Here is a 57,671-nt window from a genome sequence, read left to right as displayed (position 1 = left end):
TGATCGCCCCGGAAACCGCGTCGCCATCGGCGGCTTTCAGGCGCCGGCGAACGTCGGGTGCGAGCCATGGTTCGAGCGGACTGGCGAGCCCGCCCAGCAGGGCCACGCGCGGCGCGCCTTTTTCGAACAGAACCCGCACCAGCGTGTCGATCTGTTCGGCGGCCTTTTGCACGATGCGCCGCCCTGCCGGATCGCCTTGGTCGGCGTGGCGCATCACCATCGGCGCCAGGGCCGCATAGTCGGTGGCGCTGGCGCGGTCCATCCAGGCCACGGCTTGCATCGGGTCGTTCTCGAAACGCTGCATGACTTCCGCCAGCAGTGCCGTGCGCTCATGCCGGCCGTCATGGGCGCGCAACGCCAGCTGCACGGCCTTCAGCCCGAGATCGGCGCCGCTGCCTTCGTCGGAGATCGGAAAGCCATAGCCTCCGGCGCGCAGGTCGCGGCCCTCGACGAAGCCGAGGCCGATCGAACCGGTGCCGGCGATGACGATGGCGCCGTCCTGGCCCGAATGCGCGCCGAGGCAGGCGGCGACGCCATCGCTGACGAAATCGATGCTGGCAAAGGGATGCGCGATCGCCCGCAGCGCCTCCAGCGCGCCCTTGCGGCCGATCCCGGCAAGGCCGATGCCGGCGTGAATTCGGGCGCTTTCCGCCGCGCCGAACCCTGCCTCCTCGATCGCCGCGCCAAAGGCCTTGGCAACCGACGCCCAGGCCGTATCGATGCCGAGCCGCGTCGACGCCGGACCGGAGAGGCCTTGTCCCAGCACGGTTCCCTCGGCATCCTCGACGCGGGCGCGACAGCCGGTTCCGCCGCCGTCGACGCCGAGAAAATAATCGGAGCGGCCGTTGTTCATGCGCTCAGCCGCTCGATGTCGGCGCCGCACAGACGCAGCTTGCGGTCCAGTTGCTCATAGCCACGGTCGAGATGATAGACCCGGTTGATGGTCGTCCCGCCCTCGGCGACCAAGGCCGCCAGCACCAGCGACACCGAGGCGCGCAAATCGGTGGCCATGACTTGCGCGCCATGCAGTTTCTCGCCGCCGCGCACCAGCGCGGTGGTGCCTTGCAGCTTGATGTTGGCGCCGAGCCGCATCAGTTCGGGAACATGCATGAAGCGGTTCTCGAAAATGGTTTCGCGCAGCAGCGACGCGCCCTGCGCGCAGCACATCAGCGCCATGAACTGCGCCTGGAGATCGGTCGGAAAGCCCGGATAGGGTTCCGTCGTGACGTCGGCGGCCTTGAGCGGCCGCTCGCGCGACACGATGAGCCCGCGGTCGCCCGGCCAGACGCCGACGCCGGTCGCCTCCAGCAGTTGCACCACCGAGGCCATGTGCTCGAGCCGGGCATGCGTCAGTTCCAGTTGCCCGCCGGTGATCGCCGCGGCGATGGCATAGGTGCCGGCCTCTATCCGGTCCGGAATGATGTCGTGCCTGGCCGCGCGCCAGTCCGTGTCGCCGGCGATCAGGATGCGATGTGTGCCGGCACCTTCGACACGCGCGCCCATCGCGTTGAGGCAAGCCGCGAGGTCGGCCACTTCGGGCTCGCGCGCCGCGTTGAGGATTTCGGTTTCGCCCTTGGCCGTGGTCGCCGCCATCATGGCGGTTTCCGTCGCCCCGACCGACGGCGAGCTCAGGACGATGCGCGTGCCGGTGAGCCCGTTCGGCGCCGAGGCGACGATCAGCCCGTTCTCGATGGCGATGCGGGCGCCCAGCGCCGCGAGTGCGGCGACATGCATGTCGACCGGCCGCGCGCCGATAGCGCAGCCGCCAGGCAGCGAAACCCGCGCATGGCCGAAACGGGCGAGCAGCGGCGCCAGCACCAGCACCGTCGCGCGCATCTTTCTGACGGTGTCGTAGGACGTCTCCCTGGAAACGGCGGCACGGGTGTCGATCGTCGCGGCATGGGCCGATCGCGTCACCTCGGCGCCGTGCAGCCGCACCACGCCGAGCATGTTCTCGACGTCGGTCACATCGGGCAGGTTGGTCAGTTCGAGCGGGTAGGGGCTTAGCAGCGCCGCCGCGATCTGCGGCAGAGCGGCGTTCTTGGCGCCCGATATGGTGACCGCGCCTTGCAGTCTTTGCCCGCCGACGATGCGCAGTCTGTCCATGGCTGAAACCTTGTGCGCCGGGCCGCGTCCGGGCGCGGCGCTCTCGAAAGCTGTTCCCGAGCTCAATCCGGCCCGCTTGAGAATTAATTCCGCGTTCTTGGCTGTCAATCGAAATTGGAATAAATTATTCCTTGGCCGTGCGGCTGGACGCCAAAGCGCAAGGGGGATCATGTCCGTTCTGAACAGGATCAATGCCAAGCTCGACGGCATGGCGCCCGGCGATCGTGAGATCGGCCAGTACATCGTCGAAAATCCCGAGGAGATGCTGCGGCTGTCGACGGCTGCTCTTGCGGCTGAGATCGGGCGCAGCCAGTCGAGCGTCGTCAAATTCAGCCAGAAGCTCGGCTATGCCAGCTACCAGGAGCTCAAGCTCGCCGTCAGCGAAGCCAAGGCGCGGGAATGGCAGGTGCCGGCCGGTATGATCCACGGTTCGATCGAGGTCGGCGACGGCTACCAGGTCATCCTGAAGAAGCTGATCGGCAGCAAGCTTCTGTCGATGGAGCGGACCGTCGCCGCCAACAGCGAGCGGATCATCTCCAGGGCGCTGGAATTGCTGGATGGTGCGCGCCGCATACATCTGGCCGGCGTCGGCGCCTCCTCGCTGGTGGCGCGTGATTTCTCCTACAAGCTGATGAAGCTTGGCCGCAATGTGCTGCATGACAGCGACAGCCATATCCAGATGGCCAATGCCTCGACGCTCGGGCCTGACGATGTGCTGTTCGCGCTCTCCCATTCGGGCGCCAGCATCGAAACCTTGCGCATCGCCGAGCTCGCCCGCAAGCGCGGCGCCGTGGTGATCGCCGTCACCGGCCTGCACGACAACCCGCTGGGCCGCGTTGCCGATATCTGCCTCTACACCATCGCCGACGAGGAGCGTGCGCGCTCATCGTCCATCACCGCGCGCGATGCGCAGCTGACGCTGACCGACCTTCTGTTCATCCTCCTGGTGCAGAAGCAGCCGGACGCCAATGACTACGTCCACAACAGTGAGGCGGCGGTCTCGGTGCTGAAGGCCGAACGGTCTTCCTGACATGCCCGGACCGCGTCAGCCCTGGCGCGGCACGCCCCTGGCAAGCAGGTAGACGAGATACGGCCCGCCAAGCAATGAGGCGAACAGGCCGACAGGCAGTTCGTACGGGAAAGCCGCCATGCGCGACAGCCAGTCCGATATGGTCATCAGCAAGGCGCCCAGAAGCATCGCCCCGGCAAGATGAATGCGTGCGCGCCAAAAGCCGAGGAGCCGGGCAAGGTGCGGCGCGATCAGGCCGACGAAGCTCAACGGGCCGACGATCAAAGCGGCCAGCGCGGTCAGGAGCGCGCTGACGACGACCAGCATCAGCCGCCCGCCGGCTACGGGCACGCCAAGTCCGCGCGCACTGTCGGCCCCGAGCGGCAGGATGTCCAGCCAGCGCGCGGCAAGAAAAAGCGGCGGCGTCAGTGGCAACAGGCAGGCCAGTGCAACGGATGCGTCCAGGGCGGTCGCCTGGCCGGTCGAGCCGCTCAGCCAGCGCAACAGCATATAGGACTGTGCATTGCCCATCGCGATCGTCGCGGTGATCAGCGCGCTACACAGCGCGCTCATGGCAATGCCGGCAAGCAGCAATCGGTCGGCGCCGAACTTTGCCTTGGCGGCGATGGCCAGCATGGCGGCCAGTGCCGCCAGTGAGCCCGCGGCCGAGCCGGCGAGCTGCCAGCCGAGCCCGGTCGTTGCGCTGACCGTCAGCACGGCGGTCAGACCGGCGCCCGCGCCGGTGCCGACGCCAAGCACTTCGGGGCTCGCCAGAGGGTTGCCGGTAACGCGCTGGATGACCACGCCCGCCGCCGCGAGCATCGCGCCGGCGGCCGCGGCCACGCCGACACGCGGCGCGCGCCAGGAGACGAGATCGGCCAGCAGGTCGCAGCCGGCGATCGACCACCCTGCCGGTCCACGCCCGACGACGAGAGCCAAGGCGGCGGCGGCAAATGTGAGCGCAAGCAGGACGAAGATGATGAGCCATGGCCGGCGAGCCTTGCGCGGTGCCGCGCCATTGGAACCGAGATGCGGCCATTCGAACATGCGCAGCCTCGGCAACAGCCACAGCAGCAGTGGGCCGCCCAGAAGCGCGGTTCCCGCGCCGGTCGGAATGCGCTCGCCGCCGGCTCCGGCGGCGAGCTGGACCAGCCCGTCCGTCAGCCACAGCAGTACTGCGCCGATCAGCGGCGCGGCGACCAGCTTCTGCCGCAGGGTGCGCGCGCCCGAAAGCGTGGCGAGCGCCGGCGCGGCAAGGCCGACGAAACCGATTACGCCGATCTGCGCCGCGACAGTCGTTGCCATCCACACCGCAAGCGCGATGATGAGAAAGCGGCTGGTGTGGCGGGCAACGCCAAGGCCGCGCGCCGAGGCGTCGTCGAGGCCAAGGATGGTCAGCGGCCGCAGCAGCATCAGCGCCGCGGCGGCGCCGGCCGCCAGCCTGATCGTCAGGGCGATAGCCGGTTGCCAATCCTGCTGCACCAGCGACCCGCCGCCCCAGATGAACAGCGAGAACAGGTAGTCGCCATTGGCGAGGATCAGCGCGGCGCTGACGGAACTCGCGGTCAGCGCCACCATCATTCCGGCGAGCACGACCGACACCGGCTCCAGCCCGCGCCGCCAGGTCAACGCCAGCACCAGCAGCACAGCGGCGGTGCCGCCGGCAAAGGCCACCAGCCCTTGCGATCGCTCCATCAGCAACGGCGCGTAAAGCGAGGCGAGCGTCATCGCCAGTTGCGCGCCGCCCGAAATGCCGAGCGTCGATGGTTCCGCCAGCGGATTGCGCAGCACATGCTGCAACAGCAGGCCGGACAGGCCGAGCACGGCGCCCGCCAGCACCGCTACGACGGCGCGCGGCAGCGAGCTGTAGAACAGGATGACATGCTGGAGATCGCCCGGCACCGATGCCGGCTGCTGCATGCCGACGCGCCATGCGAACAAGAGTGTGGCCAGCCCCGCGAGCAGGCCCCACAGGATGATGGGCGACCGCGCGCCGCCGATGGTGCGGTGAGGCATCTCGCTCCGGGCCATGGCGCGCTCCGTCACGAAGCATGACCCGCAAGCGCCGCCGTCGCCAGCCGCGCGAAGCGGCGCGCCGACGGCAGGCAGCCGAAATGGTTGATCGCTTCGAGCACCGCGACGCGGCCTTTGCTCACGGCCGGCAGCGCGTTCCACAACGCATTGGTGGGAAGCGAGCGCCCGACATCCGCCGGCAAGGGCGAGACGATCAGGATGGAGGCCTCGGGCACCCGCGCCAGCGCCTCCAGGCCAACGGGTGCTGCCGCGCTGTAACTTGTCTCTTCGGACCAGGCATTGACCAGGCCGAGCCGTGTGAGCACGTCACCGAACATGGAGTCGCGGCCGAAGGCGCGGAAGTGCCTGGAGTCGCCGAGGCTGATGACAAAGACCGGCCGTGCGGACCTGGTTGGCATGGCGGCGCGACGCCGCGCGATGTCGTCGGCGGTGTCGCCGACGTAACGCTTCGCTTCGGCCGGTCGTCCGAGCTTTTCGCCCAGGGCCAGCGTCGCTGCCTCGGCGAGTGCGTAGGGCGGCACTCCGGCCTCGTAGACGGTTTGCGCGAACACCGGCGCGATGCGCTCCAGAATCGGGCGTTGGTACTCGTAGAAATTGGAGATGACGATCAGGTCCGGCGCGACGATGCGCAACAGCTCGTAGTTGGGCGTGCCGCGCAGTCCGAGATCGGTCACGGATTGGGGAATTGCAAGCTCGACCGCAATCCTGCGGAACTGGATCAGTTCGGCCGCCGCTGCCGGCTCGATGCCGAGCGCCAGAAGCGTTTCCAGCATGCCCCAATCGATCGCGGCAACATTTGTCGTCGTAGTCCTGCCGGCAACCGGCGGCAGCAAGGCCGCGGCCGTTAGCGCAAGCACCTGCCGTCTGTTGGGGGGATGGATCATCGCCGGCGGGTTCGGTCCATGATTACCAACTCGTGTGCGCCTTCAGCTTGAAGGAGCGGCCTTCGCCGTAGGAGCAGGTGAGCGTTGTCTGGCAGCTCGACACATACGTCTTGTCGAAAAGGTTGGTGATGTTGAGGTCGACGCCCCAGTTCTCCTTCTCGTAGCCGAGCTTCAGGTCGGCCAGCGTCACCGCCGGAACCTTCGCCGTATTCTCATTGTCTGCCCATGAGGAGCCGATATAGCGCAAACCGCCGCCAATCGAGATGCCGTCATACCAGTCGCCACGGAAGGTGTAATCGACCGATGCGGAAGTCATCACTTCCGGCACGATGAAAGGCGTCTTGCCGATGAGCGCCGGGTTGGCGTCCTTGGTGATGTCGATGTCGTAAGCTGTGAATGCACCGGTAACCTGGAAATCCTCGGTCACGTTCACCTTGCCTTCGAGCTCGACGCCGCGTGAACGCACCTCGCCGGTCTGCATCTGGGTGAAGGGAGTGACATTCGACGGCACGTTCTGGCGGGTCAGGTCGAACAGCGACAGGGTGAACAGGCCATCGACGAAAGTCGGCACGTACTTCACGCCGACTTCGTACTGCGTGCCCTCTTCCGGCTTGAACAGATTGCCCATCGCATCGGTGCCGATGATCGGATTGAAGAAGGTGGCGATGCTGGCATAGGGGGTTACGCCGTTGGCAAACTCATAGGCCAGGCCGGCGCGGCCGGAGAAGTCGCCAACCGTGCTGCTCTGCGTGCTGGAGCCCGCCGAGTAATAGGTCGGGCGGTTGTCGGCTTCGAGCCAGCCACGGTCGTAGCGGCCGTTCAGCGTCACCAGCCAGCCGTCGCCGAAGCGCATTTGATCCTGTGCATAGAAGCCAAGCTGTTTCTGCGTCAGGTCCTGATTGAGATAGCTGACGCGAGGTGTCAGCGGCGAACCGTACACCGGATCGAAAGCGTCGATTGGATTGTCATAATTGGGATCGTAGAGGCCGGACGACTGTACCTGGTCGATGTTGTAATATTTGAAATCGACGCCAGCGAGGATCGTATGTTCGATCGCTCCGGTCGCCACCTTGCCTTCGATCTGGTTGTCGGCGAGGAACGTCTTGGCCGTGGTGTCATGATCGAAATTGATCCGCGCCAGCTCGGTCGGCCCTCCGATCGTTGACCAGCCGTTCGGATAGACGCTGACCTCGTTGATGTCGGCGGCGGTGAAACGGGCGCTGGAGCGAACGGTCCAGTCATTGTCGAACGTGTGCTCGAACTCGTAGCCGAGGGAGCCCTGTTCGCGCTTGTAGAGATCGATGCTCGGCTCCGTGAAGTTCGCATCGGGATCGATGCGGCCATAGTTCACGCCGCCGACAATGTGATCGACCACGGTGCCATCGTAGGGCAGGAAGCTGCCGCCATTATGGTTCTCGTCGATGTGGCTGTAATTGGCCAGTATGGTTAGCGTGGTCGCTTCGTCTGGCTTCCAGCTAATGCTCGGCGAGATGAAGCCGCGCCAGCCGTTCTGCAGGTCGCTGTAGGTATCGCCGCCGGCGACCTTGCCCGTCATCCGGTAGCTGACCGTGCCGTTGCTGGCGACATCGCCGATGTCGAAGCCGAGATAGACATTGCCGGCATCGTTGATGCCGGTTTCGACATAGCGCGTGCGTTCGAAATCCGGGCGCTTGCTGACATAGTTGACCAGGCCGCCCGGATTGCTGCCGCCATAAAGCACCGAGGCCGGCCCCTTCAGCACTTCGATGCGCTCAAGGCCGAAGCTGTCGACATAGAAACCGCCGAAACCATAACTGAACAGCTGGAGGCCATCCATGTAGGTGCCGGTGGCCGTTGCATCGAAGCCGCGAATGTACATCCAGTTGGTGTCGCTGTCGGGACCGAAGGGTTGGGCAAAGACGCCGGCGGTGTAGCGCAGCGCCTCGTCAGCTTTCTGTGCACCCTGATCCTCGATCTCCTGCCGTCCGACCACTGAGACGGATTGCGGGACCTCCTTGATGTCGGTCGCTGTCTTGGAGCCGGTTCTGGTTGTCTTGGCGACGACGCCGTCGACCGGCCCGGTCGCGCTGTCTCCGGCCTCGCCCTCGACCACGACCGGTTCGAGCTGGGTGCTGGATTGCGCCGTCTGCGCGAACGCCGGCATTGGCGGGATCGTCGCGGCAGCGGCGACGCCAGCCGCCAGAAGCGCCTTGATCCGGTAAATTCTGCTCATCAGGAAAGTCCCCGCCTGTCGTCGTTGAGATACTTGATGGTTTACCTCAACTTATCAACGGGTCATTGGACTGATTTGGGCGGCTTGTCCATTCTTGTCCAAACCACTGATATCGCGGTGCCGTGTTGCGGAAATGTCACCGGCGGCCGGCGCTCTTCATCCACGCACCCGGGGTCAATCCGACCACGGACTTGAACACGCGGGTAAGGTGCGCCTGGTCGAAGAAGCCGGTGGCCTGGGCGATGTCGCCAAGCGAGGCAGCCTCATGCGCCATCATCGCCTTTGCCCTGTCGATCCGCGCCTGCATCTGCCAGCGATGCGGCGGCACGCCCGTTGCTGCCTTGAAGGCATGGCTCATCGCGGTTTCGGACAGGCCGGTCAGCGCGGCAAGATCAGCAAGGCGGATCCTGTCCAGGCAGTGGGCGTCGATGTAATCCGTGACGAGGCGCAGTTTGCGGCGGGGCAGGGGCGACCGGCGCCTGGCGGCACTTGGCCGGTCTATCTGGAAAAGGCATGCGAACAAGGCGTTGAGCAGACCTTCGCCATAAAGATCATGCAGGTTCCACTCGCTGCCGCATTCAGCGGCGATAAGCCCGGCAAGCGTAGCGATCCGATCATCGCGAAACTGGAGGCGCGATATCTGCAAGGCATCGCGATCGAGGCTGCGGCCGAAGCGGCGGGTCAGTGTCGCCGCGTCGAAATGCAGGTCGAGATGCCTGATCCGTTTGAGTCCTTCGACGCGGCCGCGGATCGGCACCCCGGCCGGTATATAGGCTATGGAAAACGCTTGGTTGTGGCGGCGCGGTTCGCCCTGGGCGCCTTCGACGACGAAGGCACCGTCGCCGTCGATATCGAGAGCGACGAACAGCCGGGGGTCGGGAGAGACGTAATAACCCTCGGCATTGTCACCGCATGAGACATCCCAGAGGTCGGCGACGACGCCGTCCCAGACGTGCCATTTCAGCTCGCCGATCACGGCAAATCCCTGAATCCGGCTCTCCATGCGCGCGACGAAGGTCAATTCTGCTTATCCCGGGCATAAACATGATAGAAAAGATCATGTTTATGCCCGGTCAGCGACAGCACCGCAAGCCCTTGCGTTCGAAGGTCGTGCTGAACCGACGCCGCTGCTGGCGGTCAGCGCAGCCTCAGACGCTTTCGAGATAGGTCTCGATCTCGAAGTCGCTGACGTTGAGCGCGAATGTATTCAGTTCCTGGCGTTTGCAGGCGATGAAAGAGTGGCGCAGGATCGCCGGGAAGATCTCCGCCACATGCGTCCCGCTTTCAAAGGCCGCGATCGCGGATGCCCAGTCCGGCGGCAACTTGGCCGGGGCAAGGCCTTGCCCATCATTCCCGGTTGGGTCGCCCGGTGACATCTGCCTTTCGATGCCGACCAGTGCCGCGCCCAGTATGGCGGCAAGCACAAGATAGGGATTGGCGTCCGCTCCCGACACGCGATGCTCGATCCGGCGCGCACCAGTCGGGCCGCCGGGAATGCGGATCGCGACCATGCGGTTCTCGTAACCCCAGGCGACGGCGGTCGGCGCGTAGGATCTCGGCCGGAGCCTGCGGTAGGAGTTGAAATGCGGCGCGAACACCAGCGTGCTCTCGGCCATCGCCGCCAGCAGTCCGCCGACAGCGTGGCGCATAATGCCGGAGCCCTGGTCGGTGCCGTCGTCGAAGACGTTGCGCCCGTTGGCGTCGACAAGGCTGAAATGGACGTGGAAGCCGTTGCCGGCTCGGTCGCCATAAGGCTTGGCCATGAAGCAGGCGGCAAAGCCGTGCTTGCGGGCAATGCCCTTCACCGTGCGCTTGAACAGGACGGCGTCGTCGGCCGCCCGCAGCGCGTCCGCGACATGGTTCAAATTGATCTCGAACTGGCCGACGCCGTTCTCGGCAATGGCGGTATCGACGGGAATGTCTTGTGCTCGGCAGGCTTCGTAGATGTCGTGGATGAAGGCCTCGAAGTCGTCGATCTCGTCGATTGACAGTGCCGCGTCGGAATCCAGACGCCGCCCGGTGACCGGCGAGACAGGCCCGACCGGTCGCTGCGATTGCGGGTCTACAAGATAGAATTCGAGCTCGGTCGCGACCACAGGCGTCAGGCCCAAAGCCTTGTAGCGGTCGAGGATACGGGCCAGTGCCCGCCGGGGATCACCGAGATACGGTGCGCCGCCTTCGTCGGCGAGCCAGAGCGGGATGAGGGCGGTCGGATGCGCCGTCCAGTTCACCGGAAGGATGCCGCGGCCTGTCCATTGGCACAATCCGTCTGCGTCGCCGGTCGAGAACACCAGCGCGTTGCCTTCGATATCCTCGCCCCAGATGTCCAGCCCGATCAGCGAATAGGGCATGCGCAGCTTGCCCTCCAGTGCCTTGCGCGCCTGCTCGACGGGGATGCGCTTTCCCCGCATGATGCCGTTGAGGTCGCACACCGCGGCCCTCAGGCTCTGGATGTCGTTTCGGCTCTCAAGCCAGTTCAGAACGTCCGCAATTGCATCGCCCAATTTCCAACCTCTGGTTTCGAAGGTGCCCGAGCCCTGATCGGCCGCGCTGTCCCTGGTAAAAATGGCTTGTGAGTTTTCGGGATCCATATCTGGCCGCAGCCGGATGTTTCCCTATTTATTCAAGTCATTAGCTGGGATGTCGGGAGGCATTTCAAAACCAGTTGCGCGATCTGCGACCGAAACATAGAGGCAAGAGCGTGGAAAGCCAAGGCTCGGCATCGGGCTCGGCGCGCGCAGGGTGAAGCCGGGATGCCGGCATCACTCTCGGGCATGCGCGGCCGTCGTGGGGATATGAAACGTCCCTATCACAAATCTTGACCTTCCCCGCACTTGCACCTCTGGCCGCTCTCTGGCTTTTTGGGACACCCATCCGAGCGGACTGATTCGTCACGCCGCTCTGCGTCGATTGCCGTTTTGCGGTGTGATCGATCTGGCGGGGCGTGAAGCGCGAGCGACTGGCGAAGGAGAAGAGGCATGGCCGAGTTCAAGAAGCCCGAGATCTCCGAGATGAGACCCAAGATCACCGTTGTCGGCGTCGGCGGCGGCGGCGGCAACGCCATCAACAACATGATCGCCGAGCAGCTTCAGGGCACCGAATTCATTGCCGCCAACACAGACGCGCAGGCACTCACCATGTCCAAGGCGACGCGGCTGATCCAACTCGGCGCGCATGTAACCGAAGGGCTGGGCGCCGGATCGCTTCCCGAGATCGGCCGCGCCGCGGCCGAGGAATCGCTGGACGAGATTATGGACCATCTGGCCGGCACCCACATGTGCTTCGTCACCGCCGGAATGGGCGGCGGCACCGGAACCGGCGCCGCGCCGGTCATCGCCCAGGCGGCGCGCAAGGCAGGCATCCTGACGGTCGGCGTCGTCACCAAGCCGTTCACTTTCGAGGGCAGGCGCCGCATGCAGATGGCCGAAGAGGGCATCGAGCGGCTGCGCGAAAGCGCCGACACCGTGATCGTCATCCCCAACCAGAACCTGTTCCGGATCGCCGACGCCAAGACCACATTCGCCGATGCCTTCGTCATCGCCGACCGGGTGCTCTATGCCGGCGTCAGCTGCATCACCGATCTCATCGTCAAGGAAGGCCTGATCAACCTCGACTTCGCCGACGTCAAATCGGTGATGCGCGGCATGGGCCGCGCCATGATGGGAACCGGCGAGGCGTCAGGCGATAGCCGGGCGATGAAGGCGGCGGAAGCCGCCATCGCCAACCCGCTGCTGGACGAAATGTCGATGAAGGGCGCCAAGGGCGTGCTGGTCTCGATTTCCGGCGGCCGCGACATGACCCTGTTCGAGGTCGACGAGGCCGCCACGAGAATCCGTGAAGAGGTCTATGAAGACGCCGACATCATCGTCGGCGCCATCTTCGACAAGAGCATGGAAGGCCGGTTCAGGGTTTCGGTGGTGGCCACCGGCCTCGACCGCGGGCTCGGCGTGGAAGATGCCGATGCCGGCATGCCGCACGACCATTCCATGCCATTCGCGGCGCGGACGTTGCAATAGGCGCTGCTCGCCGGCGGTCTTGGCCGCTGCCGGGCACCTCGACGTCGCCGGCGCACCACCAAGTTCAGCCTGGAGCTGATCACCCGAAAGCGGCTTGCCGAATGGTGCGATCCGCTCACCGGCGAATGCTGGGCGCCGCCGCTTCACCTGGACGGCGGCGACGGTGATCGGGTTCCTGCGCTTTCGCTGCCGCTGTTACCCTGACCGGTGCCACGCCCGGTGTTCGCTCGTCCATTCTCGTTGAAAATCAGCGTTTGCAGGCGCTTGGCGCTTGACTCCGATGCGTCCATGTGAAAAATTTTGCAGAAACTGAAAAAAATATCAGAGGGCGGAACGTGGTTGGATTTGGAAACGGCCTCTTGCGCGATGATGAAACCGGCATGGCGGCACGCGCCGCCTGGCTTCATTACGCTGGCGGCCTGACCCAGTCCGAGGTTGCCAAGCGCCTCGGGCTGACCAGCCTCAAGGCCCACCGCCTCATCACCAAGGCCAATCAGGAAGGGCTGGTGAAGGTCTATATCGACGGCGAAGTCTCGGAATGCGTCGAGCTCGAGGACGAGCTGTCGCGCCGCTACGGCCTCGATTATTGCGAGGTGGTTCCCGATTTCGATTCCGAGGAATTGCCGCTCAAGGCGCTCGGCATCGCCGGCGCGCAATTCCTCAAGCGTGAGATCGAACGCGGCGAGCAGGCGCTGATCGGCGTCGGCCATGGCCGCACGCTCGCCGCCTGCGTGGAATACCTGCCGCGCAGCTCGACAGACAAGATCCGCTTCGTTTCGCTGCTCGGCGGCTTGACGCGGAAGTTCTCGGCCAACCCGCATGACGTCATTCACCGCCTCGCCGAGCGCACCGGCGCCGAAGCCTATGTGATGCCGGTGCCAATGTTCGCCAACACGGTGGACGACCGCGCGGTATTGCTGGGACAGAAGGGCATCAGCGAGGTTTTCGATCTCGCAAGATCCGCCGACCTTTTGTTTGCCGGCATCGGCACGGCCGAACGCGAAGCCTCGCTCGTCGCCACCGGCATGATCGAGAAGGGCGAGATGGAGGAGATCCGCCGCAATGGCGGCGTCGGCGAATTGCTCGGCCATTTCTTCGACGATGCCGGCAAAGCGGTGGCGACAACCCTTTCCAATCGGGCGCTGGCGCTGGCGCGCGAGGACATCGCCAGCCGCCGGATCGTCGCGGTCGCCGGCGGCAAGGTCAAGGTTCGAGCCGTCAAAGCGGTGCTGGAGGGCCGCTATCTCAAGGGCCTGATAACTGATGAGCGGACAGCGCGATCGCTCGTGGAGGAGACGCCAGTCGGGTAGCCGGCGTCGGTTCAGTTAAAACTACCCTGTGGAGGAGAAGACCAAATGCATGAGAAAGAGAAAGACCTCATTGACGCTTTCCTGCGCGGACAAGTCGACCGTCGTGGGCTGATCAAGGGCCTGGGTGCGATGGGCCTTGCCGCCGGCACGGCCGGTACGCTGCTCAATCTTGGGCAGACCCGGGCGCTGGCCGCCGACTTCGACTGGAAGGCGCACCAGGGCAAGACCATCAAGCTCCTGCTCAACAAGCATCCCTATGCGGATGCGATGATCGCCAACCTCGAAAACTTCAAGCAGTTGACCGGCATGAATGTCGTCTACGACGTGTTCCCGGAAGACGTCTATTTCGACAAGGTCACGGCCGCGTTGTCGGCGAGCTCGCCCGAATACGATGCCTTCATGACCGGCGCCTATATGACCTGGACCTACGGCCCAGCCGGCTGGATCACCGACCTCAATGAATGGACCAAGGATCCGGCCAAGACCAACCCCAACTATGCCTGGGATGACTTCCTGCCCGGCGTCAAGAACTCCTGCGCCTGGAACGGCAAGCCGGGCGGCGCTCTGGGGTCCGAAGACGCCAAGCAATGGTGCATTCCGTGGGGCTTCGAGCAAAACAACATCACCTACAACAAGGGGATGTTCGACAAGGCGGGCGTCAAGGTTCCCGGCAATATGGACGAGATGGTGGCCGCGGCCGCCAAGCTCACCAAGGATGTCGGCGGCGGCGTCTACGGCATTGGCGTGCGCGGGTCGCGCTCCTGGGCGACGATCCATCCGGGTTTCCTTTCGGCCTACGCCAATTTCGACCAGAAGGACCTGAACGTGTCGGCCGACGGCAAATTGTCGGCCGCCATGAACACCGCCCAGTCCAAGGCTTTCCACAAGCAATGGGTGCAGATGATCCAGGAAAGCGGTCCGAAGGACTGGTCGACCTACACCTGGTACCAGGTCGGCGCCGATCTCGGCGCCGGCGCCTCGGCGATGATCTTCGACGCCGACATCCTCGGCTACTTCATGAATGGCGGCGACAACAAGATGGCCGGCAAGCTTGCCTTTGCCGCCTTCAAGGCCAACCCGGAGGCCAAGGCGCCAACGCCGAACATCTGGATCTGGTCGCTGTCGATGTCCAACTTCTCCAAGGACAAGGACGCCACGTGGTACTTCATGCAGTGGGCCTCCGGACCCGAGCATGCTCTGTTCGGCGCCACCAAGATGGATTTCGTCAATCCGGTCCGCCAGTCGGTCTGGAAGGATGAGACGTTCCGCGAGAAGCTGAACAAGAGCTATCCCGGTTATGTCGAGATGTTCGACGCCTCGGCGCCGGGCGCCTCGATCAAGTTCACGGCGCAGCCGCTGTTCTTCGATCTCACCACCGAATGGGCGGCGACGCTGCAAAAGATGGTGGCCAAGGAAGTGCCGGTGGACGAGGGTCTCGACAAGCTGGCCGAAAGCATCAACGGCCAGCTCAAGGAAGCCGGCCTCGGCTAGATGTAACAGAGGACCGGCCAGCCTTGGCAGGCCGGTCCTCACCTGACCTTTTCAAGATTGCGACGCGGGGCCGTAAGGTGGCCGCCAATTCGCCCGACCGGCCGCCTTGCTCCCTTGGGCGGCCGGTCGGGCGGAGCGACAGGGACAACGGAGCAGCACGATGACTGCGGTGGTATCGCAAAGGCCCAAGCCCTCGGGCTTCAGGATCAGCAAGAGAGTGCTGCCCTACGTGCTCAGCCTGCCGGCTCTGCTGGTCTGCATCGGCATCCTGATTCCGTTCCTGACCTCGGTCGTCTATTCCTTCCAGCGCTATCGGCTGAGCCAGCCCTGGGCGCGGCAGTTCAACTGGGGCGACAACTACATCTCCTTCTTCACCGATCCGAAGTTCTGGAACACGCTCAAGATCTCGCTGCTCTATGCCGGCACCACGGTGGTGCTGGAACTGCTTCTCGGCCTGGCCATCGCGCTGCTTTTGCAGAAGCGATCGACCCTGAACAACTTCATCTCGATCATGCTGCTGATGCCGCTGATGACGGCGCCGGCACTGGCCGCGCTGATGTGGAAGCTGATGACCAATCCCGGCTTCGGCGTGCTGAGCTATCTTGCCAGCCTCATCGGCTTACAGGATTTCCGCTGGGCCTCGTCGCCGTCGACGGCTTTGTTCACCGTCGTTCTCGTCGATATCTGGGTCTACACGCCCTTCATCATGATCCTGCTGCTTGCCGGCCTGCGCAGCCTGCCGACGCAGCCCTTCGAGGCCGCGGCCCTCGATGGCGTGCCGAGGAGCTTCGTCTTCTTCCGCATCACGCTGCCGATGCTGACGCCGTATATCCTGACGGCGACTTTGTTCCGCCTGCTCGATTCCATCCAGCAGTTCGACATCATCTACGCCATGACGCAAGGAGGACCGGGCGACACGCTGACCGTCTTCCAGGTCGAGGCCTATCTCAACTTCTTCCAGTCGACCAATGTCGGCCGCTCGGCGGCGCTGATGATCATCCTGTGGGCGATCACCTATTTCCTCTCCAACATCTTCATCAAGAACTGGCTCAGGCTGCGCGAGCGCGCCCGTGGCCAGGCATAGGAGGAGCCAGCCATGGAACACACCTCCTTGCTTGAACGCACCCTGCGCGGCGCGGCACTCACGCTGGTCGTGATCTTCTTCATGTTCCCGATCGTCTGGATCCTGATGATGTCGTTCCAGACCAACGAGACCATCCTGCGCATTCCGCCGCAGCTGGTCTTCGAGCCGACGCTTGCCAATTACACAGCGCTGATCACCGGCAAGCTGACGACCGCCGCCGGCACGCTCGACATCGCCTTCATGCGCAACCTGTGGAATTCGGTGTTCCTGTCGGTGACCTCGGTGGCGGTCTCGCTGCTGCTCGGCGTCCCGGCGGCCTACGCCTTCGCTCGGCACAAGTTCCGCGGTTCGGAGGACATCGCCTTCACGCTGCTGTCGTTCAGGTTCGCGCCGGCCCTGCTGGTGCTGTTGCCGCTCACGCTCTATTTCCAGAAGCTCGGGCTGGCCAACACCTATATCGGGCTGATCTGGGTCTACCAGCTGATCTGCCTGCCGCTGATCCTGTGGATCGTGCGCGGCTATTTCGAGGATATTCCGGCCGACATCGAATATGCCTATCGCATCGGCGGCCATTCCTGGTTTGCCACCTTCCGCAAGATCGCGCTGCCGCTCGCCGGCCCCGGCATCGCCGCTGCCGGCCTGCTTGCCTTCATCTTCGCCTGGAACAATTTCGTCTTCGCGCTGGTGCTGGCCTCGGCCGACAAGCAGCCGGTGACGGTCGGCGCGCTCGCCTTCATCACCTCCTCGGGCATCCAGTACGGCCAGATCTCGGCGGCCATCGTCCTGTCGATCACGCCGACGCTGGCGCTCGCCCTCTATGCACAGCGCTATCTGGTCGAAGGCCTGTCGCTCGGCGCGGTGAAGGGGTAGTTCCATGGCCAGCCTCGAACTCAGAAACCTCGTCAAGCGCTACAAGAGCCAGACCGTGCTCGACAATCTTTCGCTGACCGTCGCTGACGGTGAGACGCTGGTCCTGTTCGGACCCTCCGGCGCCGGCAAGACGGTGCTGCTGCGCCTCGTCGCCGGCGTCATCGACCCCGACGAAGGCAAGATCCTCATCGGCGGCGAGGACATGACCGACGTCGACGCCGAATTCCGTGGCGTCGGCATGGCGTTCCAGAATTTCGCGCTGTTTCCGCATATGAGCGCATTCGACAACATCGCGACGCCGCTGGAGGCCAAGCGGTCGTCGCAGGGCGCGATCAAGGCCGGCGTCGAGAGCGTCGCCAAGCTGTTGAAGATCGCCCATGTGCTCTCCCACAAGCCGCGTGCGCTCTCCAATGGCCAGAAGCAGCGCACCGCGCTTGCCCGTGCGCTGGTCGGCTCGCCACCGCTGCTGCTGCTCGACGATCCCTTGCGCAATGTCGATGCCAAGCTGCGTTTCGAGATGCGTCTCGAACTGCCGCGCCTGCTAGCCGACCGCGGCGCCACCGTCGTCTACGTCACCCAGGATTATAAGGAAGCCATGGCGCTCGGCGACCGCATCGCGGTGATGTCGCAAGGCGTCATCAGCCAGCTCGGCACGCCCGAACAGATCTATCGCGAGCCGGCCAACATCGAGATCGCGCGGCTGTTCGGCGACCCGACCATCAACCTGCTCGACGTCAAGCCGGCGCTTGGCGCCAAGGGAATCCATGTCGCCCTGTCGAATGTGCAGGTCCATCTCGGCGGGGCTCCCGAGACCGCGGTCGGCCGCGACTGCATCATCGGGCTCAGGCCGGAAGCACTGCATTTCGTCGGAGAAAATGAACCCGGCGCCATTCCGGTGACGGTCGAGGCCGAAACCCCGCTCAACGAAAAGATCGTCACGCTGGTGCGCACGTTGCGCGGCCGCGAGATCCTGGTTTCGCGGCCGGCCGGAACACCGGGCCGCAGCGAAGGCAAGGCCCACATTGCCGTCGACGGCAAGAGCGCCCTGTTGTTCGATCGCGCCGGCGGCGAGCGCATCGGCTCGAAGAATGTCGTCAGTTTGCGCAACGGAGAAGCCGCATGAGCGCGAGCGCACTCACCATTTCCGGGGTCGACAAATTCTATGGCCCGATCGACCGGGGCGTCCACGCCGTCAAGAAGCTGACGATGGAGATCGGCAAGGGCGAGATCGTGGCGCTGCTCGGTTCGTCCGGCTGCGGCAAGACCTCGACGCTGCGCATGATCGCCGGCTTCGAGGAGGTGTCGCGCGGCGCGATCTCGGTCGCCGGCCGCCAGGTGCACACGCTGCCGCCGGTCAGGCGTAACGTGGCGATGGCCTTCGAGGGCTATTCGCTCTACCCGCCGCTGACGGTGCGCGAGAACATGGCCTTCGCGCTCAAGGCGGCCCGGCTGCCCAGAAGCGAGGTCGAGGCCAGGGTCGCCAGCATCGCCAAGCTGCTCGAGATCGAGGATATATTGGAGCGTTACCCAAGCTCTATCTCCGGCGGCCAGCAGCAGCGCGCCAGCCTCGGCCGGGCGCTGATCCGCGACGCCGATTTGCATCTGCTGGACGAGCCGATGGGGCAGCTCGAACCGCAGCTGCGTGCCGTGCTGCGCGGCCGCATCAAGCATTTCATCAAGGAGCGCGGCTTGACCGCGATCCTGGTCACGCACGACCAGACCGAGGCCAATGCGCTTGCCGACCGCATCGCGGTGATGGAAGGCGGCGTGCTGCAGCAGTTCGATACGCCGGACAGGATCAAGGAGCGTCCGGCGAACCTGTTCACCGGCACCTTCGTTGGCGAGCCGCCGATGAACGTCTTCGAGGCCTATGTCGGCGCCACCGCCGGCCGCATCAATCTCAGGCTTCCCGACGGGCTGTCGCTGGACTACGACAAGGACGCCTTCAGCGCTCCGGTCCGCGACCAGCTGCTCAGCCGCGAGCGGGTGGTCATCGGCATCAGGCCTTATGCGGTGCGGCGCTCGAAGGAGGGTGTTCCCGCCAGGGTCTCGGCCAACCAGTGGCTTGGCGACCAGACCCATATCGCGGCCGATTTCGCCGGCGGCTCGCTGGTCCTGGTCGAGCACGACCGCACCCGGCTGGACCTTGGCGCGCCGATCAATGTCAGCATCGACCCGAAGAACCTGCATGTCTTCGACCAGGCGAGCGGCGAGGCCATTTCGCACGGCATGGAGCTCGCCTGATGCGTGATCTCTTGATCGGTATCGACGCCGGTACTTCCGTCATCAAGTCCATCGCCTTCGACACGAAAGGCCGGCAGATCGCCGCCGCGGCAACGCCGAACCATTACGAGACGCGGCCGGGCGGCGGCGCCGAACAGGATCTTGCGCGCACATGGGCGGATGCGGCGGCGACCTTGCGCCAGCTCGCCGAGAAAGTGCCCGATCTCGCCGGCCGGACCATCGCCATCGCGGTGACCGGGCAGGGCGACGGCACCTGGCTGATCGACGGCAAGGGCGAGCCGGTGGCGAAGGGCTGGCTCTGGCTCGACGCGCGCGCCGCCGGCGTCGTCGAGGAGATCCGCGCGCGGCCCGAGGACCGGCTGCGCTTCGAAAAGACCGGCAGCGGGCTCGCCGCCTGCCAGCAGGGCTCGCAGTTCGTGTTCATGAAGCGCAACATGCCTGAAATGCTCGACAAGGCGGCGACGGCGTTTCACTGCAAGGACTGGCTCTATTTCAAGCTGACCGGCGAGCGCGCCACCGACCCCTCCGAGGGAACCTTCACCTTTGGCGATTTCCGCACCCGCGACTATAGCGAGGATGTGCTCGACGTGCTCGGCGTCGCCGACCTCAGGCATTTGCTACCGCCGGTCACAGACGGCACCAGGCACAGCGCCGGTCTGTCGCAGGCGGCGGCCGCCGCCACCGGCATACTTGCCGGCACGCCGGTCGTGCTCGGCTATGTCGACGTCGTCTGCACCGCGCTTGGCGCCGGCCTGCTCGACCGCGAGCGCAAGCCCGGCTGCACCATCATCGGTTCCACTGGCATGCATATGCGGCTGGCCGAGACGCCGGACGACGTGCAACTGAACGAGGCGGCAACCGGCTACACCATGGCCATGCCGGCGCCCGGCGTGTTCGCGCAGATGCAGTCCAACATGGCGGCGACCCTCAACATCGACTGGGTGCTTGGGCTCGCTTCCGGCATCCTCGCTTCGCAAGGCATCACCCGCAGCAATGGCGAGATGATCGCGCTCGTCGACACCTGGATCGCCGCCTCGCAGCCCGCCTCGCTGCTCTACCAGCCCTATGTGTCCGAGGCCGGCGAGCGGGGGCCGTTCGTCGATGCCAATGCCAGGGCCGGCTTCGTCGGCATATCCTCGCGCCACGGCTATGCCGACCTGGTGCGCGCCGTCTTCGAGGGATTGGCCTTCGCCGCGCGCGATTGCTACGCCGCCATGGGGCCATTGCCGCGCGAGATCCGGCTGACCGGAGGCGCCGCCCGAAGCCCGGCGCTGCGCAAGATCCTCGGAGCCGCCGTCGGCGCAGACATCCGCACCAGCCAGCGCGAGGAGGCCGGGGCGGCCGGCGCGGCGATGATAGCCGCGGTCTGCGTCGGCCTGTACAAGTCGATGGACGAATGCGTCACGGAATGGGTGACGCCGCTGCTTGGCGAGGCGGAGCCGAGTGATAGGGACCTCGCCGCGATCTACGACAGGATGACCCCGTCCTACATGTTGGCGCACCAGGCGCTGCGGCCGGTCTGGCGCGCGATGGCTTCGGTGCAGGCAAATTGAGAAGTCGAGTATGCCCAGGAAAATAGCGATCATTGGCGACAACTTCATGCTTCCGGAGGTGTTTCGCGCCAAAATCGAGAAGGTCGCGAGCGGTGACCTCGATGTCAGGACATTGCAGACCGCCTGGCCCGACGAGCCGATGGAATTCGGCGATCCGGCGCTCGGCCTCGACAAGGTCAAGGAGTATTTCGGCCGTCCCGACGAGGTCGTCGAGTTCATTGGCGACGCCGAGATCCTCGTCACCCAGCTTGCACCATTGTCGGAGGGCATGATGCGCCGCCTGCCGGCCCTGAAGCTGGTCGCGGTGTCGCGCGGCGGCCCGATCAACATCGACATGGAAGCGGCGCGCGCGCATGGCATCACCGTCGTCAACGTGCCCGGCCGCAACGCGACCGCCGTGGCCGAATTCACCATCGGCGCCATATTGGCCGAAACGCGGCTGATCCGGGTCGGCCACGAAGCGCTGCGCAGGGGCGAATGGCGCGGCGATCTCTACCGCGCCGACCGCACCGGCCGCGAGCTTAGCGAGATGACGGTCGGCGTCGTCGGTTACGGCAATATCGGAACAAAGGTAGTCAGGCTGCTGCGCGCTTTCGGCTGCCACGTTCTGGTCAGCGACCCCTATGTGCAGTTGAGCGCAGAGGACCGCAACGCCGGCGTCGAACTGGTCGCGCTTGACGATCTCCTATCCCGCTCCGACGTGGTCACGCTGCATTCGCGGGTGACGCCGGAGACGCGCGGCCTGATCGGCAAGGACACCATCGCGCGGATGAAACCCGGCGTGATCTTCGTCAACACGGCGCGCGGGCCGCTGGTCGACTATGACGCACTCTATGAGGCGCTTGTTTCAGGCCAGATCGCCAGCGCCATGCTGGAGACGTTCGCGGTCGAGCCTGTGCCGTCGGACTGGCCCTTGCTGCGGCTCCCCAACGTGACGCTGACGCCGCATATCGCCGGCGCCTCGGTGCGCACCGTGACCTATGCGGCCGAGCAGGCCGCCGAGGAAGTGCGCCGCTATATCGCCGGGCTGCCTCCGGTCAATCCGTGCTGAGGCGGCAGCCATGGTGTGTAAATCCGGCAGCGAGATCGTGACGAGATGAGCGGCGGACCCGAAATCGTCGACCTTTTCGTCATCGGCGGCGGCGTCAACGGCGCCGGCATAGCCCGCGATGCGGCAGGCCGCGGCCTCTCCGTCATCCTGTGCGAAAAGGACGATCTGGCGGAAGGCACCAGTTCGCGATCGGGCAAGCTCGTCCATGGCGGCCTGCGCTACCTCGAATATTACGAGTTCCGCCTGGTGCGCGAGGCGCTGATCGAGCGCGAGGTACTCCTGGAATCGGCACCGCACATCATCTGGCCGATGCGCTTCGTGCTGCCGCACAGTCCTGACGACCGGCCGGCCTGGCTGGTGCGGCTCGGCCTGTTCCTCTACGACCATCTCGGCGGCCGCAAGCGGCTGCCGGCCACCCGCACGCTCGACCTGCGCACCGCGCCCGAGGGCGCGCCGATCAAGGACGAGTTCAAGCGCGGTTTCGAATATTCCGATTGCTGGGTCGACGACGCCCGTCTCGTGCTGATCAATGCGCTGGATGCGCGCGAGCGCGGAGCGAAGATCTTCACCCGAACCGCCTGCACCGCCGCCCGCCGGGAAGGCGGCCTCTGGTCGGTGGAGATGCGCGACGGCAAGACCGGCGTGAAAACCACCGTGCGAGCGCGGGCGCTGGTCAATGCCGCTGGCCCTTGGGTCAACGACATCATCAACCGCGTTGCTGGCCAGAACTCGACGCGCAATGTCCGCCTGGTCAAGGGCAGCCATATCGTCGTGCCCAAATTCTGGGAGGGCCGCCAAGCTTACCTCATCCAGAACAGCGACAAGCGGGTGATCTTCATCAATCCTTATCAGGGCGATCTCGCCTTGATCGGCACCACCGACATTCCCTATGACGGCCGACCCGAGGACGTGGCGGCGGATGAGAGCGAGATCGAATACCTGATCAGGGTGGTCAACCGCTATTTCAAGCGCGGCCTCGCGCGCGGCGATGTCGTCTATTCGTTCTCCGGCGTCAGGCCGCTCTATGACGACAATGCCGACAACCCGAGCGCCGTGACCCGCGACTATATTTTCGAACTCGACGCGCCGGATGCTGAGGCGCCGCTGCTGTCCGTCTTCGGCGGCAAGATCACCACCTTCCGCAAGCTCGCCGAGCATGCGCTGGACAGGATCGCTCCGTTCTTCCCCCGGATGGGCAAGCCCTGGACGGCGAAGGCCCATCTGCCTGGCGGCGACATCGCCAATGCCGATTTCGAACAGTTTCTAGGCGATCTCGGGCGGGAGTATCCATGGATGCCTGCATCGCTGCTCAAGCACTACGGCCGGCTCTACGGCACCAGGACACGTCTTCTGGTCGGCGCGGCCCGTTCGCTCGCGGAACTCGGGCGATGCTTCGGCAAGGATTTCTTCGAGCGCGAGGCCAGTTACCTGTTCGAGCAGGAATGGGCTGAGACACCGGCCGACATTCTCGAACGGCGCACCAAGCACGGCCTGCATCTTTCCGCCGAGGAGAGATCGGCTTTCGAACACTGGTGCGCGAGCCGGCTGGCGAGGGCAGGGTGATGGCAATCATCGCCAATGTAGCGCGAAAGGGCTGAGAGGATCGCGATCGTGGCATTCACGCTCTCCCTCAACACCAATCCGCTGGTCAACCGCTTTGCCGAGCCTGACGACCTGGTCGATACCATCGCCTACGACATCGGCATCAGGGACATTCAGCTCACGCATGAATTCGTCAATCCGGGCTGGCCGGCGGCGACGATCGTGAAATTCGTCCGCCTGTTTCGTGGCGCACTCTCCCGCACGGGCGTGCGCGTGACCTCGGGCATGACCGGTCCTTACGGCCGGCTCAACCATTTCGGCCATCCAGACGCGGATGTGCGCCGCTACTATGTCGGCTGGTTCAAGACCTTTGCCGACATCTCGGCCGAGCTTGGCGCCGGCGGCATGGGTACCCAATTCGCGATCTTCACCCATCGCGATTATGATGATCCCGCGCGCCGCGCGCGCCTGTTCGACATTGCACTGGAATGCTGGCGCGAGGTCGCCGAACACGCCCGCGCGGCCGGGCTTAACTACCTGTTCTGGGAGCCGATGTCGGTCGGCCGCGAGTTCGGCCACACGATCGAGAATTGCAGGCTGCTGCAGAATGCGATCGACGCGGCCGGCATGGCCATTCCGCTGGAGATGATGGTCGACATCGACCATGGCGACGTCACCTCCAGCAACCCGGCCGATATCGATCCCTATGCCTGGGCCGAGGCTTTCCCCAGGAAGTCGCCGATCATCCACATCAAGCAATCGTCGATGAACAAGGGTGGCCATTGGCCGTTCACCGCGGCTCACAACAGGGACGGCCGCATCACGCCTGAAAAGCTGCTGGAGACTGTGCGGCGCGGCGGCGGCACCGACAACGAGATCTGCCTCGAACTGTCGTTTCGCGAGCGCGAACCGGTCGACCACCAGGTGGTCGCCATGATCCGCGAATCGGTCGACTACTGGGCGCCCTTTATCGACACGGGCAGGCCTGACCTGCTGCCGAAAAACGGGTAGAGGTCGGAGTGGGGAGCCGATGCCACTCGCGCTGTTGACGTCCAACCGGTTGGCCCGCCAGCGAAGCAACCAGATGACATATTAGATAATGCGAGTATTGCGGCAGCCTGCGCTGCTGATTGCTATAAAAGTACAATGCGAAAGATACTTTTGTTTAACTTCGCCATGCATACTGCGAATTGGTCCGATTTGTTGTCCGGCTTCCCTCGCGAACTAGAGAATCCGCATGTCGGTTACACGTCGCACGCTGCTCACGGCCGGAAGCGTCGGCTTGCTGGTCGCGCAAGCTCGGGCGGCCAACACTCCAGGACAGCAGGCGGAGATCGCTCCCGTCATCAGCGACAATGCGCTGCGCATTGCGATGCCGGCCTTTGCCTCCGATCCATTTTTCCCGGCCGATGGATCGGGGGACAGCGGCATAGACATGGAACTGGCCCGCGGCATAGCAGCGGAGCTTGGCGTCGAGCCGGTGTTCGACCGATCCGCCGCAACGTTCGACGGCATGGTGAAACAGCTGACTTCCGGCCAGGCGGACATAGCCATCGGCAAGCTCAGCCGAACCCTTCGCCGTGGCCGCTCAATCCTCTATTCCCGGCCCTATGCCATGCTGCACCAAGGCCTCATCGCCAATCGCCTCAACCTGGCGCGCATCGCGCAAGGCAAACCACCCGAGCAGATCATCCGCGATTTCTCGGGCGATCTCGGCGTGATCGAGGGCTCTTCATTCGCAACCTATGCGGCGACGACCTTCCCGCATGCACAAGTTCATCGTTTTGCAGGCTGGGACATGGTTGTCGATGCGATCCGCGATGGGACGATCGACATGGCGTATCGCGACGATTTCGAGATCAAGAAGCTGATGGTCGACGATCCGTCGATGACGGTCGCCGCGCGCTCGATCACGCTGACCGACAAGGTAGACACGATCGCAATCGGTGTGCGACCGGACAATCCGCATCTCGCGGCGTTTATCGACCTTTACCTCGATCTCGCGCGCGGTCAGCAGGTTCTCAACACTGACGAGATCATCGCGCGCTACCGGTTGGGGAGCAAAGCCTGACGATGGCCGTCACGGAAGCAGCCGGACCCTTGGCTTTCGATTGGCGCCTGGCGGCGAGGCGCATATTGCGCTCGCCCGCGACGACGATTGCGATGATCGGGGCGGGAATCCTTTGCGGCCTCTATTATCCAGCATTTGCCCATGCGATCAGCCCTGTGGCGCAGCTCTACCTGAATTTCCTCAAGATGGTCGTCCTGCCCTACTTGGTCTCGTCGGTCATCTTCTCGATCATGTCGATGGTTCAGGATCCGAACTCGGTCCGTTACCTTGGCCGGGTGGGTATGGCGGTGCTGGTCGTGTCGTTCCTGAGCGTATTGGTGAGTGGCACCTACTCGCTTGTCCTTCAGCCGGGCCAGATCGAGAATCCTCAATCGCGCATCGAGCTTGGCGAGTTCATCAATTCGCAGGGTAGCGTATCCACCGATCTCGCATTCCCCTATCAACCGCCACCCAATGAAGGCTCCGACAACGGGCATTCGATACTGCTCGATCTTGTGCCGAACAACGTCTTCAGCGCGCTGGCCTCCGGTCAAACCATCCAGGTCCTGCTGTTCTGCCTGCTTTTCGGGCTCGCGATGGGCAAGATTCCCCAGCCTTCGTCCATGAGCCTGTCTCAGGCGCTGAACGCGGTTTACCGGGCCTGCACGGTCCTTACCAACTGGTTCATCTGGGGATTGCCGTTTGCAACCTTCATCCTGATCGCGGATCAGACCGCGTCGACCGGAACCAAGCCGCTCACGCTGATGGGCGGTTATCTGCTGGTGATGGGTCTTTCCTGCCTCACATTCATCGCCGGCGCATTTGGCGTTATCGCCATCCGCTCTCGGCGAAGCTACTGGGCCACGATCAAGACCTGTCAGCCCCTTCTCATGGTAGCCATCACCACGCGCTCTACCGTCGCCTCGCTTCCGTGGGTCATAAACCTGCTGAGCGAGCGTCTGCGGTTCAGCCTCGTGGTCGTCGAACTGCTCGTGCCGCTGCAGGCGGCACTGCTGCGGACAGGCCCGGCGCTGCTTTACACGTCTGGTGTTCTTTTCATCGCTCAGCTCTACGGCCGTCCGCTGGCAATCCCCGACCTCCTGCTCGTCGGCATCACCTCGGCGCTTCTCGCGCTCACGACCGGCGGCATGGGCAGCCTGCTCATCCTGTCCCAGATGTCGATCGTCTGTGGCTACTTGAAGATTCCCTTCGAGGCGGCTTTCGCCCTGTTCGTCGCCGTCGACGCGGCCGTCGACACGTTCATGACGCTGTCCAGCGTCTGCACCGTGGCGGCGAGCACCGCAATGATCGCGCCCAGCCACAGGGAGACAATGCAGCCTGTCGAAGCGGCGTCGGAACAGCTCGAAGCCGAGCCCGCTCGATGATCGACCATGGCATCAGCCTCCAGCTCGGCGTCATTGGCGGCCTCGGGCCGTTGGCATCGGCTGACTTCTACTTCAAGCTGACCCGAATGACCCAGGCGTTCCGGGACAATGAGCATGTGCCCGCCGTCATCCTCAGCGTGCCACAGCTGCCTGACAGGACCGAGGCGATCCTTGCCGGCCATGACGGTCCGCTGGCGTCTTTGAAAGCCGCGGTCTCGACGCTCAATGCGCTCGGCGTTGCCTGTATCGCGATGCCGTGCAACACCGCCCATCATTGGTATGAGCAGTTGGCGGCGAGCTCGCAGGCGCGGATCATCCATATCGCCGACGCGGTCGTAGCTGAAACCCATCGTAGCCTGGGCCGAGGCAACAAGGTTACGATCCTCGCCACGCAGGGCACGCTGGTCTCCGGCTTCTATCGGGACAGGATGTCGGCGGCGGGATTTGAGCTCTGCTTTCCCGCCGTCACGGAATTCCAGGGCCGCGTCGATAGCGCGATCGGCCTGGTCAAGGGTGGTTCGATCGCGGAGGCGGCGAGCGAAACTGAGCGCGCGCTTGAAATCGCGCGATCGGCCGGCGCCGATACGGCCGTTCTCGGCTGCACCGAACTGTCGGTGGTGGCCGCCAGCCTCAACCCTACGAACGGATTGGTCGTCATCGACAGCAATGCAGCCTTGGCGCGAGCCTGTTTGACACGGTTGGGCTTCGCCGCGCAGGACGTTCCGCGACCTCGGCCGGTGTTCTCATCCCGCAAAGAGCTGGAGCGGTTCGGCGGTTCTATCCAACACTGAACCGCTCCGGGAATTGGTCGTTTAGCCGAATTTCGGATCGAGGCTGCCCGCTTTGTAACGCTTGGCCATTTCCGAGACCGGCAGCGGCTTGATCTTCGGCGCGTTGCCGGCGGTGCCGAACTGCTCGAAACGCTCCTTGCACAGCTTCCTCATCGCCGCCATCGCCGGCGTCAGATATTTGCGCGGGTCGAATTCCGAGGGATTTTCCATCAGCACCTTGCGGATCGCGCCGGTCAGCGCCATGCGGTTGTCGGTGTCGATGTTGATCTTGCGCACGCCATGCTTGATTCCGCGCTGGATCTCTTCCACCGGCACGCCCCAGGTCGGCTTCATCTGCCCGCCATATTTGTTGATGATCTCCTGCAGATCCTCCGGCACCGAGGACGAACCATGCATGACCAAGTGCATGTTCGGCAGGCGGCGGTGGATTTCCTCGATGACGTTCATCGCCAGCACCGCGCCGTCCGGCTTGCGCGAGAATTTATAGGCGCCGTGGCTGGTGCCCATGGCAACCGCCAGCGCGTCGACATGGGTGTCGCGCACGAACTGCTCGGCCTGCACCGGATCGGTGAGCAATTGGTCGTGGCTGATCGCGCCTTCGATGCCGTGGCCGTCCTCCTGCTCGCCGCCGCCGCTCTCCAGCGAGCCCAGCACGCCGATCTCGCCCTCGACCGAAACGCCGCCCCAATGCGCCATGTCGACGACGCGCTTGGTGATGCCCGAATTATAGGCGTAGTCGGCCGGCGACTTGCCGTCCTCCTTGAGTGATCCATCCATCATCACCGAGGTGAAACCATGCTGGATCGCGGTGACGCAGGTAGCCTCGTTGTTGCCGTGGTCGAGATGCATGCAGACCGGGATGTCGGGATGGATCTCGACCAGCGCATCGATCAGCTTGGCCAGCACCACGTCATTGGCATAGGCACGCGCACCGCGGCTTGCCTGCAGGATGACCGGCGACTTGGTCTCCTCCGCAGCCTCCATGATGGCGAGGCCCTGTTCCATGTTGTTCATGTTGAAGGCCGGCACGCCATAGCCGTATTCGGCGGCGTGATCGAGCAATTGTCTCAGTGTGATGCGAGCCAACGAATAGTCTCCCGTATCTGGTTTCTAACCTGTGCTTGCTGGCTGTCCGCGCATCGTCCAGCCCACCGATGCTTCTGGCCGGATTTCCGCGCAACCGCAACCTCAGACACCGTCCCGGCAGCAATTCTTGTTACAGGGCCGTGATGAAAGCCACGGGAATATCCCAGGAAAACATCTCATTATCACAAAAATCATGATAGTTTCAGGAAGAAATATGTTATCTTATCGAGGAGCCAGCGTCGGTTGGCGGACATCGGCAGCAATGAAGAGCGATAACAGGCGTCAAGGCATCATGGACTTTCTGATGGACGTCGGCGCGGCGAGCGTCGACGATCTTGCCTCACGCTTTGGCGTCTCCAGGATGACGGTGCATCGTGACCTCGACGACCTTGAGGAGAGCGGTTTCCTGCGCAAGGTGCGTGGCGGCGCTTCGATCCAGCCGAGCGGTCTCTTCGAAAGCGATTTTCGCTACCGGCAAAAGCAGGCGACAGGGGAAAAGCAGCGCCTTGCGGCGGCCGCCGTGGCGATGATCGAACCCGGCCAGACTGTCATCATCGACGACGGCTCGACGGCTGGCGGCATCGCACGGCATCTCGCCGATTTCAGGCCGCTGACGGTGATCTCCAACAATCTGGCCGTCATCCAGGACCTGGCCGGCGCCGGGGGCATCGACCTGATTGCGCTCGGCGGCCAGTATAGCAAGAAGTTCCACGGCTTCTTCGGACTGCTTGCCGAGGCTTCGCTGAGATCGCTGCGCGCGGACGTCGCCTTCCTGTCGTCATCGGCTATCCACGGCGCCTCCGCTTTCCACCAGGACCAGGAGGTGGTGCAGATCAAGCGGCTGATGATGGAAGCAGCGACCCGCAAATACCTTCTGGTCGATCACGGCAAGTTCGGCCGCACGGCGCTGCATTTCCTGACCGAACTCGAGGCGTTCGATGCCGTCTTCACCGGTCGCGCGCCTGAGCCTGGAATGCGCGCCGCACTGGATGCCGCCGGCGTTTCGCTGACGGTGGTCGCCAACAAGGATTGAGGATCAAGGAGCGCAGGCGTGGTTTATTGGGTCGGTACAAGCTGGAAGATGAACAAGACGCTCGCCGAGGCGCTGGATTTCGCCGGGGTGTTGGCCGGCTTCGTGCCAGGCTTCGACGAGCGCATCCAGCCTTTCGTCATCCCGCCTTTCACGGCAGTGCGCGAGGTCAAGCAGGCGCTGTCGTCGACGCGGGTCAAGGTCGGTGCCCAGAACATGCACTGGGCCGACGCCGGCGCCTGGACCGGCGAGATCTCGCCGCTGATGCTGAGCGACTGCGGTCTCGACCTGGTCGAACTCGGCCACAGCGAACGGCGCGAGCATTTCGGCGAGACCGATCGCACCGTCGGTCTGAAGACGGCGGCCGCCGTCAAGCACGGACTGATACCGCTGATCTGCGTCGGCGAGACGCTGGCGGAGCGCGAAAGCGGCAAGGCGGATGCGGTATTGATCAGCCAGGTCGCGGGTGCGTTGCAGTTCCTCGAAGGCGAGGCGAAGGCGGCAAAAATTCTGTTTGCCTATGAGCCGGTCTGGGCGATCGGCGACAAGGGTATTCCGGCCAGCTCCGTCTATGCCGACAAACAGCAGGCGCTGATCAAGAAAGTGGCCGGCGGCCTGCTGCCGTCCATCCCACCGGTGCTCTATGGCGGCAGCGTCAATCCCGGCAATGCGGCCGAGCTGATCAGCCAGCCCAGCATCGATGGCCTCTTTATCGGCCGCTCGGCCTGGCAGGCGGAGGGCTACATCGACATCCTCAGGCGCGCCTCGGCGACGATCTGAACAAACGAAATCTCATTCAAGAAAGGACACGACCATGAAAATAGCCATTGGAGCCGACAGCGCCGGCAAGCCGTTGCTTGATGTCATCGCCGCGCATCTCGCGACAAAATCCGGCCTCACCGTCAGCGACCTCAGCCAGGCCGGCTTTTATGCCGACCTGTCACAAAAGCTCGCCCAGACGATCATCGACGGCGAGAACGACCGCGGCATCCTGTTCTGCGGCACCGGCATCGGCGTCTCGATCTCGGCCAACAAGGTGCCTGGCATCCGGGCGGCACTCACCCACGACACCTATTCCGCCGAGCGCGCCGCCAAATCCAACAACGCGCAGATCATCACCATGGGCGCCCGCGTCATCGGCCCGGAACTCGCCAAGGCGATCGTCGATACCTGGTTGGCCTCGGAGTTCGACGAGAAGGGACCGTCGGCCGGCAATGTCCAGGCGATCAACAAGCTCGATGAAGCGAAGCAGGCCTAAGCCAGGTTGTCGCGCAAAGCCTCGATGACGGTCACGGCCGAGGCGGCGCCGGGGTCGATATGGCCGAGCGAGCGTTCGCCGAGCCGCGAGGAGCGGCCCTTGGCGGCGATCATGTCCTTGGTCGCCTCGGCCCCCCGGCGCGCCGCGTCCACTGCCGCGTCGAGGCTTTCGGCAAGGCCTTTTCCGGCCGCATTGCTGGCGCCGGCCGCTTCCGCCGCCGGCAGCCAGGCGTCGATCATCGTCTTCTCGCCGATCTCGGCCTTGCCGCGATCGCGCATGCCTTGCGCCATCGCCTGGAACAGCGCGACGACATCCGCATCCGCCAGCGTGGTCTTGCCCTTGACGGCAGCGGCGGCGCGCATGAAGGCGGTGGCATAGAGCGGGCCTGACGACGCGCCGACCGCGTTGAGGAACGATTTCGCCGCCATGTTGAGAAGCGCGGTCGGCTCGGTCGCCGTCAGGTCGAGTGGCGCCAGCGCGTCGCGCACTGCGTTGAAGCCGAGCGCCATGGCGATGCCGTGATCGGCGTCGCCGATGACGCCGTCGAGCTGGCAGAGCCGGTCCTTGTCGGCTTCGATCGCCACCGCGATCGCATCGAACATTCTCTTCAGGTCAGCGCTATCGATGCTCACGGGTCACTCCTCAGCCGGCGCGGAACATGGCGCAGTCGCACGGATGGTCGAGCATGGTCTGCAACTCGCCATCGAGATGGAACAGCGTCACCGAGGCGCCGGCCATTTCGAGCGACGTGCAGTAATTGCCGACCCAGGTCGCATGGATGGAAACGCCGATGTCGTCGAGACGCTGCTTGACGCGACGGTTCATGATGTAGAGCTCCATCAACGGTGTCGAGCCCAGCGAATTGACCAGCACCGCGACCTTGTCGCCACGCGAAGGCGCCATCTCGGCGAGGATCTTGTCCAGCATCTCGTCGGTGATCTCGTCGGCGGTCCCGAGCTTGCCGCGCGCGATGCCCGGCTCGCCATGGATGCCCATGCCGATCTCCATCTCGTCGGCCCCGATCTCGAAATTCGGCCGCCGGGTCTGCGGCAGCGAGCAGGGCGACAGCGCCACGCCCATCGTGAAGGTGTGATCGTTGGCCTTGCGCGCCATGCGCTCGCATTCGTCGAAGGAGAGCATGCGGTCACAGGCCGCGCCGGCCGCCTTGAAGACGAAGAAATTGCCGGCGACGCCGCGACGCCTCTGCCGCTGGTCGCGCGGTGCCGAGGCGACATCGTCGGTGGTCAGCACGGTGCGCACCTCGATATCGTCCATGGCGGCCATTTCGGCCGCCATGTCGAAATTCATCACGTCCCCGGCATAGTTGCCGTACGTGAACAGGACGCCGGCGCCGCCGTTCGCCGCCTTGGCGCATTCAAGGATGGGATCGGGTGGCGGCGAGGCAAAGACATTGCCGATCGCCGCCGCGTCCGCCAGGCCCTTGCCGACAAAACCGAGAAAGGTCGGCTCATGGCCCGAGCCGCCGCCGACGACGAGCCCGACCTTGCCGGGACGCGGTCCGTTTCGGGCGATGATCGAGCGCGGGTTGCCGTCCACGCTCCTGAGATGGCTGGGATGCGCGGCCAGAATCCCCTCTAGCATCTCGTCGACGGCACGGTTGCCGTCATTGATGATCTTCTTGGTCTGCACCGGCATCCTCCCGAACTCGGCATTTTCCCGAGATACTACAGGCTGTTACCGGGATTTCTACCCCGCTCTCGGCTGTTTCAGGCGGCGATGTGCTTTCGCGCCGCCAGGATCTGGAGGCATGCGCCGGCCGCTTCCTTGCCCTTCACCTGGAAGTGCTCGAGGAAGAAGCGGTGGTGCTCGGCGTTGTCGTGGTAATTGTGCGGCGTCAGTACCGCCGAAAGCACCGGCACGCCGGTCGCCAACTGCACGTTCATCATGCCGTCGATGACGGCGCGGGCGACGAACTCATGCCGGTAGATGCCGCCATTGACGACGAAGGCAGCGCCGAGGATCGCGGCGTAGCGAGCCGTCTCGGCCAATGTCTTGGCGTGCAGCGGAATCTCGTAGGCGCCGGGCACGTCGAAGATTTCGACGGCAAAGCGGCCGTCGCCCAGTGCAGCAAGCTCCGCCTCGAAGGCAGCGACGCACTGGTCGACAATATCCGCGTGCCAGCGTGCCCTGACAACGGCAACGCGGGTCGTTTCATAGTCTTTGTGGGAATGCTGATTCATGGATCCATCCTTCCGTTTCGAACCAGAATCAGGACGCACGATACGAAAACCGGCCGCCGGGGCGGTCCGTCTTCCGTTTCGTTCTCTTCCATCCGGACTGTAACCGTCGGCTCCGGAATCACACCGGATCTGCTGACCCTTCCGGTTTTGCCGGAAAGCGCTCGCGGGCTTGGGTCCCGCGCATGACCCCGAAAACCGGACCGGTTTTCGGAAAGAAATCATGCGCAATTAGGAGTCCTTACCGCCGGTGGGGACTTTCACCCCGCCCTGAGAACATTAACGGCTTTGTATGGAAGGGCAGGGGCGCCGCTGTCAACCGCGCGCGGGCTGGTGGCCCATCACGTCCTGTGTGGCTGGCGCGTGCGCCAGGCGGCGGCCGAAGCCGCGACCAGCATCAGCAACGCCGCCACCATTGCCGATGCGGCAAAGCCGAAATCCGAATATAGCGGCCCGAAGCCGGTGGTGCCGACAAAGACCGCCAGATATGTCACCGCGCTGTTCAGGCCCATGATCGTGCCGCGCCGTGACGGATCGAGCGCCGACAGACGCATCACCAGCACGTTCAGACCGAAGTGATTGGCGAGACCCCAAGCCGCCACCATGGCGAGCATCATGCCATAGCTGTTGCTTGTCGCGGCGATCGCGACATAGACGATGGCGACGAGCAGGTAAGCGAAGGGCATGACGCGGCGAGCCCCCAGGCGATCGATGATGCCGTCGAAGAGCGCCGCCGTGCCGAACCCGGCGCCATAGGCGAGTGCGGCCAGGCCGTTGGCGCTGACCGGCTGACCCAGCCCGCTGTGCAGATGGTCGCCAAGATAGCCATAGACACCATAGAAGGCGGTCATGAAGGCGCCGCAGGCGATCAGAAGCGGCACGATGCCGGGAATGCCGAGCGCCTCGAGCGGCGCCGGCGCCGGGCCGGCCTTTCTGACATCCGGGAGTGACGACGCGGTAAGGCTGCCAAGCGCCAGCGCCGCCAGCAGCGCCACGGCGGCGAAGACGGCCCGCCAGTGCACGAGATCGGCAAGCACCGCCGACAGCGAAACGCCGGCCACCATGCTCAGCGTCCATCCGGTCAGCACAACGCCGATCGTCCCGCTTTCCCGTCCAGGTGGGGCAATCGCCGCGGAGCTGGCATAGATTGCCGGCATGGCGACGCCGGCGGCGACGCCGGCGAGAAGCTGCGCGGCGACCAGCGCCGTCACCGTCGGCGCCGCAGCGCTTGCGACAAGCGCCAACGCCAGCAGCAGCAAGGCCGCCTGAAGGATCCGGCGCGCGCCGACCCGGTCGATGTAGCGCGCCAGGAACAAGGCGCTCGCCGAGGTGCCGAGGCCGAACGCGGCGGCCGCCATCATGACGACAGGCACGCTGGTCGCGAACGACACGGCCACGGCGGGAGCAATCGGACCCAGCACCAGGGAGTTCGAGCCGATGACGGCGATGCATCCGGTCAAGAGATAGGCCAGCGCCGGGATGGGCGGCCGGGCATTCGCACCCAGGGTTGCTGCTTGATCGCTGTTCGACATATATTCATAATGGCCGTATTTTATTCGGCTACAATCGGGAATTTCCACTATGGACGAAGAAACAAATGGCATTCCGCAGAACAGGCCGGCGCCCCGCGATCTCGACGCGATCGACAGAAAGATATTAGGCGTTCTCGTCGACGACGCCACGGTCAGCTATGCTGAGCTTGGCGATCGTGTCGGCCTCTCGCCGCCCGCCGCGCATGAGCGCGTCAAGCGCCTTCGGCGCAGCGGCGCCATTCGCGGCACGGCTGCCATCATCGACCCCAAGGCGGTCAAGAAGCCGCTGCTGGCATTCGTGCATATCGACACCAAGGGCTGGGGCAAGACGCCGGAGCTGATGGCGGTTTCGCAATATCCGGAGGTCGAGGAGATCCACACGGTTGCCGGCGACACCTGCATGCTGCTGAAGGTCCGCACGGAGGACACGCGGGCGCTCGAAGGCCTGCTGTCGCGCCTCTACGAGACACCCGGCGTCACCTCGACGCGCAGCTACGTGGTGCTGTCGACCTATCTCGAGCGGCCGGTTCAGCCCGGCGTCACGACGCAGTGGCCGGCGCCCAGGCACATGGCCGAGCCCCTGTACTAAGGCCTGATGCCATAAGCGCGAAGCGGTTTTCGGACGACGTCATGCTTTATCTCTTTGATTTGGAGCTGGACTCGCCGCCTCCGCCGAAAACGGCGCAAAACAAGCAATGATATGCTAATCTCCCGAGCCTCTAGGCAGAGGGCGGGTGATGGCAACGCTGGAAACGGACAAGGTATTCGCTGGCTCCATACCGGAAAACTACGACCGCTATATGGTGCCGTTGATTTTCGAGCCGTTCGCTGCGGATCTTGTAGCGCGAGCAGCGTCCCTGTCGCCCGCCGCGGTTTTGGAGACGGCCGCCGGCACCGGGGTCGTTACCCGAGCATTGGCGCCGAAATTGTCTCCCGGCGCAAGCTATACCGTAACCGACCTCAACCAGCCGATGCTCGACTACGCCGCTTCGCGACAACCTCCCGACGGTCGCATCACATGGCGTCGGGCGGACGCCTTGGCGCTGCCGTTTGAAGATGCGGCCTTCGACCTCGTCTGCTGTCAGTTCGGTGCGATGTTCTTTCCCGACCGGCCATCTGCCTACCGCGAAGCCAGGCGTGTCCTGAGGCCGGGCGGACATTTCCTGTTCAGCGTATGGGATCGCATCGAGGAGAACGTCTTTGCCGATGATGTGACGAATGCTCTCGCAAGGATCTTCCCCGACGATCCGCCGCGCTTTCTGGCACGCACGCCGCATGGCTACCACGACAAGGCAGTGATCCGTCGCGAGCTGGAGGAGGCTGGCTTTTCTCCTGTGATGATCGAGACGAGAGCCGAACAAAGCCGTGCATCCTCGCCGCGCCTTCCCGCCGTCGCTTATTGCCAGGGAACTGTGCTTCGCACCGAAATCGAGGCCCGGGAGGCAGGGAAGCTGCAAGCCGCGACCGACTACGCCGCATCCGCGATTGCAGACAGACATGGCAGCGGCGCGGTGGCCGCCAAAATTCAGGCCCACGTCATCATGGCAACGGCTTAGAGCAATTCCAGGAAAAGTGTGTACGGTTTTCCGTCCGGAATTGCGCAAAAACAAACGTCTAGCTTCCCAGCCGGATCGTCTCGAAATAGGCGTCGGTGCCGACCTGGCCGCCCTTGAGCGCGATTTCGAGTCCATCGATCGCACCGCCGCCATGGGCGACACAGAGCGGTGATCCCGGCGATTGCGGCAACGGCATGCGCACGGTCAGCGCGTCGATGGCCAATTGTCCGAGCGCGTGACTGGAGGTGTCGCCACCGGCGATCACCGCGCGCTTGAGTTTCTGTTCCACGATTAACCGGCGCAGGATTGTTCCCAGCGCTCGCCCGAGCGTGTTTCGCGCACCTTCGATCCGGTCGATCTCGGCGCCACGGTCGGCCTGTGGGCCAAGCGCAGTGTAGAGGATGACGCTGCGCCCCGCAGCCAGGCTTGCCAATCCGCTCGCGACGGCGCGCTCGATTGCCTCCTTGGCGCCCTCCGTGACCAGTTGCATGGCATCCATCTCGACGCCGTCGAAACCGTGGGCAAGGGCGTGGCGGATCTGCTTTTCGGTGGTCGGCGACACGCTGCCCGAGACCACCGCGAGGCGGTCTACCGGTCCCGGCGGCGCGAACGACGCCTGCCCGGAGGCAATGCCTTTGCCGGCCCATTCGGCAAGCAAGGCATATTCGACGCCCGAGGATCCGACGACGAAGCCATGGCCTTGGTCATGGATGCGCCAGATCTGTTCGCCGACGCGTCTCTGTGTCTGGCGGCTTTCGACATCAAACAGGATGATCGCCCTGTTTTGCACGGCCTGGTCGACCGTTTGCGCGAGATCGTCGGTCTGCAATGCAGCCAGGTCGACAAGGCCGGAGCTGAGACTGGTCTGGCGCGAGAGATGCACGAGCAGGTCTGCTTCGTTCATCGGCGTCACCGGATGCCTGCTCATCACCGGATGCCTGTCGATGCGGAAATACTCGCCGCGGAACGCCGCGAAAAGATTGCCGAAGGCCGTGTAGCGCTTGAGCTGCGGCGCGCCGACGACCATAGGCACGCTGCTCTGGCCGAAGATGCGCCGGCCGATCTCGATAGCGCGGCCGATATTGCCGACCGTCGGACTGGAATCGAAGGTCGAACAGATCTTGTAATGGCAGACCGCCGCTTCGAGGCCTTTCAGCCATTCGAAGGCCGGCGCCAGATTTTCCTCCATCCATCGCGGCGTTTCGCTTCGGCTGGTGCCGGCCAGTCCAACGGCCCGGCAATCGGCAAATCGCGCCAGCAGGCGCTCGTCGGGCCGACGCATGAACAGCACCGTCGGCACGCCGCCGAGCTCGAGCGCCTCCATGACGTCGGTCGAGCCGGTGAGGTCGTCGCCATAGTAGCTCAGGAGCAGGTTCTGCATGGCTTCGCTCAGGCCGCCTTGCCGTCGCTGAATTTCTCGATCGAGCGTGCCAGCTCGGCATGGTCGCGCGCGAATTCGTCGAGAGCAATGCCCTCGACTGCGGCCTGCCACGCTTGCAGCACCGCGCGCACGCCGGCGCCGGGCCCGTCCGGATGGCTGACGATGCCGCCGCCGCAGAGATAGAGGAGATTGACCGTGCGGCCGGTGCGCTCATAGGTCTCGGGCGCCTGGCCGCCCCATTGGCCGGAGCAGGCCACGGGCAGCGCGCAATCGTCTGATGAAAACAGCGGCGTGGTCACCGCTTCGAAGGAGCGGATGAAAGAATCGTCCGACTCCCAGTATTTCGAGCCGATGCCGTTGATCTGGAACTGGTCGACGCCGAGCAGCCGCCAGAATTGCTGCCATACCTTGAAATCCATGCCGAGGCCGGGATGGCGGGTGAGAATGTCCCAGCCATTGCGGTGCGCATGCAGCACCAGCCCGGAGCGCTTCCTGAGGAAAGCCATGCCGCCGAATCCGATGGAGTTGATGTTGACGACCGCGCAATTGCCGCCGGCTTCGAGCACCAGATCGTGGTTGCGCATCATCTCGTCGGGATCGGCATGCGAGATTCCGAAGGCGTACATTACTTTCTTGCCGGTCTTTTGCTCGTGGTCACGGATCAGCGGCATGATCGCCTTCACCCGCTCAGCGAGCGGCGAATAGGCCGGGCTCATCAGCTTCTCGTCGTCCTTGATGAAATCGACGCCGGCTTCGATCAGTTCGCCCACCATCGCGGCTGTCTCGTGCGGCCTGAGGCCAAGCGCCGGCTTGACGATGGTGCCGATGATGGGACGGCCCTCGACCCCGGTCAGCCTGCGGCTGCCGGCAACGCCGAATTGCGGGCCGGGATGGGCGCCCCGGTATTGTTCCGGCAGCTTCATGTCGATGACCCGGATACCGGACAGGCCCCTGATCGAATAGGTGCCGCTGATGGCGATCGTCATCAGCGCCGACAGGTCGGTGCCGATGGCGTCGAACGGGAAGCCGATATCGACATCGGCGCGCCGGAAGGGGCCGTTCCCGGATCCGGGAAGCGACGGCTGCTCGGCATCGGGCAGGGGCCTGATCGCCAGCACACGAGCCGCCACACGCGCCTTTAATTCCTCGGTCTCGCCGGGCAGTGGGACGAAGGTGCCGGTCGACTGGTCGCTCGCGATCTTGGCCGCCAGCGCTTCGATGCTGCCAGAGGTTTCGATGCGATAGGTAAGCGTGATCATGGTCTGTCGGCCGCTCGAAAAGGGTTCGAAAAAAGTTTTGTCGCGCAGGAAATCTGGTATAATGAGTACCTAAGTATTGCAAGCAATATCCCGACTTCGGCAAGAGGGCCGGCTTCGGCAATTCCGGGAAATGAGCGGCGTTTTTCGTTCGGAATGCCTGGAACAAACAGCTGGCGCGGCTTGGCGATTGCATGAAATCGCGGGACCGCTCCAGGCGCAGGCATTCCGGTAATCCTGCCTGGAATGCTAAACAGGAACCGGGCCAGGGAGTGATTCGTCACGATGAACCGTTCGGAGCCGATCGTCCGGCGCAAACTTTCCGACGAAGTCTTTGCAAGGCTGAAGCGGCTGATCACCAGCGGCGAGCTGCAGCCGGGCGACGACATGCCGTCCGAACGCGAGTTGATGGAGCGCTTCGAGGTCGGCCGGCCGGCGATCCGCGAGGCCATGCAGGCGCTGAGCAATATGGGACTGGTCGCCATCTCGCATGGCGAGCGCGCCAAGGTGCTGCAACTAACCGCCAAATCGATCATCAAGCAGGTCGACGGCGCGGCCAAGATCATCCTGTCTTCATCGAGGGACACGCTGGAGCACCTGAAGACGGCGCGCATCTTCTTCGAGCGCGGCATGGTCAGGGAAGCCGCGGAAAAGGCGACCGCCGAGGATGTGCAGCGGCTCAGGGCAACGGTGGCCGAGCAGCGCGCCGCGCGCGGTGATTCCGAAGCCTTCATCTCCGCCGACATGAAGTTCCACACCCAGATATCGGCGATATCGGGCAATCCGATCTATGTCGCAGTCAGCGAAGCCACGCTCGGCTGGCTGAAGGAATACCACACCGAGATGCTGATCTGGACCGGCAAGGAACAATACACGCTTACCGAGCATGAGGAGATCATCGACCGCATTGAGCACCGTGATGCCGACGGCGCCGAAAAGGCGATGATCAAGCATCTCGAACGCTCGCGTGCGCTCTATGTGATGAATTCCGATAAGTAGCTCTAGCCAACCCGGACAATGGCGTAGGGCGACATCGTAAGATGGCCCTGACCCAGTGCCGAAACATCAACCGGGACGTCGTTCGCCGTCAGGTTCGCCAGCCAGACGACAATGTCGCCCGAGGCGGCGCGACCGGCCAGCGCCGCAACACGCGTCTCGTCGCTTGTTTTCGCGGCAACATGCGCGAGCCCAGCCAGTTCGCAAAGCCCTTGGACGGCCCGGAAAATCGGCCGCGGCGATCCCTCGGCGACAGGTTCGCCGGATGCGGCCAGCACGCCGAATGGTCCGGTGATGCTGGACAGTGTCAGCATCTCCAGCCCGGCCGGCGCGACGCGCGCGGCATAGCCAATGGTCCAGGCGGCGGCAAACTGCGCGGCATGGCGGGGATCACGGTTCGCCATGGCAATGCGTTGGCCGGCAAAATTGTCCTTGGTCGCGCCGCCATAGGGGTTCTGTCGCATGGCAATGGTCGACGGGCCGATCCGGTAAGGCTTGTCGCCGAAGATCGCCCGGGTCGACCGGGTGATGAAGGGCAGCGCCTCCAGCGATTGCATGACGCTGAGATCGTCGGCGGCGTGAACGATCGGACAGGTGCAGTGCGTGACGAAATCGAGTTGGTCGGCGGGCACGCGCTTACGGTTGAGCTCGGTGAAATAGCTGAACATGCCGCCGCCGAGGCGGATCCCGGGAAAGGCGCGCCGCGCCGCGGCATAGATTTCTTCCAGCGGCGGGCATGCCGGCCAGGCGCTGCCCGGCGGCGTCGACTGGCGGTCGACCGAAGGCGAGACGGCAACCGCATCGAGCCGCAGGCCGACCCGGCGCACCATATCGGCGACATCGGAGAATTCGGCATCGAGGTCGCCCGTGCAGGCCACCACGCATTCGAGCGTGGTCGAGGCGGGATGCGCCGCGGCGAGCCGGGCATGGGCGCGCAGCGCGTCCAGGCCGTGGCCGCGCGTCGGATCGAAGTGGAACAGGAGTTGCTGCGGACCGAGCCTTGCGAGCATCGGCAGTTCGGCCAGCGTTGCCTCGACGTCCTCGGGATAGACGATCACGCCGACATCGGGCAGCCTCGGCCCGGTCTCGCCGAGTTCGATGCGGACCGGTTCGGCACTCGCGGTCGCGGCGGGCATCCCGGCGCTGCCGGTGAGGCGCAGGCTCACCGTCTGGCGCAGCGGTTCGCCGGCCGGCAGCACATAGGGCCACGGCAAGGCCAGCGGCCGCACATAGGTCTTGTAGGAGGCGTCCGACCAGTTGCGCTGGTCCTCCATTTCGAAAGTATCGCCTTCCATCCTGCATTCGGCGCTGACGCCGGGACGCACTGCATGGGTGATGGCACGCAGGTCCTTGAAGGGCTGCCATGGGTCGATCAGATCAGGCAGTTCCGTGTCCACCACCCTGCCATCGGTGTGCTCCACCGTCACCGGGCTGCCGGCGAGGCCGGCGATCGGATGCAGGATGCAGAAGCCGCAGCGGTTGGTCTCGAAATCGCTCTCCGGCAGTGCGGCCACATCGAAGACCAGCCTGCCGTCGGCGGAGCCTTCGATCGTCGCGTGGAAGCGCAGGCTGCTGCCGCCCGGGCCGGTGCAATTCGCCTCATAGCTTACCGAGAAACGGTCGACCTTCTGGTCGATGGTCAGGTCCGTCAGCTCCGGCTCATAAGTGCCCCAGTCGCGGTCGCGTACGGTATAGGCGATGGCGCGCAGCACTTCGGTGCCGGCATGCCGGATTGTGCGCAGATTGCCATTGACCAGCTCGGCACTCAGCGCGCCCGCCTGCAGCAGGATCGGTGCCGCTTCGGCCGCCCGTGTGCCGTAAAGATCGAACACGTCGGCCGTCATTGCAGCAAGGCTTCGATCTGCACCGGTTCGCGGCTCGCAGCACCCGCATAGGCGGCCTCGACCAGGGCGAATGTCTTCAGATTGTCGGCGCCCGAGGTCGCCGGCTCCTTGCCGCCGACAAGGCAGTCGACCCAGTGCCGCTGGATGGCCAGCACGCTTTCCTGGATGTTGTGCCATGGCCGCGAGGCCCAGGGCAGGAGCGGCGGCGAGACATCGCTCACTCTGGTTCCGCTCTTGCCGGTGACGGTCAGCCGGTAGCCCTGCGCCAGCCGGATCGTGCCGTCGACGCCGTCGAGCTCGATAAGTGTTTCCGGGAACGGCTCGGTGGCAAGCTTGGTCGCATAGCTGCAATCGACAACCGACGTGGCGCCGCCGGCATGATCCATGAGCATCGTCGCCACATCCTCGCCGGCGATGGCGGGGTTGATGCGTGTGGTCCGCGCGGTCAGGCTCGTGACGTCGCCGAGCAGGAAGCGGGCGATGTCGAGGATGTGGATGCCGAGGTCCTCGATGATGAAGCGTTTTCCGGTCGCCAGATAGGGCTGGCCGGAAAACACATCATAGCCGGAGCGGAAGGAGATGCGGCCGAAGAACGGCGTGCCGATCTCGCCCTTGTCGAGCAGGGCGCGCACCGCCTGGATCGGCGACTGCCAGCGGAAGTTCTCATGCACCATAAGCGGCACGCCGGCCTTGGCACAGGCCGCGACCATCGCCTTGGCATCGCCAAGCGTCGGCGCGAACGGCTTCTGGCAGATGACGGGAACACCATGCGCGGCCGCCATCTCGACCAGCGGTCGATGGCTGCCGACAGTGGTGGCGATGTCGACGAAGTCGAGCGTCTCGGCGGTGAAAAGTTCCGCCGCATCGTTGTAGCGCCGCGCCACGCCGAACTGGTCGCCGACGATCCGCAACCGCTCCGGATCGCGGTCGCAGATGGCGACGATCGAGGCGCCCTCTATGTCGCGCCAGGCATGCATCTGGTTGACCGCGAAGAAGCCGCAACCGATCAGCGCTCCACGCAACTCCGCCATGCTCAGCCCGCCTTTGCCATCTGCATCAGGGTAACGCGCTGCTGCAGCCGGCGCTGCGCCTGGTCGACGACGACGGCGACGATGATGACGAGGCCCTTGATCACCATCTGCCAGAACGAGCTCACGCCCATCATCACCAGCCCGTCCGAAAGGATGCCGATGACGAAGGCGCCGACGATGGTGCCGCCGATCGTGCCGCGGCCGCCCGACATCGAAGTGCCGCCAAGCACCGCCGCGGCGATGGCGTTGAGCTCAAAGCTCTCGCCCGTCGCCGGATGCGAGGCCATCAGCTCCGACGAGATGATCAGCCCGACGATTGCCGCGCAGAAGCCGGAGAACATGTAGACGAACATCTTGACCATATTAACGCGCACGCCCGAGATGCGCGCGGCGCGCTCATTGCCGCCGACGGCGAAGATGTGGCGGCCAAGCGGCGTGTAGCGGGCGAGATAGGCCGCCCCCAGCGCCACCACGATCAGGATCCAGATCGAGACCGGCAGGCCGAGCAGCCGGCCGGCACCCAGGAAGCCGAAGCCGGTGGTGCCGAGTTCCGGCTTGCCGACGAGATTGGGGAAAGTGCGGCCGTCGGAGGAAAGCAGCGCGAAGCCGCGCGCCACATAGAGCACGCCGAGCGTGGCGATGAAGGGCGCGACGTTGAGCCTGGTGATCAGCAGCCCGTTGACGGCGCCGATCAGCATGCCGACCGCGAGCGTGATCAAGGCGATCTCGACGACATTGAAATAGATGGTGTAGCCGATCTGCAGGTCGATGCCGTTGAGCACGAGGTAGCCGGCCACCATGCCGCACAGGCCGACGATCGAGCCAACCGAAAGGTCGATGCCGCCGGTGATGATGACGAAGGTCATGCCCATGGCGAGAAAGGCATTGAGCGCCACGTGCTTGGCCATCAGGATCAGATTGGCGGCCGACAGGAAGTTCGGCGCCGCGATCGAGAAGAACACCAGCACGGCGATCAGCGCAATGAAGGTTCTGAGCTTCATCAGCGTCAGCAGCGCCGAGCCGCTGGAGGCGGAGGAAGCGGCAGCCTTGGCCGGAATGTCAGTCATCAGCGTTGCTCCCCATGTGCGGCCGGTCCGTGGCCCAGCGCCGACGCGGCGACGATCGCCGCCTCCGTCGCTTCGGCGCGGTCGAATATGCCGGTCAATCTGCCATTGCTCATCACCGCGATGCGGTCGGACAGCGCCATCACCTCGTCGAGGTCCGAGGTGGCGAACAGGATGCCCAGCCCGTCGCGCGAAAGCTTGCGCATGGTGCGGAAGACATCGGCCTTGGCGCCGACATCGATGCCGCGGCTGGGCTCGTCCATCAGAAGCACTTTCGGTCCGGTGAGCAGCGCCTTGCCGATCACCACCTTCTGTTGGTTGCCGCCCGACAGCGACGAGACCTCCTGCGCCGGGTCGGCGACCTTGATTGCGAGTTCCCGCACCATCTGCATCACGGCCTGCCGCTCGGCGCCGCCGCGGATGTGAAACAGGCGCACGAAGCGCGACAGGCTCGCCATCGTCAGGTTGCTGGCGACCGACAGGATCGACACCAGGCCCTCGCGCTGGCGGTCCTCGGGGATCAAGGCCAGCCCTCGCTGGATGCGGCGCGTCGTGTCGCGCTCCTTCACCTGCTTTCCGGCGATGAAGATCCTGCCGCTGGCATGGCCGTGACGGCCCATGATGCAGTCGAACAGCTCGCTGCGCCCCGCACCCATCAGCCCGTATATGCCGAGAATCTCGCCGGCGCGCAGCGACAGCGAGACGTGGTCGACCGCCAGCCCGCCGGTGACGCGTGGCAGGCAGATCTCCTCGGCGCGGAAGATTTCCGCGCCCGGCACATGGCCGTCGGCCTTGGCGAAGTCCTTGGCGTCCGAGCCGATCATCTGCCGCACGATCCACTGCGTATCGACGTTTTTCATCTGCTCCTGGCCGGTGATGCGGCCGTCGCGCAGCACGGTGATGTAGTCGCCGATGCGGATCAGTTCCTCCAGCCGGTGGGAGATGTAGACGATGGCGACGCCGCGCGCCTTGAGGTCGGCGATCACCTTGAACAGGATCTCGACTTCGGCGGCGCTCAGCGCCGAGGTCGGCTCGTCCATGATGAGGATCTTGGCGTCGAGCGAAACCGCCTTGGCGATCTCGACCAGTTGCTGCTGGCCGATGCGCAGATCCTCGACCAGCATGTCGGGCCGGATGCCGGCTTCCAGCCGCTCCAGGAATTCACCGGCCCGGCGCTCCTGTTCCTTGCGGTCGATCTTGCGGAAGCGGTTGGTGATCTCGCGCGTGGCGAAGATATTCTCGGCGACCGAAAGGTTGCCGAACAGGTTCAGCTCCTGGAACACCATGCCGATGCCGCGGTCGACCGCATCTCCCGACGACGAGAAAGAGACCTCTTCGCCTTCGAGCAGGATGCGCCCTACGGTCGGCTGCTCGACGCCGGCGATGATCTTCATCAGCGTCGACTTGCCGGCGCCGTTTTCCCCGACCAGCACGTTGACCGCGCCCTTGCGCACTTCGAAATTCGCCTGCTTGACCGCGACCGTGCCGGCATAGACTTTCGAGACATCCTCCAGCTTGAGGATGACGTCATGGCCATTCGCCTGGCTCATGGCTTCGGCCCGATCTCGGCCTCCGCCGGCGTCACCAGCGGCAGGTCCTGGCCGCCTTCGATCGTATAGGCGCCGAGCACCTTGGCGGTGCGGCCTTCCAGCGCCTCGCGCGGCAGCTTGGAGAGCACCGTCTTGGCCGCATGGGCGTTGAAAGCCTTGCCGAACTGGGCGAAGTCGATCTGGTTGGTGAAGTCGTTGAACTGGACGAAGTCGAGGCTGTCGCGCAGTGCCGTGCCGCGCATCGCCGGCCCGATCTGAACGCGCGCGTCCGCCTTGCCGTCACCGTCGGCGTCGACATCGATGGTGGCCGCGCGCGACTGCGTGTTTGCCGCGACGATCTTGCCCTCGACGCGCACGGCGAACGTCCATGGCGAATTCGCCTGCTTCTTCGGATTGCCGTATTTGGCGCCGGCCGCGGCCGGATCGGTCTTCGCCAGCGCATGGACCTCGGCGAACGGTCCAGCCTTCTGCTGCAGATAGGGAATGACTTTCGCCGCCCAGATGTCCTCGACCATCTTGTCAGGGTTGAAGGCGGAGGCATTGCCGTCGCCTTGCGCCGATGGCGTCGGAAGGATCTTGCAGGCGCTGAGCGCGATGCCGGCGGTCAGGGCAAGGATCGGCCAACTCGGCTTTTTCTGCATGGCGGTCGAGGCATCCTGGTGAAAAGGAGCGAGGGACGAACCTCGGTTCGCCCCCCGCTGTTCGCGTTGCGCCGGCTCAGTTCTTGAGCGCGAAGGTTTCCAGCTTGGCGGCATTGTCGCCATTGATGAGCACGCAGTCCATCAGCTGCTTTTCCTTCTCGGGCGACTTCTTGTTCTTGATGAAGTCGTTGGCCTGTTCGACCGCCATCTGCGCCTGGGCATAGGCCGGCTGCAGCACCGTCGCCTTGATGCCGCCCGAGGTGATGGAATCGCGCACGTCGTTCGATCCGTCGAAGCCAACGACGATGACGTCCTTGCGGCCGGCCGCGGCAAGCGCCGCATAGGCGCCCATCGCCATCGTGTCGTTGCCGGAGATGACGCCCTTGATGTCAGGATTGGCCTGCAGGATCGATTCCATCTTGGAATAGGCCTCGGTCTGGCTCCAATTGGCCGATTGCTGCGCGACCATCTTCAGGTCCGGATAGTCGTCGATGACGTCGTGATAGCCCTTGGAGCGGATGCCGGCATTGGTGTCGGATTCCTTGCCGACCAGCTCCACGAAATTACCCTTCTCGCCCATCAGCTTGACGAATTCCTGCGCGCCGAGCTGGGCGCCCTGGTAGTTGTTGGAGACGATCTGAGCCACCGCGACGCCGGTGGCGTTGATCTCGCGGTCGATGAGGAAGGAGGGGACGCCGGCGTCCTTGGCCTTCTGTACGGCGGCGACGGTGGCGTCGGCGCCGGCATTGTCGAGGATGATCGCCTTTGCGCCGCGGCCGATCGCGGTGTCGATCAGCTCGGACTGCTTGTTGGCGTCGTCGTCATGGACCAGCACCAGCGCCTCGTAGCCCAATTCCTTGGCCTTGGCTTCGGCGCCGACGGCTTCCGCCTTGAAGAATGGATTGTCGTGCGATGGGGTGATGATGGCGATGAGATCCGCCGCGTAGGCGGGCATCGCCGTGCCGAGTGCCAGCACGCCTGCGAAGGCGGCAAGCGTCATTCTGCGTGTCAGTTTCATGAAGTCCTCCCGTTGAAACCCAGGCCTCGATCGTTTCGAGGCCTCTATCTACTATTGAATTCGTCAGGCAGGGCCGGCAGTGCGCCGCCCGGATTTCAGAGCCGATCGCCGGCTGTCATCCGAACTGCTCCTCGCTCCGCTCCCGCCGTCTCACTCGCATCAACTTCAAACTTCCAACGAAGCATGACCGATCCGAGTCCGGGAACAGCTAAAGCTAACTGGTATAATGAGTCAACCACTAATTCAGGTGATCTGTATCTAAGCGGCGGCCCGCTCAGGTAATCCGCTGGATGCTGGCTGCGATCTCTTCCGGTTCGAAGACCCGCTTCCAGTCGTCGCGCATCAACACCGGCTTGCCGAATTCGATGGCCTTGTTGCAGGCGTCGGAGAACACGCCTTTGGTTTCGCCGAAGATTACGGCGCCGAGCACATTCATGTGGCCGAGCAGGAAATCGAGGGCCGCCTGCTGGTCGACGCCGCGCGCCACGACCTCGTCGACAGCTTCCTTCATGACCACCAGCAGCGAGGCGCACACGGTCTCAGAAAGGCCGGGCTCGAGCAGCGCCATCTGCTCGACGGAAACGCGGTGCGAGCGCATCACCGGCGCCCAGATGATCTTGGCGATGGCCTCGCCCTTGGCGTAGTCCGCTTCCGGTCCCTGCATCAGTGCGCTGACCATGTGCTGCTTGGCCTTGACGCCGCCGAAATAATCCTTCTTGGCCGCCATGTCGGTTTCGTCATTGAAGATCGGCGGATGGCAGGGGTGGGTGACGAAGTAGGTCAGGTCGGGACGATCAGGCAAATGGCCGGCAAACGGCGCCGCGGCATCGAGAACGATCACCATCGTGCCCGGCGCAAGCTTGCTTTCGATGCTTGCCGCGACCTTGCCGATATGGGTGTCCGGAACCGCCAGGATCACCACCTCGGCGCCTTCCAGCGCCTCGTCGGCACTGACCGTATCGAAGCCCAGCCCGGTCTTCAGCCGCTCGCGCCCGGCGTCGCTGACCTCGACATGGCGGATCGTATAGGGCGAGCCGCGGAAATTGGTCGATAGGCGGTAACCCATTTTGCCGCCGGCACCGAACAGCGCGATCGTCGTCATCTAGCCTTGCTCCTAAACATTGAACGATGGTTTCGCCAATCGTCACCTTATATACTGGTATGATCACTCTACCATCTTGGCAAGAGAAATCATTCTCTGCTTTGTCACTGCGGCCTGATTGCCGCAGCGCCCGCCTCGGGTTTCGCCGTGCCGTCGCCGGCAGCGCTTTCGAGGGCGGCGGGGTCGACGGCGGCGCGCCGCGACAGCACCTGCCGGCCGGCCAGCGCCAGCACGAAAATGACGACGATGCCCTGGACGATGTCCTGCGCGCCGGGCGGCAGGCCGATGATCTGCATGGTCGTGACGATGAGGATCAAAAGGATGCTGGCGAACAATGTGCCGAGCGTCGTCGCGGAGCCGCCGAAGATCAGCGTCCCGCCCAGCACCACCGCGGCGATGGATTGCAGGAGATAGGGCTGGCCCATTTCAAGAAAGGCGCCGCCGATATAGGCGCCCAGCAGCAGCCCGTTGAGCGAGGCCAGCACCGAGGAGATGATGAAGGCCGAGGCGATGACCCGGTTGTTGCGGATCGCTGCCAGCCGCGCCGCCGCGCGGTTCTGGCCGACTGCCGAGAGCAGTTGCCCGTAAACGGTATAGCGTAGCACGAACGACGTTGCGGCGACGCCCAGGATGGCGATGACTGCCATGATCGGCACGCCCGCTACCCGGCCCGTCGCCAGCGTCTTCAACAGCGGACTGACGGCGAAGCCCGATATCGCGCGGTTCGACAGCAGCGTTGCGGTCGCCAGCACATAGCCCGTCGCCAGCGTGGCGATGATGGCCGGTATGTTCAGCCCGACGACGAGCAGCGCGTTGAGAGCGCCGACCGCAAGGCCGAGCAGGATCGCGGCGCCGACGCCGACGGCGAGGTTGGCGTCCTGGCCCTTGATGGTCAGCAGCGCCACGAAGGCGCTGAGCGTGATCACCGAGGCCACGGAAAGGTCGATATTGCCGCGCCCGGTGGTGACGACGAACATCTGGCCGATGCCGACGACCGTTAGGAACGAGGCCGACAGAACGATGCCCGACAGGCTGGAGAGGCTGAAGCGGTTGGTGACGATGGACAGCACCAGCCAGAGCAGCAGCACCCCGATCGCCGACCAGATCCAGCGGTTTTTCTGCGCCCAAGGGCTGAAGGCGGCAAGCGCGTTCATTGTTCGCTCCTGCGGTCCGCGGTCAGGCTGCGCAAGGTCAGCAGGGCGATGAGGATCAGTCCCTGCGTCGCCGCATTGAAGTCGCTGCTCACGCTCAGCGTGCCGAGCAGGGCGCCGATCAACGCCAGCGTGACCGCGCCGGCGACGGCGCCGACCGGCGAGATGACGCCGCCCAACAGCGAACAGCCGCCCATCACCACGGCGGCGACGCTGAGCAGGGTGAATGAATTGCCGGAATTGATGTCGCTCGCCGTATTGATCGCCGTCAGCGACAGGCCGGCGGCGGCGGCGAACAGCCCGGCGACGAGGTAGCGCACCAGCGCGTAGCGCGTCGGCGACCAGCCGGAACGGATCATCGCGGTCGGATTGTTGCCGAAACCGCGCAGCACCACGCCGAGCGGCAGCCGGTCGATCACGAACACCACGATTGCCACCGCGGCGATGAGGATGATCGAGGTTGGCACGAAGCCGAGCGACCAGTTGAACATTGCCGACAGCCATTCGGGGCTGGCGCCGCCCGGCGTCGGCTGCAGCGCATAGCCTATCCCGACCCAGATGAAGGACGCGCCCAGCGTGACGACGATGGCCGGGATCTTGCGCGCCTGGATCAGGCCGCCGAGGCCGGCATAGGCGGCGATCGCCGCAGCCAGCGCCAGCGCGCCGAGCCACGGCTGGTCGTAGAGCAGCGTGGCGCTGAGCACGCTGACGAGCCCCGCGAACGCGCCGACGCCGAGGTCGATCTCGCTGCCGCCGACGATGAACATCTGCGCCGCGGTCACCAGTACCAGCGACAGCGCCGGCATCAGCAAGAGGTCGAGCCCGAAAATGGAGGCGACCGCCGGATTGGCCGAGATCATCACCGCCAGCACGGCGGCGAGGCCGATGAAGGGGGCAGCATTCACCAGCCTGCGGGCAAGCCCGGCGCCGGCAGCGCCGCTGCGTCCCGCACTGGCGGCTTTGTCCGTCTGCTGGACAAAGGACGCTCCAACGACGGCTGATTCCGTGATCGCCTCGCCGGCCAGTTCCTTGACGATGCAGCCGCCTGAAAACACCAGCACGCGGTCGCAGGCCAGGAGTTCGGCATCTTCGGTCGTGTGCCAGATGAGCGTGCGCCCGCCTCGCGCAATGTCGTTGCAGAGGCGGTAGAAGTCCTGCTTGGTGGCGATGTCGACGCCGCGTGTCGGGTCGTCGAGCAGGACGATCGGCGTGTCGGCGACCAGCGCCCGGGCAACCAGCGCCTTCTGCTGGTTGCCGCCGCTGAGCTCCAATATGTTGGATCCGAAGCGGGTTTCGTCGAGCCGCAGCCGGCCGGCGGCATCCGCCGCTGCCGCGCGGTTGGCGCGGTCCGAGACCAGGCCCAGCGCCGGGCGGCGTGCCAGGGCGCCGATGCTGATGTTCCCAAGCACGCTCCACAAGGGGAACACGCCTTCCTTCTGGCGGTCGCCCGCGATGAAACCGGCTTCACCGTTCCTGGCGACGGCCGCATCCGTTCCGGAATCGGGCTTGAAGATTGCGTGCAGCAACTCCTTCTGGCCGCTGCCTTCGAGGCCTGCCAATCCGATGATTTCACCGCGGCCGATCTCGATGTCGCGGCCGAGTTCGGCCGTCAGGAACCCGGACAATCGCACCAGCGCTTCGCGGCTGCCGGTGGTGGCGGTACCATGCTGGTGGATCGAGTTGGCGTCGCCCCCCATGAGCTGCACCAGCCTGCCGATCGACGTCTCGGCCACATCGCCGCGCCAGGCGGTGCGTCCATTGCGCAGCACGACCACCTGGGTGGCGATGTCGATGATTTCCTGAAGCTTGTGGCTGATGAAGATGAAGGCGAGGCCGGATTTGGCCCGCTCGCGGATGAAGGCCCGCAACTGTCTCGAGCGATCGAGATCGAGCGAGGAGGTCGGTTCGTCAAGAACGATCAGCTTGACACCGGGGGTCGCGGCGGCGCGCGCAATCTCGACCATTTGCCGTTCGGCGATGGAGAGGTGGCCGACTTCGGCATTCACATCGATGCCGTTTGCGGGGAAGACGGCGTCCAGCGCCGAGCGGGCGCGCGCCCTGTAGAGTGCCCGCCAGCCCGGCCGGTTGGCGGCATCCGCCGGAATTTCCAGGAAGAAGTTTTCGGCCACCGAGAGGTTGGCGCACAGCGACAATTCCTGGTGCACCATGCGGATGCCGCGGCGCTGTGCTTCCGCCGTGTCGTAGCCGGCGAAGCCGATATTCTGGCCGGCAAACGAAATCGAGCCCAGGGTCGGCCACATCGCCCCGCACAGGATGCGCATCAGCGTCGATTTGCCGGCGCCGTTGCCGCCGACCAGCCCGATGATCTCGCCGGTGGAGACGGCGAGGTCGATCTCTGCATTCGCCAGCGTCGGTCCGAAGCTCTTGGTGATCCCGGAAAGCGAAACAACGCTCTGCCGGGTCGGATCGGCGAGCACCGCGGCGGCTGCGCCTTCCGGGGCTACGGCGAGATGGGACATTCGTCCTCCGTTTCTTCACGGGCAGGGACCGGGCGCGGCCGTTCCGCGGCGCCCGGTCCCTGGCATTGCCAACCTTACTTGCTCAGCAGGTTCTGCTTGACCCAGTCGAGCGAATAGCTGGGGCTGATGATCTGGCCGCCAGGCAGCTTTGCATATTCCTTGAGGTTGCCGGCATCGACGGTGGCCACCGGCATGATCATCATCTTGGGTGCCTTGGCGCCCTTGAGCAGCGACAGGCCGAGCCAGAACGCGGCGCCGCCAATACCGGGCGTGGTGTTCATCGAGACCGTCTGGTAGCCGTTCTTGGCGTTCTCCTCGGCCCACCATTTGACGAAGTCGGTGCCGCCGCCGCCTTCGATGATCGGCATCTTGCCGGCATAGTCGCCGCCATACTGGACGAACGCCTGGGCGATGCCGACATCGTCGCTGCCGCCTTGTGCGAGCACGGCGTCGACATGCGGCAGCGAGGGCAGCACGTTGGCAATGGCCGCCTGTGCGACCGACGCAGTCGCCTGGCCGTAGACCGTGGCGACAACCTTGATATCGGGATATTTGGCCAGCACCGACTGTTGCGCGTTGAACATGTCGTTGTCGGGCGCCGAACCCTTGACGCCGCGCACCTGGATGACGTTGCCTTTGCCGCCGATCATCTTGAAGACGGCCTCGGCCTGGGCTGCCTTGTAGCCCTTGAAGTCGAAGTTGAGCTGGTAGTTGCAGGGCGCCGAGGCGACCGAATCGAACGAAACGACGATGATGCCGGCCTTGCAGGCTTTTTCGATGATCCCGTTGACCGCGGTTTCCGACGCGGCATCGACGGCGAGCACGTCGACCTTCTTGAGGATCAGCTCGGCGATCTGGCTGTTCTGCTGCGCCACCGAGCCGTCGCCGTTCATGACGATGTAGTCGGCAATCTGACCGGCCGCCTTGGCTTCCTTGGCCGAGGCTTCGAAAGCCTCCACCATCTGGTGCCGCCAGGTGTTGCCGTAATAGGCGTTGGCGAGCGCGATCACCGGCGCATCCGGTGACGCCATTGCCGGCACAGCCGAGACGCTGACCAGCGCGGCGCCGGCAAGCGCCGCCACGGTTGAAAACTTCATGATATTTTCCTCCCAAAAAACACCGGCCGATACGTCGGCCTTCTGCCATTCCGTTACGACGTCCTCCGAAAGACGCCATACCAGCTACATGTTATACCAGCATACCAAATAGGCAAGCGGGCACCGGAACCTCGATTGCCGAAACCTCCTTCGATTTAAGGACGAGACGAAGCTCGGCCGTCAGCTTCGTTCTTCCTTGGCCAAACGGAGCCGGCCTGCTCCAGCAACTGGTGACCAGTCCAAAGTCGGCCGTAGACGGACGTTAGGTCATCATATATGTAATGTCAATCGATGGCGCGACCCTTGTCTGCCGACGCGACTCGGGATCGATTGTTCCGCGAACACCCCAGGGAGGGACAGATGGAGCCGGTCCAGAAAAAGAAATTGTATGTGGAGGTGCTTGACCGGCTGATGGCGGCAATCTCGACGTCCGAATTCCCGCCCGGCTCTCAATTGCCGTCGGAAAAGGAACTAATGACGATGATCGGCGTCGGCCGGCCCTCGATCAGGGAAGCGATGCTGTCGCTGCAGCAGATGGGACTTATCAGGATCTCGCACGGAGAACGTGCCCGCGTCATCAATCCGACGCCTGATGTCATCGTCGATCAGGTCTCCGCGGCGATGGTCATGATGCTGGCGACGAACTCTCGCGGGCTCGAAGAACTCAAGGAAGTCAGGCTCTTGCTGGAAACCGGCCTGGTTCGGATAGCCACGCGGCGCGCCACGGCCAAGAGTCTGGAACGCCTCGCGGAGACCTTGCGTCATTTGCGCGAGGCAAAGGGCGACCAGGCCCGGTTCGTGGCGGCCGACATGGAGTTCCACGCCGTCATTGCGGAGATGAGCGGCAATTCGATGATAGCGGCGGTGGCGAAGGGAATGCTCGAATGGCTGTCCCGTTTCAAGCGGGATCTGGTGGCGATGAAAGGCGCCGAGCGGCTGACGGTCGAGGAGCATGAGCGGATCTACAAGGCAATCGCCGGCGGCAATCCGGAAGGCGCGAGCGCGGCAATGGCCGACCACATTGGCCGCGCCAACGAGCTCTATTCGAAACTGGCCGGCGGCGGCGCCGGCTGAGCGGCCGCCGAAATTTTTTGCCCGGGAAAACTCATATGATGACATGATTTCTTTTTGGTGCTAACGGTCACTCCGTGAACGTCATTCCAGTCGGGAAGCCTGCATTGTCCGGTCGCCTCCGCGCCACCTATCTGATCGAAACCCGCTACCCGCTGGAGGTTGCCGCGGCTGCGATGGCGGGCGAACAATCAAGCGGGACTTTCCGCGCCATACCCGGAGAAACGCCGGAGCTGCTGCGCAGGTTCGGAGCCCGCGTGGAATTCATCAGCGATGTTGCCGAGGTCGACAGCGAGGCGTTGCCGTTCTCGCGCTCGCCAAAAAATGCGACCGTGAGGCCGCACCGGGCCAAGGTGGGCCTTTCCTGGAACATCGAGAATACGGGGACAGTGCTGGCTTCGGTCTGGTCGACGGTTCTCGGCAATCTGTTCGAGCTGCATCATTTCTCGGCCATGCGTCTCCTCGACGTTACCTTTCCCGATGCCTTCGCGGATGCCTACCCAGGGCCGGCCTTCGCCGTCGAGGGAACGCGTCGCCTGACAAGCGTCGAAGGGCGCCCGCTGATCGGCACCATCGTCAAGCCGAGCGTTGGTCTTACCCCGCAGGAGACGGCAGCCCTGGCCGACACGCTGATTGCCGCGGGTCTTGATTTTATCAAGGACGACGAATTGATGGGAGACCCTCCGCATTCGCCGTTCGAACACCGGTTCGAAGCGGTCATGGCGGTGATAGACAGGCACGCCGACAGGACCGGGCGCAAGGTCATGTATGCGGCCAACATTTCCGGTGACATCGACGCCATGCGTCGCCAGCTGGATCTGATCGAGCGCCGTGGCGGGACCTGCGCCATGCTGGTCCTGAATTCCGTCGGCCTGTCCGCCGTCATCGAGATGCGTCGCCACTCCGCCGTTGCGCTGCACGGCCATCGGGCCGGCTGGGGCCTCTTCAGCCGCTCTCCCGATCTCGGCATGAGCTATCTCGCCTATCAGAAATTCTGGCGTCTGGCGGGCATCGACCACATGCACGTCAACGGGCTGTCCAACAAGTTCTGCGAGCCGGACGAATCGGTGATGGCGTCGGCCCATGGCTGTCTCACCCCGATGTTCGAGCGGGCTGGCCGTCCCGATACGGTCATGCCGGTGTTTTCGTCCGGGCAGACCGCTGTGCAGGCAGCCGAGACTTATACGAGGCTCGGCTCGGACGATTTCATCTATTGCTGCGGCGGCGGGATCATGGCGCATCCAGGCGGGCCGGCCGCCGGCGTTCGAAGCCTGCATGATGCTTTCGAAGCCGCGGCGGCAGGGGTTCCCGCACGCGACTACGCCGCCACGCATCCGGAGCTCGAAGCCGCGCTGCAAGCGTTCGGCTGAATCTGCGCCATCGGCGCGCCATCAAGGCAAATGGGAGAGAAAGCAAATGACGACATCCGTGGCGGTGCTTGGGGCCGGAGGGAAGATGGGCTTCCGCGTGACGCGCAAGCTTATCGAAGCGGGCTACGATGTCCGCGCCGTGGAGATCGGCGAGGCCGGCCGCAAGCGGCTGGGAGAGGCCGATATCGGCGCCGTCGCCATGGACGAGGGCATTGCCGGCGCCAAGGTGGTGGTAATGGCCCTGCCGGACAATATCATCGGCCAGGTGGCGCGGCAGATCTCGCCGATGCTTGCCGCGGGCACCATGATCCTCATTCTGGATGCGGCAGCGCCCTATGCCGGCGACTTGCCCGGCGATCGGCCGGATCTCACCTATTTTGTCGGCCATCCCTGCCATCCCCCGCTGTTCGGCGACGAGACGGAATGGGCCGCGCGTCGCGATTACCATGGCGGCATCGCCAGGCAATCGATCGTCTGTGCCCTGATGCAAGGTCCGGAAGAGCACTATGCGCTTGGCGAGGAAGTGTGCAGGGCGATGTGGTCGCCGATCATCGACAGCCATCGCGTCACGGTCGAACAGCTGGCGATCCTGGAGCCGGGCCTGTCCGAAATGGTGGCCATGCCCTTCGTCGACACCATGGTCGAGGCCGTCGAGGAGTGCGAACGCAAATATGGCATTCCCAGGAAGGCGGCGCTGGACTTCCTTATAGGTCATCTCAACGTCGAGATCGCCATGTGGTTCGGCTTCTCTCCGAAAGTGCCGTCCGATGCGGCGCTGCGCCTGATGCGATTCGCCAAGGGCGTCGTGGTCCGGGACGACTGGCGCGAAGCGCTCACACCGGCCAAGGTGAAGGAAGCTTCGGAATTGATCGTCTACGGCAAGGGAGCCTGAGCCCTGCCTTCGCCGGCCCGGATCATATCGGTATCGACCGCGCTCTTCGATGGCTATTCCATGGAATTGGCCATCGAGGAGATTGCGGCGGCCGGTGCCCTCCATGTCGAGCCGGCCTTCATTCGCGGCTATGTCGATTTCGATGAAGGCATGTTTGCGGCTGCGCACGCCGCGAAGCTGCGCCAGGCAGCGGAACATGCCGGGCTCGGGATCAATGCCGTGTCGGCTCATCTCGACCTGTCGGGGGCCGATGCCCCCGACGCCTTGTCCCGGCGCATCGGCTTTGCCGCCGGTCTTGGTGCGTCCTTCCTGATTACCAATGCCGGCCCGGCGAGAAACAGCGCGGCGATCCGCAAAACGATTGACGCTCTCCTGCCGAGGCTGGAGGAAGTCGGCATCGTCCTGGCGCTCGAGAATCCCGGACATGGCCAAGGCGATCTGCTCGGCAGCGCCCGGTTGGGGGCAGGCTTCATCCGTGACATCGGATCGCGGCACGTGCGCCTGAACCACGACGCCGGAAATGTCTTTACCTACAGCAACGAGACGGTGCAGCCGGCGCAAGATATCGCTGATGCCATCGATGCCGTTGGGCATGCTCATCTGAAGGATGTCGTCAGCACCGGGGAGGGATGGACATTTTGCGCTATCGGCGACGGCTCGATCGGCTACGAACCGTACTGGGCAACGCTTCCCGCGACGCTGCCGGCCAGCATCGAACTGCCATTGCGGCTGCGGCGCCCGCAGAACCGTGATCCCCAACGGCGGAGCGCGCCGGTGGATATCGCCACCATCCGGAGCGCGCTGCGGCGTTCACTGGATTTCGTCAATTCGCTGGAGATCGCAAAGAGCAGCACCTTCTGAACAGCGAAAGGTGGTTCCTTGCCTTTGCGAGAGCCGGCTATCCACGCTCCGGGAACATCGCCTTCAGCCCTTCACGCGAGGCCTTGGCGACGCCGCGTTCGGTGATCAGGCCGGTGACCAGCCGCGCCGGCGTCACGTCGAAGGCGGGGTTTGCCGCGGGCGTCGCTTCCGGCGAGACGCGCACCTGGGCGATCTCGCCGCTCGCGGTCTTGCCCCACACCAGCGAAACCTCGTCGCCGGAGCGTTCCTCGATCGGGATTTCGGCAAGTCCGTCGCCCACCGTCCAGTCGATGGTCGGCGAAGGCAGCGCAACGTAAAACGGCACGTCATTGTCTGCGGCGGCGAGTGCCTTCAAATAGGTGCCGATCTTGTTGCAGACGTCGCCGTCGGCCGTCGTGCGGTCGGTGCCGACGATGACCATGTCGATTGCGCCGCGCTGCATCAGATGGCCGCCGGCATTGTCGACGATCAGCGTATGCGGCACGCCGTGGCCGGCCATCTCCCAGGCCGTCAACTGGGCGCCCTGGTTGCGCGGCCGCGTCTCGTCGACATAGACATGGACCGGAATGCCGGC

At 64.5% G+C, this 57,671-nt stretch carries 50 protein-coding genes and 1 riboswitch (2 of these 51 running past the window's edge); of the genes, 25 read left to right on the top strand and 25 right to left on the bottom strand.

Features of this window, described 5'->3' with window-relative positions:
- A protein-coding gene (locus FJ867_RS20430; RefSeq protein WP_140562070.1) for an N-acetylglucosamine kinase crosses the window boundary here: on the bottom strand, positions 1-853 show its 5' portion. 32 nt of this gene lie to the left of the window's left edge; only the first 853 of its 885 coding nucleotides appear in the window; its start codon is at positions 851-853; its stop codon lies beyond the left edge, outside the window.
- Complete coding sequence (gene murA / locus FJ867_RS20425) at positions 850-2,106, bottom strand: UDP-N-acetylglucosamine 1-carboxyvinyltransferase (RefSeq protein ID WP_140685225.1); 1,257 nt, start codon at positions 2,104-2,106, stop codon at positions 850-852. The genes FJ867_RS20430 and murA overlap by 4 nt, the downstream gene beginning before the upstream one ends.
- Positions 2,107-2,275: 169 nt before the next feature.
- On the opposite strand from murA, the gene FJ867_RS20420 reads away from it, so the two are divergent.
- Positions 2,276-3,136, top strand: coding sequence for a MurR/RpiR family transcriptional regulator (locus FJ867_RS20420; protein ID WP_140818407.1), 861 nt, complete (start codon positions 2,276-2,278; stop codon positions 3,134-3,136).
- Between the two features lie 15 nt (positions 3,137-3,151).
- Here the strand turns inward: FJ867_RS20420 and fhuB are convergent, their stop codons facing one another.
- From fhuB to FJ867_RS20395, 5 genes are all read right to left on the bottom strand, one after another.
- A complete protein-coding gene (gene fhuB / locus FJ867_RS20415) occupies positions 3,152-5,146 on the bottom strand; it encodes a Fe(3+)-hydroxamate ABC transporter permease FhuB (RefSeq protein WP_246675090.1) in 1,995 nt (664 codons plus the stop codon).
- An 11-nt stretch (positions 5,147-5,157) separates the two neighbouring features.
- Positions 5,158-6,006, bottom strand: coding sequence for an iron-siderophore ABC transporter substrate-binding protein (locus FJ867_RS20410; RefSeq protein ID WP_246675089.1), 849 nt, complete (start codon positions 6,004-6,006; stop codon positions 5,158-5,160).
- Positions 6,007-6,055: 49 nt separating this feature from the next.
- Complete coding sequence (locus FJ867_RS20405; RefSeq protein WP_140818403.1) at positions 6,056-8,245, bottom strand: TonB-dependent siderophore receptor; 2,190 nt, start codon at positions 8,243-8,245, stop codon at positions 6,056-6,058.
- Between the two features lie 136 nt (positions 8,246-8,381).
- The gene (locus FJ867_RS20400; protein WP_181165159.1) at positions 8,382-9,266 is read right to left on the bottom strand and encodes an AraC family transcriptional regulator; all 885 of its coding nucleotides are present in this window, start codon (positions 9,264-9,266) and stop codon (positions 8,382-8,384) included.
- Between the two features lie 127 nt (positions 9,267-9,393).
- Complete coding sequence (locus tag FJ867_RS20395; RefSeq protein ID WP_140555515.1) at positions 9,394-10,749, bottom strand: glutamine synthetase family protein; 1,356 nt, start codon at positions 10,747-10,749, stop codon at positions 9,394-9,396.
- 474 nt (positions 10,750-11,223) lie between these two features.
- Here FJ867_RS20395 and ftsZ point away from each other — a divergent pair, with 474 nt between their 5' ends.
- The 14 genes from ftsZ to FJ867_RS20325 all read left to right on the top strand — a co-directional run bounded on the left by ftsZ (position 11,224) and on the right by FJ867_RS20325 (position 27,632).
- Entirely contained in the window at positions 11,224-12,261 is a 1,038-nt protein-coding gene (gene ftsZ, locus FJ867_RS20390) for a cell division protein FtsZ (RefSeq protein ID WP_140762541.1), read from the top strand.
- A gap of 335 nt (positions 12,262-12,596) precedes the next feature.
- Positions 12,597-13,571 carry a sugar-binding transcriptional regulator gene (locus FJ867_RS20385; RefSeq protein WP_181165158.1) on the top strand — a complete coding sequence of 325 codons (975 nt, stop codon included), beginning with the start codon at positions 12,597-12,599 and terminating at the stop codon, positions 13,569-13,571.
- 45 nt (positions 13,572-13,616) lie between these two features.
- Complete coding sequence (locus tag FJ867_RS20380; protein WP_140818401.1) at positions 13,617-15,062, top strand: extracellular solute-binding protein; 1,446 nt, start codon at positions 13,617-13,619, stop codon at positions 15,060-15,062.
- A 160-nt stretch (positions 15,063-15,222) separates the two neighbouring features.
- Entirely contained in the window at positions 15,223-16,146 is a 924-nt protein-coding gene (locus tag FJ867_RS20375; protein ID WP_013896837.1) for a sugar ABC transporter permease, read from the top strand.
- A gap of 12 nt (positions 16,147-16,158) precedes the next feature.
- On the top strand, positions 16,159-17,016 hold the full coding sequence (locus FJ867_RS20370) for a carbohydrate ABC transporter permease (protein ID WP_140497759.1): 858 nt from the start codon (positions 16,159-16,161) through the stop codon (positions 17,014-17,016).
- 4 nt (positions 17,017-17,020) lie between these two features.
- A complete protein-coding gene (locus FJ867_RS20365; protein ID WP_140497761.1) occupies positions 17,021-18,139 on the top strand; it encodes an ABC transporter ATP-binding protein in 1,119 nt (372 codons plus the stop codon).
- Positions 18,136-19,260 (top strand): ABC transporter ATP-binding protein, encoded by a 1,125-nt coding sequence (locus tag FJ867_RS20360; RefSeq protein ID WP_140497763.1) that lies wholly within the window; start codon positions 18,136-18,138, stop codon positions 19,258-19,260. The genes FJ867_RS20365 and FJ867_RS20360 overlap by 4 nt, the downstream gene beginning before the upstream one ends.
- Positions 19,260-20,813 (top strand): FGGY-family carbohydrate kinase, encoded by a 1,554-nt coding sequence (locus FJ867_RS20355; protein WP_140818399.1) that lies wholly within the window; start codon positions 19,260-19,262, stop codon positions 20,811-20,813. Before FJ867_RS20360 ends, FJ867_RS20355 begins: the two co-directional genes overlap by 1 nt.
- Before the next feature lie 10 nt (positions 20,814-20,823).
- On the top strand, positions 20,824-21,864 hold the full coding sequence (locus FJ867_RS20350; protein ID WP_140672564.1) for a 2-hydroxyacid dehydrogenase: 1,041 nt from the start codon (positions 20,824-20,826) through the stop codon (positions 21,862-21,864).
- A gap of 45 nt (positions 21,865-21,909) precedes the next feature.
- Entirely contained in the window at positions 21,910-23,427 is a 1,518-nt protein-coding gene (locus FJ867_RS20345) for a glycerol-3-phosphate dehydrogenase (RefSeq protein ID WP_140497769.1), read from the top strand.
- Between the two features lie 48 nt (positions 23,428-23,475).
- Complete coding sequence (locus tag FJ867_RS20340; RefSeq protein ID WP_140559302.1) at positions 23,476-24,417, top strand: TIM barrel protein; 942 nt, start codon at positions 23,476-23,478, stop codon at positions 24,415-24,417.
- A gap of 226 nt (positions 24,418-24,643) precedes the next feature.
- Positions 24,644-25,477 carry a transporter substrate-binding domain-containing protein gene (locus FJ867_RS20335; RefSeq protein ID WP_181167181.1) on the top strand — a complete coding sequence of 278 codons (834 nt, stop codon included), beginning with the start codon at positions 24,644-24,646 and terminating at the stop codon, positions 25,475-25,477.
- 2 nt (positions 25,478-25,479) lie between these two features.
- Positions 25,480-26,841, top strand: a complete 1,362-nt coding sequence (locus FJ867_RS20330) for a cation:dicarboxylase symporter family transporter (protein ID WP_140818397.1) — start codon at positions 25,480-25,482, stop codon at positions 26,839-26,841.
- Entirely contained in the window at positions 26,838-27,632 is a 795-nt protein-coding gene (locus FJ867_RS20325) for an amino acid racemase (RefSeq protein ID WP_140663172.1), read from the top strand. Before FJ867_RS20330 ends, FJ867_RS20325 begins: the two co-directional genes overlap by 4 nt.
- A gap of 21 nt (positions 27,633-27,653) precedes the next feature.
- Here FJ867_RS20325 and fba read toward each other — a convergent pair whose 3' ends face one another.
- Complete coding sequence (gene fba, locus FJ867_RS20320) at positions 27,654-28,718, bottom strand: class II fructose-bisphosphate aldolase (RefSeq protein ID WP_140663169.1); 1,065 nt, start codon at positions 28,716-28,718, stop codon at positions 27,654-27,656.
- A 262-nt stretch (positions 28,719-28,980) separates the two neighbouring features.
- Here fba and FJ867_RS20315 point away from each other — a divergent pair, with 262 nt between their 5' ends.
- The 3 genes from FJ867_RS20315 to FJ867_RS20305 are packed head-to-tail and all read left to right on the top strand — an operon-like array spanning position 28,981 to position 31,006.
- Positions 28,981-29,751, top strand: coding sequence for a DeoR/GlpR family DNA-binding transcription regulator (locus FJ867_RS20315; RefSeq protein WP_140520894.1), 771 nt, complete (start codon positions 28,981-28,983; stop codon positions 29,749-29,751).
- A gap of 18 nt (positions 29,752-29,769) precedes the next feature.
- Positions 29,770-30,528 carry a triose-phosphate isomerase gene (locus FJ867_RS20310; RefSeq protein ID WP_140818395.1) on the top strand — a complete coding sequence of 253 codons (759 nt, stop codon included), beginning with the start codon at positions 29,770-29,772 and terminating at the stop codon, positions 30,526-30,528.
- Positions 30,529-30,562: 34 nt separating this feature from the next.
- On the top strand, positions 30,563-31,006 hold the full coding sequence (locus FJ867_RS20305; protein WP_140497783.1) for an RpiB/LacA/LacB family sugar-phosphate isomerase: 444 nt from the start codon (positions 30,563-30,565) through the stop codon (positions 31,004-31,006).
- Here the strand turns inward: FJ867_RS20305 and dhaL are convergent.
- The 4 genes from dhaL to FJ867_RS20285 all read right to left on the bottom strand — a co-directional run bounded on the left by dhaL (position 31,003) and on the right by FJ867_RS20285 (position 34,736).
- The gene (gene dhaL / locus FJ867_RS20300) at positions 31,003-31,638 is read right to left on the bottom strand and encodes a dihydroxyacetone kinase subunit DhaL (RefSeq protein WP_181168402.1); all 636 of its coding nucleotides are present in this window, start codon (positions 31,636-31,638) and stop codon (positions 31,003-31,005) included. The two genes, FJ867_RS20305 and dhaL, sit on opposite strands and share 4 nt — an antisense overlap.
- A 10-nt stretch (positions 31,639-31,648) precedes the next feature.
- Entirely contained in the window at positions 31,649-32,656 is a 1,008-nt protein-coding gene (locus tag FJ867_RS20295; RefSeq protein ID WP_140818393.1) for a dihydroxyacetone kinase subunit DhaK, read from the bottom strand.
- Positions 32,657-32,733: 77 nt separating this feature from the next.
- Complete coding sequence (locus FJ867_RS20290; protein ID WP_140818391.1) at positions 32,734-33,207, bottom strand: 6,7-dimethyl-8-ribityllumazine synthase; 474 nt, start codon at positions 33,205-33,207, stop codon at positions 32,734-32,736.
- A 76-nt stretch (positions 33,208-33,283) separates the two neighbouring features.
- A riboswitch (FMN riboswitch) is annotated at positions 33,284-33,486 on the bottom strand.
- Positions 33,487-33,545: 59 nt separating this feature from the next.
- Positions 33,546-34,736 carry an MFS transporter gene (locus tag FJ867_RS20285; RefSeq protein WP_140559308.1) on the bottom strand — a complete coding sequence of 397 codons (1,191 nt, stop codon included), beginning with the start codon at positions 34,734-34,736 and terminating at the stop codon, positions 33,546-33,548.
- A gap of 49 nt (positions 34,737-34,785) precedes the next feature.
- Here FJ867_RS20285 and FJ867_RS20280 point away from each other — a divergent pair, with 49 nt between their 5' ends.
- Both FJ867_RS20280 and FJ867_RS20275 read left to right on the top strand, forming a co-directional pair.
- Complete coding sequence (locus FJ867_RS20280; RefSeq protein ID WP_140497789.1) at positions 34,786-35,325, top strand: Lrp/AsnC family transcriptional regulator; 540 nt, start codon at positions 34,786-34,788, stop codon at positions 35,323-35,325.
- Positions 35,326-35,473: 148 nt separating this feature from the next.
- Entirely contained in the window at positions 35,474-36,292 is an 819-nt protein-coding gene (locus FJ867_RS20275; protein WP_140497791.1) for a methyltransferase domain-containing protein, read from the top strand.
- Positions 36,293-36,350: 58 nt separating this feature from the next.
- Here the strand turns inward: FJ867_RS20275 and FJ867_RS20270 are convergent, their stop codons facing one another.
- Positions 36,351-37,673: a four-carbon acid sugar kinase family protein gene (locus FJ867_RS20270; RefSeq protein ID WP_140559309.1), complete on the bottom strand. Its 1,323-nt coding sequence runs from the start codon at positions 37,671-37,673 to the stop codon at positions 36,351-36,353.
- 8 nt (positions 37,674-37,681) lie between these two features.
- Complete coding sequence (gene oiaX / locus FJ867_RS20265) at positions 37,682-38,932, bottom strand: 3-oxo-isoapionate-4-phosphate decarboxylase OiaX (RefSeq protein ID WP_140559310.1); 1,251 nt, start codon at positions 38,930-38,932, stop codon at positions 37,682-37,684.
- 282 nt (positions 38,933-39,214) lie between these two features.
- Between oiaX and FJ867_RS20260 the strand changes: the two genes are divergently transcribed.
- Complete coding sequence (locus tag FJ867_RS20260) at positions 39,215-39,928, top strand: transcriptional regulator NanR (protein WP_140514647.1); 714 nt, start codon at positions 39,215-39,217, stop codon at positions 39,926-39,928.
- Between the two features lie 2 nt (positions 39,929-39,930).
- Here the strand turns inward: FJ867_RS20260 and FJ867_RS20255 are convergent, their stop codons facing one another.
- The 10 genes from FJ867_RS20255 to FJ867_RS20210 form a co-directional block, all read right to left on the bottom strand.
- On the bottom strand, positions 39,931-41,769 hold the full coding sequence (locus tag FJ867_RS20255) for a hypothetical protein (RefSeq protein ID WP_140818389.1): 1,839 nt from the start codon (positions 41,767-41,769) through the stop codon (positions 39,931-39,933).
- Positions 41,766-42,800 carry a Gfo/Idh/MocA family oxidoreductase gene (locus tag FJ867_RS20250; protein ID WP_140623622.1) on the bottom strand — a complete coding sequence of 345 codons (1,035 nt, stop codon included), beginning with the start codon at positions 42,798-42,800 and terminating at the stop codon, positions 41,766-41,768. Before FJ867_RS20250 ends, FJ867_RS20255 begins: the two co-directional genes overlap by 4 nt.
- Before the next feature lie 2 nt (positions 42,801-42,802).
- Positions 42,803-43,867, bottom strand: a complete 1,065-nt coding sequence (locus tag FJ867_RS20245) for an ABC transporter permease (protein ID WP_140497803.1) — start codon at positions 43,865-43,867, stop codon at positions 42,803-42,805.
- Positions 43,867-45,414, bottom strand: a complete 1,548-nt coding sequence (locus FJ867_RS20240; protein ID WP_140555480.1) for a sugar ABC transporter ATP-binding protein — start codon at positions 45,412-45,414, stop codon at positions 43,867-43,869. Before FJ867_RS20240 ends, FJ867_RS20245 begins: the two co-directional genes overlap by 1 nt.
- Positions 45,411-46,055: a DUF2291 family protein gene (locus FJ867_RS20235; RefSeq protein WP_140547284.1), complete on the bottom strand. Its 645-nt coding sequence runs from the start codon at positions 46,053-46,055 to the stop codon at positions 45,411-45,413. The genes FJ867_RS20240 and FJ867_RS20235 overlap by 4 nt, the downstream gene beginning before the upstream one ends.
- Positions 46,056-46,131: 76 nt before the next feature.
- The gene (locus tag FJ867_RS20230; protein ID WP_140497809.1) at positions 46,132-47,073 is read right to left on the bottom strand and encodes a D-ribose ABC transporter substrate-binding protein; all 942 of its coding nucleotides are present in this window, start codon (positions 47,071-47,073) and stop codon (positions 46,132-46,134) included.
- Positions 47,074-47,347: 274 nt separating this feature from the next.
- Positions 47,348-48,175 (bottom strand): phosphogluconate dehydrogenase C-terminal domain-containing protein, encoded by an 828-nt coding sequence (locus FJ867_RS20225; protein ID WP_140497811.1) that lies wholly within the window; start codon positions 48,173-48,175, stop codon positions 47,348-47,350.
- Between the two features lie 104 nt (positions 48,176-48,279).
- A complete protein-coding gene (locus tag FJ867_RS20220) occupies positions 48,280-49,329 on the bottom strand; it encodes an ABC transporter permease (RefSeq protein ID WP_140818387.1) in 1,050 nt (349 codons plus the stop codon).
- Entirely contained in the window at positions 49,326-51,806 is a 2,481-nt protein-coding gene (locus FJ867_RS20215; protein ID WP_140818385.1) for an ATP-binding cassette domain-containing protein, read from the bottom strand. The genes FJ867_RS20220 and FJ867_RS20215 overlap by 4 nt, the downstream gene beginning before the upstream one ends.
- A 74-nt stretch (positions 51,807-51,880) precedes the next feature.
- Entirely contained in the window at positions 51,881-52,903 is a 1,023-nt protein-coding gene (locus FJ867_RS20210) for an ABC transporter substrate-binding protein (RefSeq protein WP_140520883.1), read from the bottom strand.
- A 360-nt stretch (positions 52,904-53,263) separates the two neighbouring features.
- Here FJ867_RS20210 and nanR point away from each other — a divergent pair, with 360 nt between their 5' ends.
- The 4 genes from nanR to FJ867_RS20190 all read left to right on the top strand — a co-directional run bounded on the left by nanR (position 53,264) and on the right by FJ867_RS20190 (position 57,097).
- On the top strand, positions 53,264-53,977 hold the full coding sequence (nanR, locus tag FJ867_RS20205) for a transcriptional regulator NanR (protein ID WP_140818383.1): 714 nt from the start codon (positions 53,264-53,266) through the stop codon (positions 53,975-53,977).
- Between the two features lie 104 nt (positions 53,978-54,081).
- Positions 54,082-55,344, top strand: coding sequence for a ribulose-bisphosphate carboxylase large subunit family protein (locus FJ867_RS20200; RefSeq protein WP_181167183.1), 1,263 nt, complete (start codon positions 54,082-54,084; stop codon positions 55,342-55,344).
- A 46-nt stretch (positions 55,345-55,390) separates the two neighbouring features.
- Positions 55,391-56,236, top strand: a complete 846-nt coding sequence (locus FJ867_RS20195) for a phosphogluconate dehydrogenase C-terminal domain-containing protein (protein ID WP_140818379.1) — start codon at positions 55,391-55,393, stop codon at positions 56,234-56,236.
- A 60-nt stretch (positions 56,237-56,296) separates the two neighbouring features.
- Complete coding sequence (locus tag FJ867_RS20190; RefSeq protein WP_181168401.1) at positions 56,297-57,097, top strand: sugar phosphate isomerase/epimerase; 801 nt, start codon at positions 56,297-56,299, stop codon at positions 57,095-57,097.
- Positions 57,098-57,134: 37 nt separating this feature from the next.
- On the opposite strand, the gene mtnA is transcribed toward FJ867_RS20190, so the two are convergent.
- On the bottom strand, positions 57,135-57,671 hold the end of the coding sequence (gene mtnA, locus FJ867_RS20185) for an S-methyl-5-thioribose-1-phosphate isomerase (RefSeq protein WP_140818375.1). The gene runs 558 nt beyond the window's last position; 537 of the gene's 1,095 nt are visible here — the last part of the coding sequence; the start codon falls outside the window, past its right edge; the stop codon is at positions 57,135-57,137.

This window comes from Mesorhizobium sp. B2-5-3 (genome assembly GCF_006441005.1).
Taxonomy (GTDB): domain Bacteria; phylum Pseudomonadota; class Alphaproteobacteria; order Rhizobiales; family Rhizobiaceae; genus Mesorhizobium.
Note: the sequence above shows the minus strand (reverse complement) of the source record. Positions and strands in the feature narration are given on the sequence as shown.

Bases quoted from the DNA above. Each gene is read 5' to 3' on its own strand.
- FJ867_RS20275 (WP_140497791.1), top strand. From the start codon at position 35,474: ATGGCAACGCTGGAAACGGACAAGGTATTCGCTGGCTCCATACCGGAA.
- FJ867_RS20350 (WP_140672564.1), top strand. From the start codon at position 20,824: ATGCCCAGGAAAATAGCGATCATTGGCGACAACTTCATGCTTCCGGAG.
- FJ867_RS20195 (WP_140818379.1), top strand. From the start codon at position 55,391: ATGACGACATCCGTGGCGGTGCTTGGGGCCGGAGGGAAGATGGGCTTC.
- FJ867_RS20380 (WP_140818401.1), top strand. From the start codon at position 13,617: ATGCATGAGAAAGAGAAAGACCTCATTGACGCTTTCCTGCGCGGACAA.
- FJ867_RS20290 (WP_140818391.1), bottom strand. From the start codon at position 33,207: ATGAATCAGCATTCCCACAAAGACTATGAAACGACCCGCGTTGCCGTT.
- oiaX (WP_140559310.1), bottom strand. From the start codon at position 38,932: ATGATCACGCTTACCTATCGCATCGAAACCTCTGGCAGCATCGAAGCG.
- FJ867_RS20360 (WP_140497763.1), top strand. From the start codon at position 18,136: ATGAGCGCGAGCGCACTCACCATTTCCGGGGTCGACAAATTCTATGGC.
- FJ867_RS20325 (WP_140663172.1), top strand. From the start codon at position 26,838: ATGATCGACCATGGCATCAGCCTCCAGCTCGGCGTCATTGGCGGCCTC.
- FJ867_RS20285 (WP_140559308.1), bottom strand. From the start codon at position 34,736: ATGTCGAACAGCGATCAAGCAGCAACCCTGGGTGCGAATGCCCGGCCG.
- FJ867_RS20190 (WP_181168401.1), top strand. From the start codon at position 56,297: ATGGAATTGGCCATCGAGGAGATTGCGGCGGCCGGTGCCCTCCATGTC.
- FJ867_RS20280 (WP_140497789.1), top strand. From the start codon at position 34,786: ATGGACGAAGAAACAAATGGCATTCCGCAGAACAGGCCGGCGCCCCGC.
- FJ867_RS20245 (WP_140497803.1), bottom strand. From the start codon at position 43,867: ATGACTGACATTCCGGCCAAGGCTGCCGCTTCCTCCGCCTCCAGCGGC.
- FJ867_RS20365 (WP_140497761.1), top strand. From the start codon at position 17,021: ATGGCCAGCCTCGAACTCAGAAACCTCGTCAAGCGCTACAAGAGCCAG.
- FJ867_RS20420 (WP_140818407.1), top strand. From the start codon at position 2,276: ATGTCCGTTCTGAACAGGATCAATGCCAAGCTCGACGGCATGGCGCCC.
- FJ867_RS20255 (WP_140818389.1), bottom strand. From the start codon at position 41,769: ATGACGGCCGACGTGTTCGATCTTTACGGCACACGGGCGGCCGAAGCG.
- FJ867_RS20260 (WP_140514647.1), top strand. From the start codon at position 39,215: ATGAACCGTTCGGAGCCGATCGTCCGGCGCAAACTTTCCGACGAAGTC.
- FJ867_RS20345 (WP_140497769.1), top strand. From the start codon at position 21,910: ATGAGCGGCGGACCCGAAATCGTCGACCTTTTCGTCATCGGCGGCGGC.
- FJ867_RS20270 (WP_140559309.1), bottom strand. From the start codon at position 37,673: ATGCAGAACCTGCTCCTGAGCTACTATGGCGACGACCTCACCGGCTCG.
- FJ867_RS20375 (WP_013896837.1), top strand. From the start codon at position 15,223: ATGACTGCGGTGGTATCGCAAAGGCCCAAGCCCTCGGGCTTCAGGATC.
- fhuB (WP_246675090.1), bottom strand. From the start codon at position 5,146: ATGGCCCGGAGCGAGATGCCTCACCGCACCATCGGCGGCGCGCGGTCG.
- FJ867_RS20250 (WP_140623622.1), bottom strand. From the start codon at position 42,800: ATGGCGGAGTTGCGTGGAGCGCTGATCGGTTGCGGCTTCTTCGCGGTC.
- nanR (WP_140818383.1), top strand. From the start codon at position 53,264: ATGGAGCCGGTCCAGAAAAAGAAATTGTATGTGGAGGTGCTTGACCGG.
- murA (WP_140685225.1), bottom strand. From the start codon at position 2,106: ATGGACAGACTGCGCATCGTCGGCGGGCAAAGACTGCAAGGCGCGGTC.
- ftsZ (WP_140762541.1), top strand. From the start codon at position 11,224: ATGGCCGAGTTCAAGAAGCCCGAGATCTCCGAGATGAGACCCAAGATC.
- FJ867_RS20215 (WP_140818385.1), bottom strand. From the start codon at position 51,806: ATGTCCCATCTCGCCGTAGCCCCGGAAGGCGCAGCCGCCGCGGTGCTC.
- FJ867_RS20355 (WP_140818399.1), top strand. From the start codon at position 19,260: ATGCGTGATCTCTTGATCGGTATCGACGCCGGTACTTCCGTCATCAAG.
- FJ867_RS20220 (WP_140818387.1), bottom strand. From the start codon at position 49,329: ATGAACGCGCTTGCCGCCTTCAGCCCTTGGGCGCAGAAAAACCGCTGG.
- FJ867_RS20235 (WP_140547284.1), bottom strand. From the start codon at position 46,055: ATGCAGAAAAAGCCGAGTTGGCCGATCCTTGCCCTGACCGCCGGCATC.
- FJ867_RS20405 (WP_140818403.1), bottom strand. From the start codon at position 8,245: ATGAGCAGAATTTACCGGATCAAGGCGCTTCTGGCGGCTGGCGTCGCC.
- FJ867_RS20225 (WP_140497811.1), bottom strand. From the start codon at position 48,175: ATGACGACGATCGCGCTGTTCGGTGCCGGCGGCAAAATGGGTTACCGC.
- FJ867_RS20240 (WP_140555480.1), bottom strand. From the start codon at position 45,414: ATGAGCCAGGCGAATGGCCATGACGTCATCCTCAAGCTGGAGGATGTC.
- FJ867_RS20335 (WP_181167181.1), top strand. From the start codon at position 24,644: ATGTCGGTTACACGTCGCACGCTGCTCACGGCCGGAAGCGTCGGCTTG.
- FJ867_RS20315 (WP_140520894.1), top strand. From the start codon at position 28,981: ATGAAGAGCGATAACAGGCGTCAAGGCATCATGGACTTTCTGATGGAC.
- FJ867_RS20305 (WP_140497783.1), top strand. From the start codon at position 30,563: ATGAAAATAGCCATTGGAGCCGACAGCGCCGGCAAGCCGTTGCTTGAT.
- FJ867_RS20370 (WP_140497759.1), top strand. From the start codon at position 16,159: ATGGAACACACCTCCTTGCTTGAACGCACCCTGCGCGGCGCGGCACTC.
- FJ867_RS20230 (WP_140497809.1), bottom strand. From the start codon at position 47,073: ATGAAACTGACACGCAGAATGACGCTTGCCGCCTTCGCAGGCGTGCTG.
- FJ867_RS20210 (WP_140520883.1), bottom strand. From the start codon at position 52,903: ATGAAGTTTTCAACCGTGGCGGCGCTTGCCGGCGCCGCGCTGGTCAGC.
- FJ867_RS20330 (WP_140818397.1), top strand. From the start codon at position 25,480: ATGGCCGTCACGGAAGCAGCCGGACCCTTGGCTTTCGATTGGCGCCTG.